Annotated in this window: 60 protein-coding genes and 1 pseudogene (1 of these 61 only partly in view); 25 read left to right on the top strand and 36 right to left on the bottom strand. The window is 71.8% G+C overall.

The annotated features are described in order from the left end of the window. From bioB to ELI80_RS00260, 10 genes are all read right to left on the bottom strand, one after another. Positions 1-526, bottom strand: partial view of a biotin synthase BioB gene (bioB, locus tag ELI80_RS00300; RefSeq protein WP_136648677.1) — the 5' portion only. The gene continues 521 nt to the left of window position 1, outside the view; only the first 526 of its 1047 coding nucleotides appear in the window; it begins with the start codon at positions 524-526; its stop codon lies beyond the left edge, outside the window. Between the two features lie 78 nt (positions 527-604). Then, positions 605-982, bottom strand: coding sequence for a hypothetical protein (locus ELI80_RS00295; protein ID WP_136648675.1), 378 nt, complete (start codon positions 980-982; stop codon positions 605-607). Next, complete coding sequence (gene flhB, locus ELI80_RS00290; protein WP_136648672.1) at positions 979-2082, bottom strand: flagellar type III secretion system protein FlhB; 1104 nt, start codon at positions 2080-2082, stop codon at positions 979-981. Before flhB ends, ELI80_RS00295 begins: the two co-directional genes overlap by 4 nt. 13 nt (positions 2083-2095) lie before the next feature. Then, a complete protein-coding gene (locus ELI80_RS00285; protein WP_236641247.1) occupies positions 2096-2866 on the bottom strand; it encodes a flagellar biosynthetic protein FliR in 771 nt (256 codons plus the stop codon). Beyond that, positions 2863-4935 (bottom strand): flagellar biosynthesis protein FlhA, encoded by a 2073-nt coding sequence (locus ELI80_RS00280; protein WP_328592225.1) that lies wholly within the window; start codon positions 4933-4935, stop codon positions 2863-2865. Before ELI80_RS00280 ends, ELI80_RS00285 begins: the two co-directional genes overlap by 4 nt. Further along, complete coding sequence (locus tag ELI80_RS16265; RefSeq protein ID WP_236641246.1) at positions 4932-5198, bottom strand: hypothetical protein; 267 nt, start codon at positions 5196-5198, stop codon at positions 4932-4934. Before ELI80_RS16265 ends, ELI80_RS00280 begins: the two co-directional genes overlap by 4 nt. Continuing rightward, positions 5198-6064: a flagellar motor stator protein MotA gene (gene motA, locus ELI80_RS00275; RefSeq protein WP_136648668.1), complete on the bottom strand. Its 867-nt coding sequence runs from the start codon at positions 6062-6064 to the stop codon at positions 5198-5200. The genes ELI80_RS16265 and motA overlap by 1 nt, the downstream gene beginning before the upstream one ends. A 4-nt stretch (positions 6065-6068) precedes the next feature. Then, on the bottom strand, positions 6069-6611 hold the full coding sequence (locus ELI80_RS00270; RefSeq protein ID WP_136648666.1) for a MotE family protein: 543 nt from the start codon (positions 6609-6611) through the stop codon (positions 6069-6071). Continuing rightward, positions 6604-6936, bottom strand: a complete 333-nt coding sequence (locus ELI80_RS00265; protein ID WP_136648664.1) for a hypothetical protein — start codon at positions 6934-6936, stop codon at positions 6604-6606. The genes ELI80_RS00270 and ELI80_RS00265 overlap by 8 nt, the downstream gene beginning before the upstream one ends. Beyond that, positions 6933-7412 (bottom strand): flagellar basal body-associated FliL family protein, encoded by a 480-nt coding sequence (locus ELI80_RS00260; RefSeq protein WP_136648661.1) that lies wholly within the window; start codon positions 7410-7412, stop codon positions 6933-6935. Before ELI80_RS00260 ends, ELI80_RS00265 begins: the two co-directional genes overlap by 4 nt. Positions 7413-7519: 107 nt before the next feature. Between ELI80_RS00260 and fliF the strand changes: the two genes are divergently transcribed. The 4 genes from fliF to fliP all read left to right on the top strand — a co-directional run bounded on the left by fliF (position 7520) and on the right by fliP (position 10723). After that, a complete protein-coding gene (gene fliF / locus ELI80_RS00255; RefSeq protein WP_136648659.1) occupies positions 7520-9121 on the top strand; it encodes a flagellar basal-body MS-ring/collar protein FliF in 1602 nt (533 codons plus the stop codon). Continuing rightward, positions 9118-9684 carry a hypothetical protein gene (locus tag ELI80_RS00250; RefSeq protein ID WP_136648657.1) on the top strand — a complete coding sequence of 189 codons (567 nt, stop codon included), beginning with the start codon at positions 9118-9120 and terminating at the stop codon, positions 9682-9684. Before fliF ends, ELI80_RS00250 begins: the two co-directional genes overlap by 4 nt. Further along, positions 9681-9935, top strand: coding sequence for a FliM/FliN family flagellar motor switch protein (locus tag ELI80_RS00245; protein WP_136648655.1), 255 nt, complete (start codon positions 9681-9683; stop codon positions 9933-9935). The genes ELI80_RS00250 and ELI80_RS00245 overlap by 4 nt, the downstream gene beginning before the upstream one ends. A 65-nt stretch (positions 9936-10000) precedes the next feature. Further along, complete coding sequence (gene fliP, locus ELI80_RS00240) at positions 10001-10723, top strand: flagellar type III secretion system pore protein FliP (protein WP_136648790.1); 723 nt, start codon at positions 10001-10003, stop codon at positions 10721-10723. An 11-nt stretch (positions 10724-10734) separates the two neighbouring features. Here fliP and acpS read toward each other — a convergent pair whose 3' ends face one another. The 6 genes from acpS to ELI80_RS00210 form a co-directional block, all read right to left on the bottom strand. Continuing rightward, positions 10735-11136 (bottom strand): holo-ACP synthase, encoded by a 402-nt coding sequence (acpS, locus tag ELI80_RS00235; RefSeq protein WP_136648653.1) that lies wholly within the window; start codon positions 11134-11136, stop codon positions 10735-10737. 136 nt (positions 11137-11272) lie between these two features. Continuing rightward, positions 11273-11821 (bottom strand): hypothetical protein, encoded by a 549-nt coding sequence (locus tag ELI80_RS00230; RefSeq protein WP_136648650.1) that lies wholly within the window; start codon positions 11819-11821, stop codon positions 11273-11275. Next, on the bottom strand, positions 11818-12564 hold the full coding sequence (locus tag ELI80_RS00225) for a pyridoxine 5'-phosphate synthase (protein WP_136648648.1): 747 nt from the start codon (positions 12562-12564) through the stop codon (positions 11818-11820). Before ELI80_RS00225 ends, ELI80_RS00230 begins: the two co-directional genes overlap by 4 nt. Before the next feature lie 30 nt (positions 12565-12594). Then, positions 12595-13437 (bottom strand): 4-(cytidine 5'-diphospho)-2-C-methyl-D-erythritol kinase, encoded by an 843-nt coding sequence (locus ELI80_RS00220; RefSeq protein ID WP_236641245.1) that lies wholly within the window; start codon positions 13435-13437, stop codon positions 12595-12597. Beyond that, complete coding sequence (locus ELI80_RS00215) at positions 13434-15485, bottom strand: tetratricopeptide repeat protein (RefSeq protein WP_136648646.1); 2052 nt, start codon at positions 15483-15485, stop codon at positions 13434-13436. The genes ELI80_RS00220 and ELI80_RS00215 overlap by 4 nt, the downstream gene beginning before the upstream one ends. Before the next feature lie 102 nt (positions 15486-15587). Beyond that, entirely contained in the window at positions 15588-17243 is a 1656-nt protein-coding gene (locus ELI80_RS00210) for an electron transfer flavoprotein-ubiquinone oxidoreductase (RefSeq protein ID WP_136648644.1), read from the bottom strand. A 243-nt stretch (positions 17244-17486) separates the two neighbouring features. Between ELI80_RS00210 and greA the strand changes: the two genes are divergently transcribed. Further along, entirely contained in the window at positions 17487-17957 is a 471-nt protein-coding gene (gene greA / locus ELI80_RS00205; RefSeq protein ID WP_136648642.1) for a transcription elongation factor GreA, read from the top strand. A gap of 1 nt (position 17958) precedes the next feature. Next, positions 17959-18948 (top strand): hypothetical protein, encoded by a 990-nt coding sequence (locus ELI80_RS00200; RefSeq protein ID WP_236641244.1) that lies wholly within the window; start codon positions 17959-17961, stop codon positions 18946-18948. Positions 18949-18976: 28 nt separating this feature from the next. On the opposite strand, the gene ELI80_RS00195 is transcribed toward ELI80_RS00200, so the two are convergent. Further along, positions 18977-20068, bottom strand: coding sequence for a catalase family protein (locus ELI80_RS00195; protein WP_136648637.1), 1092 nt, complete (start codon positions 20066-20068; stop codon positions 18977-18979). A gap of 144 nt (positions 20069-20212) precedes the next feature. Between ELI80_RS00195 and ELI80_RS00190 the strand changes: the two genes are divergently transcribed. Then, positions 20213-21052: a CoA transferase gene (locus tag ELI80_RS00190; RefSeq protein WP_136648635.1), complete on the top strand. Its 840-nt coding sequence runs from the start codon at positions 20213-20215 to the stop codon at positions 21050-21052. 74 nt (positions 21053-21126) lie between these two features. On the opposite strand, the pseudogene ELI80_RS16260 reads toward ELI80_RS00190, so the two are convergent. Further along, a pseudogene (locus tag ELI80_RS16260) lies at positions 21127-21597 on the bottom strand (GNAT family N-acetyltransferase); the annotation flags it as partial. A 333-nt stretch (positions 21598-21930) separates the two neighbouring features. Here ELI80_RS16260 and ELI80_RS00180 point away from each other — a divergent pair. Both ELI80_RS00180 and ELI80_RS00175 read left to right on the top strand, forming a co-directional pair. Then, the gene (locus tag ELI80_RS00180; RefSeq protein WP_136648631.1) at positions 21931-22728 is read left to right on the top strand and encodes an AzlC family ABC transporter permease; all 798 of its coding nucleotides are present in this window, start codon (positions 21931-21933) and stop codon (positions 22726-22728) included. Further along, entirely contained in the window at positions 22725-23051 is a 327-nt protein-coding gene (locus tag ELI80_RS00175) for an AzlD domain-containing protein (protein ID WP_136648629.1), read from the top strand. Before ELI80_RS00180 ends, ELI80_RS00175 begins: the two co-directional genes overlap by 4 nt. Here ELI80_RS00175 and ELI80_RS00170 read toward each other — a convergent pair. From ELI80_RS00170 to ELI80_RS00155, 4 genes are all read right to left on the bottom strand, one after another. Further along, positions 23045-23698 carry a hypothetical protein gene (locus ELI80_RS00170; protein ID WP_136648627.1) on the bottom strand — a complete coding sequence of 218 codons (654 nt, stop codon included), beginning with the start codon at positions 23696-23698 and terminating at the stop codon, positions 23045-23047. The genes ELI80_RS00175 and ELI80_RS00170 overlap by 7 nt on opposite strands. A gap of 66 nt (positions 23699-23764) precedes the next feature. After that, positions 23765-23953, bottom strand: coding sequence for an aa3-type cytochrome c oxidase subunit IV (locus ELI80_RS16500; RefSeq protein WP_136648625.1), 189 nt, complete (start codon positions 23951-23953; stop codon positions 23765-23767). Between the two features lie 59 nt (positions 23954-24012). After that, positions 24013-25038 carry an MBL fold metallo-hydrolase gene (locus ELI80_RS00160; RefSeq protein ID WP_136648623.1) on the bottom strand — a complete coding sequence of 342 codons (1026 nt, stop codon included), beginning with the start codon at positions 25036-25038 and terminating at the stop codon, positions 24013-24015. After that, the gene (locus tag ELI80_RS00155; protein ID WP_136648620.1) at positions 25035-26726 is read right to left on the bottom strand and encodes an acyl-CoA dehydrogenase; all 1692 of its coding nucleotides are present in this window, start codon (positions 26724-26726) and stop codon (positions 25035-25037) included. Before ELI80_RS00155 ends, ELI80_RS00160 begins: the two co-directional genes overlap by 4 nt. A gap of 138 nt (positions 26727-26864) precedes the next feature. Here ELI80_RS00155 and ELI80_RS00150 point away from each other — a divergent pair, with 138 nt between their 5' ends. Both ELI80_RS00150 and ELI80_RS00145 read left to right on the top strand, forming a co-directional pair. After that, a complete protein-coding gene (locus ELI80_RS00150) occupies positions 26865-27812 on the top strand; it encodes an L-threonylcarbamoyladenylate synthase (protein ID WP_136648618.1) in 948 nt (315 codons plus the stop codon). A gap of 46 nt (positions 27813-27858) precedes the next feature. Then, positions 27859-28659, top strand: coding sequence for a uracil-DNA glycosylase (locus ELI80_RS00145; RefSeq protein WP_136648615.1), 801 nt, complete (start codon positions 27859-27861; stop codon positions 28657-28659). Here ELI80_RS00145 and ELI80_RS00140 read toward each other — a convergent pair. Next, positions 28656-29444 (bottom strand): protein-disulfide reductase DsbD domain-containing protein, encoded by a 789-nt coding sequence (locus ELI80_RS00140; RefSeq protein ID WP_136648613.1) that lies wholly within the window; start codon positions 29442-29444, stop codon positions 28656-28658. The two genes, ELI80_RS00145 and ELI80_RS00140, sit on opposite strands and share 4 nt — an antisense overlap. A gap of 132 nt (positions 29445-29576) precedes the next feature. Between ELI80_RS00140 and ELI80_RS00135 the strand changes: the two genes are divergently transcribed. The 4 genes from ELI80_RS00135 to plsY all read left to right on the top strand — a co-directional run bounded on the left by ELI80_RS00135 (position 29577) and on the right by plsY (position 33142). Further along, entirely contained in the window at positions 29577-30158 is a 582-nt protein-coding gene (locus tag ELI80_RS00135) for a YqgE/AlgH family protein (protein WP_136648611.1), read from the top strand. 99 nt (positions 30159-30257) lie between these two features. Further along, positions 30258-31220, top strand: coding sequence for an aspartate carbamoyltransferase catalytic subunit (locus tag ELI80_RS00130; protein ID WP_136648609.1), 963 nt, complete (start codon positions 30258-30260; stop codon positions 31218-31220). 48 nt (positions 31221-31268) lie between these two features. Continuing rightward, positions 31269-32561: a dihydroorotase gene (gene pyrC / locus ELI80_RS00125; protein WP_136648607.1), complete on the top strand. Its 1293-nt coding sequence runs from the start codon at positions 31269-31271 to the stop codon at positions 32559-32561. Continuing rightward, positions 32558-33142 (top strand): glycerol-3-phosphate 1-O-acyltransferase PlsY, encoded by a 585-nt coding sequence (plsY, locus tag ELI80_RS00120; RefSeq protein WP_136648604.1) that lies wholly within the window; start codon positions 32558-32560, stop codon positions 33140-33142. The genes pyrC and plsY overlap by 4 nt, the downstream gene beginning before the upstream one ends. Before the next feature lie 22 nt (positions 33143-33164). On the opposite strand, the gene ELI80_RS00115 is transcribed toward plsY, so the two are convergent. The 8 genes from ELI80_RS00115 to ELI80_RS00080 form a co-directional block, all read right to left on the bottom strand. Then, positions 33165-33422 carry a hypothetical protein gene (locus ELI80_RS00115; protein WP_136648602.1) on the bottom strand — a complete coding sequence of 86 codons (258 nt, stop codon included), beginning with the start codon at positions 33420-33422 and terminating at the stop codon, positions 33165-33167. A 64-nt stretch (positions 33423-33486) separates the two neighbouring features. After that, the gene (locus ELI80_RS00110) at positions 33487-34362 is read right to left on the bottom strand and encodes a 3-hydroxybutyryl-CoA dehydrogenase (protein ID WP_136648600.1); all 876 of its coding nucleotides are present in this window, start codon (positions 34360-34362) and stop codon (positions 33487-33489) included. Positions 34363-34579: 217 nt separating this feature from the next. After that, positions 34580-35506, bottom strand: a complete 927-nt coding sequence (locus ELI80_RS00105) for an electron transfer flavoprotein subunit alpha/FixB family protein (RefSeq protein ID WP_136648598.1) — start codon at positions 35504-35506, stop codon at positions 34580-34582. Further along, a complete protein-coding gene (locus ELI80_RS00100; RefSeq protein ID WP_136648596.1) occupies positions 35506-36264 on the bottom strand; it encodes an electron transfer flavoprotein subunit beta/FixA family protein in 759 nt (252 codons plus the stop codon). Before ELI80_RS00100 ends, ELI80_RS00105 begins: the two co-directional genes overlap by 1 nt. A 132-nt stretch (positions 36265-36396) precedes the next feature. Next, positions 36397-36969 (bottom strand): cob(I)yrinic acid a,c-diamide adenosyltransferase, encoded by a 573-nt coding sequence (locus ELI80_RS00095; RefSeq protein ID WP_136648594.1) that lies wholly within the window; start codon positions 36967-36969, stop codon positions 36397-36399. Next, a complete protein-coding gene (locus ELI80_RS00090; protein WP_136648592.1) occupies positions 36969-37169 on the bottom strand; it encodes a twin transmembrane helix small protein in 201 nt (66 codons plus the stop codon). The genes ELI80_RS00095 and ELI80_RS00090 overlap by 1 nt, the downstream gene beginning before the upstream one ends. 78 nt (positions 37170-37247) lie before the next feature. Then, complete coding sequence (locus ELI80_RS00085) at positions 37248-38066, bottom strand: SDR family NAD(P)-dependent oxidoreductase (protein ID WP_136648590.1); 819 nt, start codon at positions 38064-38066, stop codon at positions 37248-37250. Between the two features lie 72 nt (positions 38067-38138). Continuing rightward, positions 38139-38579: an SH3 domain-containing protein gene (locus tag ELI80_RS00080; protein WP_143803186.1), complete on the bottom strand. Its 441-nt coding sequence runs from the start codon at positions 38577-38579 to the stop codon at positions 38139-38141. Positions 38580-38764: 185 nt separating this feature from the next. Here ELI80_RS00080 and parC point away from each other — a divergent pair, with 185 nt between their 5' ends. Beyond that, positions 38765-41008, top strand: coding sequence for a DNA topoisomerase IV subunit A (gene parC / locus ELI80_RS00075; RefSeq protein ID WP_136648586.1), 2244 nt, complete (start codon positions 38765-38767; stop codon positions 41006-41008). A 37-nt stretch (positions 41009-41045) separates the two neighbouring features. Here parC and ELI80_RS00070 read toward each other — a convergent pair whose 3' ends face one another. From ELI80_RS00070 to ELI80_RS00055, 4 genes are all read right to left on the bottom strand, one after another. Beyond that, positions 41046-41651, bottom strand: a complete 606-nt coding sequence (locus tag ELI80_RS00070) for a cytochrome b/b6 domain-containing protein (RefSeq protein ID WP_136648584.1) — start codon at positions 41649-41651, stop codon at positions 41046-41048. Continuing rightward, complete coding sequence (locus ELI80_RS00065; RefSeq protein WP_161596403.1) at positions 41648-42106, bottom strand: c-type cytochrome; 459 nt, start codon at positions 42104-42106, stop codon at positions 41648-41650. Before ELI80_RS00065 ends, ELI80_RS00070 begins: the two co-directional genes overlap by 4 nt. Positions 42107-42213: 107 nt before the next feature. Next, complete coding sequence (locus tag ELI80_RS00060) at positions 42214-43164, bottom strand: tellurite resistance TerB family protein (protein WP_136648580.1); 951 nt, start codon at positions 43162-43164, stop codon at positions 42214-42216. A 138-nt stretch (positions 43165-43302) separates the two neighbouring features. Next, on the bottom strand, positions 43303-44595 hold the full coding sequence (locus ELI80_RS00055) for a glycerate kinase type-2 family protein (RefSeq protein WP_136648578.1): 1293 nt from the start codon (positions 44593-44595) through the stop codon (positions 43303-43305). A gap of 140 nt (positions 44596-44735) precedes the next feature. Between ELI80_RS00055 and tuf the strand changes: the two genes are divergently transcribed. The 3 genes from tuf to ELI80_RS00040 all read left to right on the top strand — a co-directional run bounded on the left by tuf (position 44736) and on the right by ELI80_RS00040 (position 47294). Further along, a complete protein-coding gene (tuf, locus tag ELI80_RS00050) occupies positions 44736-45911 on the top strand; it encodes an elongation factor Tu (protein ID WP_136648576.1) in 1176 nt (391 codons plus the stop codon). Between the two features lie 601 nt (positions 45912-46512). After that, a complete protein-coding gene (locus ELI80_RS00045) occupies positions 46513-46890 on the top strand; it encodes a hypothetical protein (RefSeq protein ID WP_136648574.1) in 378 nt (125 codons plus the stop codon). Next, positions 46887-47294: a GFA family protein gene (locus tag ELI80_RS00040; RefSeq protein ID WP_136648572.1), complete on the top strand. Its 408-nt coding sequence runs from the start codon at positions 46887-46889 to the stop codon at positions 47292-47294. The genes ELI80_RS00045 and ELI80_RS00040 overlap by 4 nt, the downstream gene beginning before the upstream one ends. Before the next feature lie 72 nt (positions 47295-47366). On the opposite strand, the gene ELI80_RS00035 is transcribed toward ELI80_RS00040, so the two are convergent. Next, a complete protein-coding gene (locus ELI80_RS00035; RefSeq protein ID WP_136648570.1) occupies positions 47367-47867 on the bottom strand; it encodes a DUF892 family protein in 501 nt (166 codons plus the stop codon). A 207-nt stretch (positions 47868-48074) separates the two neighbouring features. Here ELI80_RS00035 and ELI80_RS00030 point away from each other — a divergent pair, with 207 nt between their 5' ends. From ELI80_RS00030 to ELI80_RS00005, 6 genes are all read left to right on the top strand, one after another. Continuing rightward, a complete protein-coding gene (locus tag ELI80_RS00030) occupies positions 48075-49934 on the top strand; it encodes an ABC transporter ATP-binding protein (protein WP_136648568.1) in 1860 nt (619 codons plus the stop codon). Between the two features lie 84 nt (positions 49935-50018). Next, positions 50019-50810: a signal peptidase I gene (gene lepB, locus ELI80_RS00025; protein WP_136648566.1), complete on the top strand. Its 792-nt coding sequence runs from the start codon at positions 50019-50021 to the stop codon at positions 50808-50810. Positions 50811-50820: 10 nt separating this feature from the next. Next, positions 50821-51507 (top strand): ribonuclease III, encoded by a 687-nt coding sequence (gene rnc / locus ELI80_RS00020; RefSeq protein WP_136648564.1) that lies wholly within the window; start codon positions 50821-50823, stop codon positions 51505-51507. A 103-nt stretch (positions 51508-51610) separates the two neighbouring features. Then, the gene (gene era, locus ELI80_RS00015) at positions 51611-52576 is read left to right on the top strand and encodes a GTPase Era (RefSeq protein WP_136648562.1); all 966 of its coding nucleotides are present in this window, start codon (positions 51611-51613) and stop codon (positions 52574-52576) included. Next, positions 52573-52902 carry a DUF1491 family protein gene (locus tag ELI80_RS00010; protein ID WP_136648560.1) on the top strand — a complete coding sequence of 110 codons (330 nt, stop codon included), beginning with the start codon at positions 52573-52575 and terminating at the stop codon, positions 52900-52902. Before era ends, ELI80_RS00010 begins: the two co-directional genes overlap by 4 nt. Before the next feature lie 98 nt (positions 52903-53000). Then, positions 53001-54185, top strand: coding sequence for an efflux RND transporter periplasmic adaptor subunit (locus ELI80_RS00005; protein ID WP_236641243.1), 1185 nt, complete (start codon positions 53001-53003; stop codon positions 54183-54185). Positions 54186-54216 lie beyond the last annotated feature (31 nt).

Genomic DNA, 54216 nt, shown 5'->3' with positions numbered 1-54216 from the left:
TGGTCACGACCTTGTCGTAATAGGCTTCCGACGTGTCGATGTTGTGGTTGTAGTAGTCGAGGCCCGCATCCTTCAGCCGGCGCGCCTGCCCCGCGTCCAGCATCCCCAGCGTCATGCAGGTTTCCATGCCCAGCGCCTTCACCCCCTCGACCATGGCGATCACCTGCGCCATGTCGCGTTCCTTGGGGCTGCGCCAGGCCGCGCCCATGCAGTAGCGGGTGGCCCCGGCGTCGCGGGCCTTCCTCGCCTCGGCGATCACGCGCTGGACCTCGATCAGCTTGGACGCGGACAGGTCGCTTCCGTGGCGGGCGGACTGGCTGCAATAGCCGCAATCCTCGGGGCAGCCGCCGGTCTTGATCGACAGAAGCCGGCTCAGCTGGATGCGGTTGGGATCGAAATGCGCGCGATGGGCGGTCTGGGCACGGAACAGAAGCTCCATGAACGGCAGGTCGAACACCGCCCTCGCCTCGGCCGCGGTCCAGACGCGGCGGGTGGACTGGTCCGAGACGGCGTCGAGATGCGACATGGCGAGCGTTCCCCTTTGCAGCACCGGGTCGGTAGCAGGTTCCTGCGGCGATGTGCAACCTCGGCGCGGCGCCGGCGGTCACGGCGTCCCGTCCCGCTTCGCGCGGCGCGCATCGGCCGCCCCCGCCTTCAGATGCGAAAGCACCTGTGCCCGCCCGAACTCCCGCACCGCCTTCGCGCGGGCGGCATCGAAATTGGGCCGCATGCGCGCAAGCTCCGCCTCGGCCCGCATGAGCGCGTCCGCGTCGCGCCCGGCGATGGCAGCGGCCGCGCGAAGGTCGGCCAGCGAGTCCGGCGCGGCGCTGGCGCAGAGGTCCGAAAGCTCGCCCCTGATCCGGTCGATCCGCGTTTCCATGGCGACCACGTGGCCGCGGAAGGCCGAGAACTTCCGCAGCTCGAGGTCGGATTTCAGCTGCGCCACGCGAAAAAGCGCGTCCAGCTGCGCCTCGGTCGTCATTGCCGCCCCCCGGCCGCGCCCTGGGCCTGCGACCAGCCCTGCCGGGCGCGGATCCGCATCTGCTCGGAAAACCGGATCGCGGCGGCCACGGGGCCGAACTGATCGTGCGGGATCTCCTCGCCCAGCTTCACCGTCGCGTGCAGCGCGCGGGCACAAGGCGGGTCGGACCAGATCGGCACCTTGTGTTCCCGCGCGCGCTCGCGGATCCGCAGCGCGACCTCGTCCACGCCCTTGGCAAGACACACCGGCGCCCGCCCGCTGCCCCGCTTCCATTCCAGCGCGACGGCGTAGTGGGTGGGGTTCACGATCACCACGTCGGCCTTTTCCACGTCGGCGAGCATGGTGCCCAGCGCGATGTCCATCGCGCGCTGGCGGCGGGCCGACTTGAAGTGCGGGTCGCCCTCGCTTTCCTTGTGCTCGTCCTCGACCTCCTTCCGGGTCATGCGGTTGCGGCGCATGAAGTCGAGCCGCTTCCAGAACATGTCGATCGCCGCGAAGACGACCGCGACGCCGAGCGCCAGCAGCAGCGCCTGCCGGGTGAGCCACGGCAGCGCCTGCGTCCACTGCCCTGCGGGCAGATGGGCACTGCTGCCGAGACGGTCGATCAGCTGGCTGAAGAGGATCCATCCTCCGGCCCCGACGAGGGTGCATTTGCCGAGCTGCATCCCGAACGCGACGAGGCCCTGGCGGCCGAACTTCTGGCCCGCGTTCTTCAGCGGGTTGATGCGGTTGATGTCGGGGGCGAGCTTCGACGGCGTGAAGGTGATCCCGCGCTGCACCACGAGGCCCAGCAGCACCAGGACCGCGGGCGCCGCGAGCACCGCCAGCACCGCCGCCCCGCTGCGGCGGCCGAGCGCCACGGCAAGGTCGGCCGCCGCCGCCGGCGCCTCGGGCCAGGGCTCCGCGCCCAGAAGCCGCTCGGCCATCGCCGACCAGCCGTCCAGCGCGGCGCCCCCCAACAGCACCAGCGCCAGCGCCGTGCCCAGATAGGACAGGGCCACCGCCGTCTCGGGCGAGCGCGGGATGTCCCCCTTTTCCCGCGCCTTCCGCAGCTTCTGCTCGGACGGGTCGTACTGGCGGTCGTCCTTGTCCTCGCTCATGGCCGCGCGCCCGTCACGGCAGCACCGGCAGCGGAACCGACAGGACCGCGTCGGCCCAGATCCGCAGGACGACCGGCGACATGACCGTCAGCGCGACGAGCGCCAGCAGGATGCCCGCCGGCGCCGCGACGAGGCTGATCGGCAGCGCGGGCATGACCCGCGCGATCACCCCCGACAGCGCCTGGAACAGGAACCCGCCGAGGACGAAGGGCGCCGCGATCACGAGCGCGAGGCCGAAGCTGCTGCGGACCAGCTCGACGATCGCCGGGAACACCGCCTGGATGTCGGGCCAGCCGCCCGGCGGGCGCAGCCGCAGGCTGTCGGCCAGCAGGTCGGTCAGCATGGCCGGCAGGCCGAGCGCCATCAGCAGGGCGATCCCGGCGAGGTGCAGCAGGTTCCCGATCGGGTGCGGCGCCATCTCGTTCGAGACGCCGATGATCTGCGACAGGGACGCGGTCTGCGCCATCGCCGTCGTCGCGATGTCGAGCGCCAGAGCGATCAGCCGCACCATGACCCCCAGCGCGAGGCCCGTCACGACCTCGGCCGCGACCAGGACCGCGATCGTGATCTGCGTCGCCGCGGCCGCGTCCGGCACCTGCGCGACGCCCGACAGCATCGGCGTCAGGGCGATTGCAACCGCGACCCTGACCCGGACGGGAACCGCCTGTTCGCCGACCCCCGGCAGCATCAGCACGCAGGCCTGCACCCGGGCATAGACCAGCACCAGCGGCAGCAGCGCCTGCAGCGGCACGACCTGCTGCAGCTGGGCGAGCGCCGGGATCACGTCTCGACCGTGCCCAGGAGCCGCATCCGCGCGGCCGGATCGACTTCGTCGATGCCGAGGACCGGCCAGCCGAGCCCCGCCGCCCCCACCATCGCGCGGACCGCGCGGCGGCGGTGGTCGGGGACGACCAGGGCCGGCTGCGCCCCTGCCGCCAGCGTTGCGGCGGTGCGCTTCAGCTGGTCTGTCATGGCCTTGATCAGCGGCTGGCTCAGCGCGCCGGGCTGGCGGCCGGCCTCGGCCTCGGCGCGGACGAACTCGGCCTCCCACCCGGGGTGCAGCTGCAGCACGTCCACGCGGCCCTCGGGATCGGCGAGCTGCTCGGTGATCTGCCCGCGCAGGCGGCGGCGCACCACGTCGCAGGCAAGGTCGGGATCCGGGCTGCGGCTTTCGTACACCGCCTCGACGATCAGCGGCAGGTTGCGGATGGACACCCGGTCCGCCAGCAGCAGCCGCAGCACCGCCAGCAGCAGGTCGGGCGCGACCTTGTCGGGGATCATGTTGTCGAAGAGCCGCTGGTAGGACTGCGCGCGCCCCTCGTCGCTCAGCGACTTCAGCTCCTGGATCAGGCGCTGCATGGCGGACAGGGTGAAGAGCGCGGGCAGGTTCGCCTTGACCGTCTCCATCAGGTGGGTGGACAGGACCTCCATCGGGGTCACGACCGTCGCGCCGGCGATGGCGGCGTCGTCCTGTTCCGACGGCGCGATCCAGCGCGCGGGGCTGTCGTAGACCGGCTCGCGCGCGGGCTCGCCGCCGATCGCGGCCAGCGTCTCGGCGTCGCCGAGCGCGAGGATCTGCGCGTGGCGCAGGTTGCCGCGCGCGCGCACGACGCCGTGGATGCGGATGACGTAGTCGCCCCCGTCCAGCGCCGGCGCGTCGGTGATCCGCACCTCGGGCAGGATCACGCCGAGGCTGCGCGCGATGTGCAGCCGCAGGTTGTTGATCCGCGGCCCCAAGCCCCGCGCGCCGTCGAGCGCGCCCGAGATGAGGTCGGGCCCGATCTCGACCCCGATCTCGTCGGTGTCGAGGATGTCGCCCATCCTCGGTCGGGTGTCGACCGGCGCGGCCTCGGGCAGCGGCGCCGCCTCCTCGGCCACGGGGCGGTGGGCGTTGCGCCAGGCGAGCGTGCCGGAGCCGGCGGCCAGCGCGAGGAAGATCAGCGTCGGCATGCCGGGGACGATCGACAGAAGCCCCATTGCCGCGCCGACGATCGCGGGCGCGTGCCATCCTTCGGAGAACTGCCGCGTCAGCATGTCGGCGGTGGTGTCGGTCGCGCCGCCTCGCGACAGCAGGATCGCCGCCGCCATCGAGGTGATGAGCGAGGGGATCTGGCTCACCAGCCCGTCGCCGATGGTCAGCTGCGAATAGCTGTGCATCGCCTCGACCACCGGCAGCCCGTGGGCGAGGATGCCCACCATCAGCCCGATCACCAGGTTGATCGCGGTGATGACGAGGCCCGCGACCGCATCGCCCTTGACGAACTTCGACGCCCCGTCGAGCGAGCCGAAGAAGCTGATCTCGCTCTGCTCCGCCACGCGGCGGCGCTTGGCCTCGGCATGGTCGATCGCGCCCGAGTTCAGGTCGCCGTCGATCGCGAGCTGCTTGCCTGGCAGCGAATCGAGCGCGAAGCGCGCCGAAACCTCGGCCATCCGGCCCGAGCCCTTGGTGATGACCATGAAGTTCACGACCGAGATCACCGCGAAGATCGTGAGGCCCACGACCAGCGACCCGCCGGCGGCGAAGTTCGCGAACCCCATGATGACGTCGCCCGCGGCCTGCGGCCCGGTGTGGCCCTCGGTCAGGATCAGGCGGGTCGACGAGACGTTGAGCGCGAGACGCACCATCAGCGTCACCAGCAGCAGGACGGGGAAGGCCTGGAAGTCGGTCGGCTTCTGGACCAGGCAGGCCATGACGAGGATCAGCGCCGAACTGGCGATCGACAGCGCAATCCCGAGGTCGAGGACCGCTGCCGGGATCGGGATCACCATCGACAGGGTGATGAGCAGCAGGGCGCCGGTGACGGCGATGGGGCGGAGCGAGGCGGGCGTCCCGCCCCGGGCGGCGGCGGTCACTGCCCTTCCTCCGGGTCGGGCGCGGGCGCCAGGATCGTCGCGGCGGGGATCGCCGGGCCTTCCAGCAGGCCCGAACGGCGCAGGAACACGACCGCGAGCAGGCGCTGGTCGGGCGCCATCGCGGCCAGCCGCTGCAGGTAGTCGGGCGGCAGCGGCTGCCCCGACAGCACCCAGTCGGTGGCCGCCGCGGTGAACGCCGCGGCATCGGGGGGCGCCCCGGCGGCGGCGGCGGGCAAGGCGGAAACGGCGAGCGCCAGCAGCATCACGAGGCCTTCTTGATGTCGCGGAGCGCGTTTTCCACGTCGACGAAGCTGGGCCTGACATGATCCGGCGCAGCCTGCCGGCCCACCTCGACGCACAGGTTCGTGGCATGGCGGTGCAGCCCCGCGACCAGCACCGACTTGATCACGTCGTAGAAGGACAGGTCCTGCTTCATCACCTCGCCCAGCCGCTGCGCGAGCGGCGCGACGAACCCGTAGGCCAGGAACACGCCCAGGAACGTGCCGACCAGCGCGCCGCCGATCATGCCGCCCAGCACCTCTGGCGGCTGGTCGATCGAGGCCATAGTCTTCACGATCCCCAGCACCGCCGCGACGATCCCCAGCGCCGGCAGCGCATCCGCCATGTTCTGGAGCGCGTGCGGCACGTGCATCGCCTCGTCCTTCAGAAGCGTGATCCGCCGCGCCAGCATGTCCTCGACCTGGTAGGGGTCGTCGTAGTTGAGGCTCGCGGATCGCAGCGTGTCGGTGATCAGCCGCACGGCCTGCTCGTCGGCGAGGATCGCGGGGTAGGTCGCGAAGATCTTCGAGGTCTCGGGCGTCTCGATGTGCTCCTCCAGCTCGACCGGGTTCGACCGCCACAGGCGCAGCAGCTCGAACAGCAGGCACAGGACCTGGCGGTGATGCTCGTCGTGCCATTTCGGGCCCTTGAAGGCCCGGATCAGGCCCTTCGGCGTGTGCTTGAGGACGTCCGAGCTGTTCGACAGCAGGAACGACCCCACCGCCGCGCCGCCGATCATCATCATCTCGAACGGCAGCGAGTGGGTGATCACCCCCATCTTGCCGCCCGCGAGGATGTAGCCGCCGAAGACCATCGCGACGGTCAGGGCGATGCCGATGATGCCGAACATGGTGTCAGTCCTTCGCGGCTGGGGTGGCGCCGAGGCGCGCGGACAGGATCGCCGCGTGCGACGGCTCGAGCGCCGCGATGATCCGCGCCCCCGTCTCGGGCTGGACGCGGGCCAGGATCTCGGCGCCGAAGTCGGGGGGAAGGGCGGCGAGCACCTCGGCCGCCTCGGCGGGCTTCATCGCGTCGTAGACGGCGATCAGGCGCGAGATGCCCTCGTCCGTCCGGGTCTGCGCCGCGGCCTGGCCCCGGCCCAGCGCCTCCTTCGCGGCGCGGAGCTGCGCGAGCTTCGCCGAAAGCCGCTCCTCGGCCGCGGCGATCTCGGCCCGGCGGCTGTCCAGGGCCTCGATGCCGCGATCGACCGCGATGCCGCGCAGGCGCAGCGTCTCGGCAAGCTCCACCGCCTCGGGGACGTCGGTGCATCCCTCCATCAGCGCGGGCGCCGCGGCGAAGGCGCGCATCTGGTCGCCAAGGGGGACGAGCCGCAGCCCCTGCAGGGCCGCGAGCGTGCCAAGGCCCAGCGCGGCGGTGGTCAGGACCGCCCTACGCATCGGCGGCCACCCGGCGGCGCAGGCGCGCGCGGCGGGGCGCGTCGTCCGCCACCATGCTGCGCTGAAGCGCCCAGTAGGCACGCTCGGCCTTGGCCCGCTCGACCTCGGAGGCAAGGGCCCTGGTCGCGGCGGTCGCTTCCGCCCGCGCGGCGCCGATCGCGCCTTCCAGCCGCCCGATCTCTGCCGTCATCACGGCAATCGCCGCGCCCAGGCCCGTCTCGAGGTCGTTCAGCCGCCGCAGACGACGCGACAGAAGCAGGCAGAAGCCGGCAAGGCCCCCGGCAAAGACGCACAGCGCCAGCTGCAGGATCGTGGACAGGGTCATTGGATGCGGAACTCCGTGATCAGCAGGTCGCGCACGGCGTCTTCGCCCAGGACGAAGCGGGCGCGCGTCGCCATTTCGGCGCGCAGGATTTCAAGGATGCCGCGCCGGTCGAGCGCGGCGGGATCGATCCCGGCCAGGAGGCCGTTGAAGGCGTCGACGACGCGCGGCATCAGCAGCTTCGCCTGGTCGGCCTGCAGGGGATCGGTGTCGATCATGGCGGTGACGACGAGCGAGCGCCCGCCCGACCCGGGCAGCGACAGGACGATGCGCGGCACGTCGAGGAACGCGACCGCCGGCGCCGCCCGCGCCGCGGCGGCGGTCTCGGCGGGGCCCAGCAGGGCAATCGGCGACCACAGCCCCGCGAGCGTCGAGCCCGCGCCCGCGCCAAGCGCCAGCACCGGTACCAGCACCGGAGCGAGGCGCTTCAGCAGCGGCTTGCTCGGTCCCGCCGTCGTCTCTGCGGTGATTTCGGTCATCGTGATTCTCCGTCCTGCAGGCAGAGCGATAGCAGGACGGGGCTAACGCATTCTTAATCGGCCCCATGCGATGAGGATCCCGCAGACGGGACGAATCGGAGCATGGCATGCAGAAGCTGCTGGACTACTGGACCGCGCGCAGCGCCTCGCAGCGGGTGACGCTGGTCGCGGCCTTCGCCCTGACCTTTCTCGCGGTGGCGGGGTTCGCGTGGCAGTCCAGCCGGACCGAGATGGCGCTGCTCTACGGCGGTCTCGACGGGGCCCAGTCCGGCGCGATCATGGCCGAGGTCGAGAAATCCGGCGTCCCCTACCAGGTGCGAGGCGATTCGATCTGGGTCGATGCCGCGGAACGGGACCAGATGCGGATGACGCTGGCGGGGCTCGGCCTGCCGAACGCGGGCGGCGCGGGGTACGAGATCCTGGACGGCATGTCGGGCTTCGGGACGACCTCGCAGATGTTCGACGCGGCCTACTGGCGCGCCAAGGAAGGCGAGCTTGCGCGCACGATCCTGGCGCTGCCGAACGTCAAGACGGCGCGGGTGCACCTCGCCGTGCCCCAGGGCCGCGGCTACCGCCGCGACGTCGCAGGCACGGCGTCGGTGACGCTAACGACGAACGGCGCCGCGGTGGACCGGGCGCAGGCGCAAGCGCTGCGCTTCCTCGTGTCGTCCGGGGTGCCGGGGATGACGCCGGACCGCGTCACGGTGATCGACAGCATGCGCGGCGTCGTCGCCGCCGCCGACGAGCTTGGCCCGACCGACCGCGAGGCGGAGCTGAAGCAGAACGTCGAGCGGATGCTCGAATTCCACGTCGGTCCCGGCAACGCGATCGTGGAGCTGAACATCGCCGTCGCGACCCAGGCCGAGCAGCTGACCGAACAGCGCTTCGACCCGACCCAGCGGGCGCTCGTCTCGCAGGAAAGCCAGGAAACGACCGACGCATCCACCAACCAGTCCGGCGGTCCGGTCACGGCCTCCTCGAACCTGCCCGAAGGCCAGGACGCTGAGGGCGAACAGAACCGCGCCAACAGCTCGGAAACGCGGCAGGTGTCGAACTACGAGGTCAGCCGGACCACGCGCGAGGTGGTGACGCAGCCCGGCGCGACCCGCCGCCTCACGGTCGCGGTGATGGTGAACGGCGTCCCCGTCACCGGCGACAAGGGCGAGGTCACGCTGGAGCCGCGGGGCGAGCCCGAGCTCGAGGCGCTGCGCGAGTTGGTCGCATCCGCCGTGGGCTTCGACGAGGAACGCGGCGACGTGATCACCGTGAAGTCGCTGCCTTTCGCGGCGCTGTCGGGCGACGGCACCCTGGCCGAACGCGGCGGGTTCATGGACCGGCTGGAACCGAACGGGCTGATCCGGCTGGCGCTCGTCGGGCTGTTCGCGCTGCTGGTCGCAGCGATCGTGCTGCGCCCGGTGCTGCGCGCCCGCAACGCGCCGGCGCAGGCCCAGGCGCAGGCGCTGCTCGACGACAGCGGCGCGGCACCCGCCCTGCCCGGCCCCGCGCCCTTCGCGCCGGCGCAGCCCGCGGGCGGGGTCACGGACCTGCCGGGGCTGCCAGCGCTGTCCATCGCCGGGCCGGACTACGACTTCACCCCTCCAGCGCAGCCGGCGGACCCGGTGGCGCGTCTGCGCGAACTGATGCGCGAACGCCAGCAGGACAGCCTGCGGATCCTGTCGGGCTGGATCGATGACAAGGAAAAGGCATGATGACCGCGGCGATCCTGAAGCTCGAATCCTTCGACCGGCGCCCGCCCCCGCCGCCAGCGCTCTTCACCCAGGCCGACCTCGACGCGGCCTTCGCGGCGGGCGAGGCCCGGGCCCGGGCCGCAGCCGACGCCGACGCCCGCGCCGACCTGGCCGCGAGGGTGGCGGCGCTGGACGCCTCGGTCCGCGAGCGCACCGCATGCCGGGCCGGGATGATGGGCGAGGTGGTCGGGGCGCTGAAGCCGGTCCTCGACGCCTTCGCGGACGGCGCACTGCCGGTCCTGGCGCGCGCGCGGATGCAGGCGGCGGTGCTGGCCGAACTGGAGCGTCTGTCGGACAGCGCCGACGATTGCGGCACGGCCGCCCTGCGCTGCGGGCCCGACGACGCGGCGCTGCTGCAGGACTGGCTCGGCCGTCCGGGCTGCGCCATCGCGCTCGACCCGACCGGCGCGCCCGGCACCGTGGATCTGGCGATCCGGGGCGGGCGCGTCTGCTTCGACCACGCGGCCGTCACGCAAGGCTTCCGCGATCTTTTCCGCGACTTCATGGATGGACTCACCGAATGACCGACATCTCTTCCCTCATCGCCACCGACCTGATCCAGGTCGAGATCGAGATCAGGCTGGGCCGCACCCGCCTGACCGTGGCCGAACTGTCGCGGCTGCGCCCCGACGACGTGCTGGCGCTGGACCAGGAGGTCAGCGACGGCGTCGACATCTGCATTGCCGACAAGGTGATCGCGCGGGGCGAGCTGGTCGACGACGGCAGGCCCGACGGGCGGCTTGCGGTACGGATCCTGTCGGCGGGACAGGCGTGACGCGACCCGCCTTCCTTCGCCGGGCGACCTGCGCCGCCGTTGCGGCGGCCGCGCTGGCCCTGCCGATGGCGGCGGCGGCGCAGGGCCTGGGCGAGGCGGCGCAATCCGCGGCCCAGGGCCTGGGCAACAGCGCGATCCTGATCTTCCTGGGGCTGACGCTCCTGTCGCTGGCGCCCGGCTTCGCGATCATGGTCACCTGCTTCCCGTTCGTGGTGACGGTGCTGTCGATCTTGCGGCAGTCGATCGGGCTGCAGCAGTCGCCGCCGAACATGCTGATCGTCAGCCTCGCGCTGTTCCTGACCTGGTTCGTGATGGACCCGGTCCTGCGCGAGGTGTGGAACGTCGCGGGCGCGCCGCTGCAGCAGGGCGTGATCTCCATCCCCGAGGCGTTCGACCGCGGGATCGTGCCGTTCCGCGATTTCATGGCCGCCCGCACCGACCCCGACACGCTGGCGGCGATGGCCGAGGTCGCGCCGCGCCCGGCGCCCGATCCGGCGCCCGGGCCCGCGTCCGGGCCGGAATCCGGGCCGGCGCCCGCCGGGGTGCCGCTGTCGGTGCTGGTCCCGTCCTTCATGCTGTCCGAGATCCAGCGCGCGTTCGAGATCGGGTTTCTCATCTCGCTGCCGTTCCTCATCATCGACCTGGTGGTGTCGGCGGTCCTGATGTCGATGGGGATGATGATGGTGCCGCCCGCGATCGTGGCGCTGCCGTTCAAGCTGGCGTTCTTCGTCGTGGTGGACGGATGGGGGCTGATCGCGGCGGCGCTGGTGCGCGGCTACCAGCCGTGACCTTCAGGGCGTCAGCCCTCGGGCACCGCCTCGATCACGACGAAGGCCTGCGCCCAGGGGTGGTCGTCGGTCAGCGTGACGTGGACGACGGCGCGGTGGCCCGGCGGCGTCATCGATGCCATCCGCTCGGCCGCCCAGCCGGTCAGCGTCATCCGCGGCTGGCCCGTGCGCAGGTTCGTCACCGCCATGTCCTTCCAGACGATGCCCATGGCAAGGCCGGTTCCCAGCGCCTTGCTGCACGCCTCCTTCGCGGCCCAGCGCTTGGCCAGCGTCGCGGCCTCGTTCGCGCGGCGCGCGGCGCGCGCGAGTTCGGCCGGCGTGTAGACGCGATTGCGGAAGCGGTCGCCGTGGCGTTCCAGAACGCCGGCGATCCGGTCGATGTTGGCGAGGTCGGTGCCGATGCCGAGGATCATGGGCGGGTTCCCTCCTGCGCGGCAGGCCCCGGGCCGGTGGCGCGGGAAGATCCCCGGCTGCAGGCCTGGCAGGACATTGCGCGGGAACCGCCGCGGCCGCGGGCCTTTGCTGCGCCTGAGGGCAGGCCATCGCGCATCATCGCGGCGACGTCTCGCCCCGGACGCGGCCCGTGGACTGGTCGATCGTGACCGTCAGCGTGCGGGGCGCGCCGTCGCCCCGTTCCGGGTCATGGACCTCGACCGGGATGGCGAGCGTCAGCCCGCGGACCGGGTCGTAGCTGGCCTTCCGGGCCGGGAAGTCCATTCCCCGAAAGCCCGTCCGCCCGGACAGCGACACCACTTGGCACTGGCGGAACATGCCGGTCTCGTCCGCTGGCGGGCTGAGGACGAGAAGGTGGAACGGCGCGCCCGCGGGCTCGACCGTGTCGAGCGCGGCCACGCGGATCTTGCCTTCGGCATAGGTGGCGGTGCTTTCCTCCCACGGCTCGGCAAGGGTGTCGATCCGCTCGCCGTCGCCGCAAGGGCGGACGGTGGCGGGTTGGGCGGGGGCAGGTTGGGCGGGGGCGGGATGTGGCGCGGCGGGTTCAGCGCCGGCGGCCTCTGCCCCGGCAACCGGCGCGGCAAGCGGCCCCGCCAGCACTGCGGCGAGTGTCGCCGCGACAAGCCCGGCGGGCAGGCCGCTCACGTCCGCGCGCCGCTGCGGCCCGCGTCCATCCGCGCGCGCATCTCGGCGATCGCGGGACCAAGGCCGGTGAAGATCGACTCGGCAATCAGGAAATGGCCGATGTTCAGCTCCGCCAGTTCCGGCAGGGCCGCGATCGGCCCGACGGTGTCGAAGGTCAGGCCGTGGCCCGCGTGCACCTCGAGCCCCAGCGACGCGGCCAGGCGCGCGCCGTCGGCCAGGCCCACGAGTTCGGCGTCGCGTTCGGCAGCCCGCCCCTCGGTGTCGAGGTCGCAATAGGCGCCGGTGTGCAGTTCCACCACGGCCGCCCCCACGCGGGCGGCGGCGTCGATCTGGCGCGGGTCGTGGCCGATGAACAGCGACACCCGGCACCCCGCGTCGCGCAGGGGCGCGATGAAATCGGCAAGCCAGCCCTCGTCCCGCGCGACGTCGAGACCGCCCTCGGTCGTCCGCTCCTCGCGCTTTTCGGGCACGAGGCAGACCGCGTGCGGACGGTGCCGCAGCGCGATCGCCTGCATCTCGGCGGTCGCGGCCATCTCGAGGTTCAGGGGCACCCGCAGCGCCCCGGCCAGCCGGGCGATGTCGTCGTCCGAGATGTGGCGCCGGTCTTCGCGCAGATGCGCGGTGATGCCGTCGGCGCCGGCTTCCTCGGCGATCAGCGCCGCCCGCAGCGGGTCGGGCCAGGGCGTGCCGCGCGCGTTCCGCACCGTCGCCACGTGATCGATGTTCACTCCAAGCCGCAGCATCGCGCCCCCCTCGTCCGATCCGCCCGCAGGTTAGCGCGCCGGGGGCGGCGAAGGTAGGGTGTGCGTTTGCGCGACCCACCAGCCGGGCCGGGCCCGCGCGATGGCGTCTCGCGCCGCCTGCGCGGCGGCCGCATCGGCGAAGACGCCGAAGCAGGTCGCGCCCGATCCCGACATGCGGGACAGTCGTGCGCCCGCGTCCCGCAGCGCCGCCAGCACGTCCGCAATGGCGGGCGCAATCCCGATCGCCGCCGCCTGCAGGTCGTTGCGGGTGCCGTGCAGCCAGCCCAGCAGCGCCGCCGCATCGGGCGACGCCGGCAGGACCGGCAGCGCCGGGTTGTCGCGCCGTTTGAGCGCCCGGAACACCGCCGGGGTCGGAACCGCCACGCGCGGGTTCACCAGCAGCAGGTGCAGCGCAGGCAGGCCGGGCAGCGGCTCGACCGCCTCTCCCACCCCGTTCATCCGGGCGGGAACGGACGCGAGGCAGACGGGCACGTCGGCACCCAGGCCGGCCGGATCGGCGGGGGAGCGCCCGAGCGCGCGCAGCACCGCCGCCGCGTCGGCCGACCCGCCGCCGATCCCCGACGCGACCGGCAGCGCCTTGTGGAGCGTGATCGCGCAATCGGCGCCCACCGACCGGGCGGCGCGCAGGCACAGGTTGTCCTCGTCGCCTGCCAGGTCCGCCGCGAAGGGGCCCGTGACCGCAAGCGACAGCGGACCCGGCGCCACCGTCACGCGGTCGCCCAGCTCGGTGAAGACCACGAGCGAATCGAGCAGGTGGTAGCCGTCGGGACGGCGGCCGGTCACGTGCAGGCAAAGGTTGATCTTGGCCGGGGCCGGCTCGACGCAGGCGCGGGGCAGGTCCGGCCGCGTCACGGCCGGGGCGGCACCGGCTCGTCGCCAGCGGGGGCGTCGGGGGCGTCGGGGGTGTCGGCATCGGAAGGTGCGGGCGTGTCGTCCACCGCGGCTTCGGGCGCGCGCGCCCCGTCCTCGGCAGCACCATCTTCGGCAGCACCGTCGTCCGCAGCGTTTTCGCCCGCAGCACCGTCGCCGGCAGCATTGCCGTCCGACGCAGGCGCAGGTTCGGGCGGCAGGCCGAAGCCTTCGGGCAGCTTGCCGCCGTTCGCCGCCTCGGCGGCCAGCACCGCGTCCAGCCCGACCTCGATCTTGGCGCGGATACGGTCGCGGTCGGTGTCGGTGTCGTCCTCGGTCCACAGGCTCAGCGCGCGGCGCCACTGCACCTCGGCCTCGCGCTGGCGCCCGGCCTTCCAGTAGACGTCGCCCATGTGGTCGTTGACCAGGCTGTCGTCGGACATGGCCGCGACCGCGCGCTCCATCGGCGGCACCGCGTCCTGGTAACGGCCCAGCCGGTAGTAGGCCCAGCCGAGCGAATCGAGGATGTAGCCGTCGTCGGGGCGCAGTTCGACCGCGCGTTCGATCAGCCGCAGCGCCTCGTCCAGGTTCACGTTCCGGTCGACCCAGGAATAGCCGAGATAGTTCAGGATCGCGGCGTGGTCGGGCTGCAATTCCAGCGCCGCCTTCATGTCGGCGTCCGACCTGTCGTACTGGCCCGACCGTTCCAGGGCGATGCCGCGGGCGTAGAGCGGGAACCAGGACGCCTGCCGGTCCTCGCCCTTCGCCAGCAGCGCGACCGCGCGGTCGTAGGCGGCGACCGCGTCCGTCCACTTGTCCTGCTGGCGCAGAAGGTCGCCCAGCGAGGTCCAGGCCGAGGCGAGGTCCGGCTGCGCCACCGTCAGCGCGCGGGCGGCGCTTTCCGCGTCGGCCATGCGCTCGGCCTGCACCAGCGCCTCGATCCGGGCAAGCTCCGCCACCGGGCGCACCTCGCCCGCGGCGGCGAGCGCGCCGAACTCGTCCTCGGCCAGGTCGAACTGCCCCAGCGACTGCAGCAGCTGCGCCGCGATCAGGCGGGCCTCGCCCAGGCCGGGCGAGACGTAGCCGGCGAGCCGGGCATGGATCAGGGCGAGCGGATCGGGCTCCTCGCCCGTCGCCAGCGCGCCCGCGAAGGTCAGGAACACCTGCGCGATCCCGTCGGCCGGCCCCTTGATGCTGTCGAACGGCAGCGTCTCGCCCGCTTCCAGCCGCCGGCGCATGTCGACCAGGATCGGCTCGTTCTCGATCCCGCTCAGACGGTCGATCAGCGCGATCGCGTCGGCGTTGCGGTCTAGCTGCGACAGGACTTCGGCGTGCGCGACCAGCCCCAGCAGGTGCGCGCTGACGCCGGGGGCGGCCATCGCCTCGTTCGCGCCCTCGTAGTCGCCCACATTCGCGCGGGCGAGACCCAGGTGATAGCGCGCCATCGCCTCGGCGCCCGGCACCTGCTCCATCGTCTCGAACGCGGCCATCGCCTCGTTCGCGTCGCCCGCGCCCAGAAGCGCCCAGGCGCGGATCATGCCGTCCAGAAGCGCGCCGCCGCCCGGCGAGTCGTCGCCCGGCGCGGCCTCGATGTCGGCCAGGACGTCCCGCCACTTGCCCTGCTTCACGAGATCGGCGCGCAGCACGATCCGCGCGAGCGGCGTGGCCGCGTCCCGCGCCCGCAGTTCGTTCGCGTATTCGATGGCGCGCGGCATCTGCCCGGCCGACACCAGCGAGACGAGGTAGCTGTCCTGCAGCACCACGTCATCCGGGTCGTGGCTCAGCGCCTCGCCGTACCAGTGGGCGGCGGCGACGAAGTCGTTGCCGATCGCGGCGGCGCGCGCGGCCAGATAGGGCCCGGCCGCGCCGTCGATCGGCTGGCCCGGCCTGTCCGCCTCGGTCGCGCCGGGCGGGGTCCCGTCCTGAAGCGCCCCGTCCTGAAGCGTACCGGCTTGCGGCGCCGCGGCGGGCGGGGTCTGCGCGGCAAGCTGCGCCGGGGCGATCTGCGCCGCGACCAGCGCCGCGAGCGCGAGGGAATACAAGGGTTTCATGTCGCGTCCGGCCCGATCTGGCTGTCATTCATGTCGGGCGGACCCTAGCCGCCGGGCCGCGCCGGGGCAACGTCCGGCGCCCCGGTGCGGCCGGCGGCCCGATCACATGTTCGGATAGTTGGGCCCGTCGCCGCCCTGCGGCGTGGTCCAGACGATGTTCTGGCTGGGGTCCTTGATGTCGCAGGTCTTGCAGTGGACGCAGTTCTGGAAGTTGATCACGAACCGCGCGCCTTCGGGGGCGCTCGCATCCTCGACCACCTCGTAGACGGCGGCCGGGCAGTAGCGCTGCGCCGGTTCCGCGTATTCGGGCAGGTTCACCCGGATCGGAATCGTCGGATCCTTCAGCTTGAGGTGGCTGGGCTGGCTTTCCTCGTGGTTGGTGAAGGAAAACGCCACGTTGGTCAGGCGGTCGAAGCTCAGCTTGCCGTCGGGCTTGGGATAGGCGATCGGCTTGAACTTCGCGGCCTTGCCGGTCGCGGCGGCGTCGGTCTTGCCGTGCTTCCAGGTCCGCAGGAAGTTGCGCCGGAAGATCGAGGCGAACCACATGTCCGCCCCGCCCAGCATCAGCGAGCCGACCATGCCGGTGCGCGACCAGGCGGGCTTGACGTTGCGGACCCGCTTGAGATCGTCGGCGACGGGGCCGGACCGCAGCGCGTCCTCGTATTCGACCAACTCGTCGCCCTCGCGCCCCGCGGCGATCGCGGCGGCGGCGGCTTCGGCGGCGTGCATCCCCGACTGGATCGCGTTGTGGCTGCCCTTGATCCGCGGCACGTTCACGAGCCCGGCCGAACAGCCCAGAAGGACCGCCCCCGGCACCGTCAGCTTCGGGATCGACTGCCAGCCGCCCTCGCTGATCGCCCGCGCGCCATAGGCCACGCGCTTGCCGCCTTCCAGCAGCTCGGCGATGGCCGGGTGATGCTTGAAGCGCTGGAACTCGAGATAGGGGTTCAGGTACGGGTTCTCGTAGTTCAGGTGAACCACGAAACCGAGGTAGACCTGATTGTTTTCCGCGTGGTAGATGAACGACCCGCCGCCCGCGTTCCGGCCGAGCGGCCAGCCCATCGTGTGGACGACCGTGCCTTCCTTGTGCCTGGCGGGGTCGATCTCCCAGATTTCCTTCATGCCGATGCCGAACTTCTGCGGCTCGTGCCCGGCCGACAGGTCGTAGTTCTGGATCAGCTGCTTGGCGAGCGACCCGCGCACGCCCTCGGCGATGAAGACGTACTTGCCGCGCAGCTCCATCCCGGGCTCGTAGCCGGGGCCGGGGGTGCCGTCGTGGCTCAGCCCCATCTCGCCCGCGACGACGCCCGCGACGCGGTCGCCGTCCATCACGAGCGCGCTCGCGGCCATGCCGGGGAACACCTCGACCCCCAGCGCCTCGGCCTGTTCGGCCATCCAGCGGCAGACGTTGCCAAGGCTCACGATGTAGTTGCCGTGGTTCGACATCAGCCGCGGCATCGGCCAGGCGGGGATGCGGACCGACCCCGCCTCGCCCAGGACGAGGAAGCTGTCGGACGTGACCTCGGTCCTGATCGGGGCGCCGCGTTCCTTCCAGTCGGGCATCAGCCGGGTCAGGGCGCCCGGGTCCAAGACCGCGCCCGACAGGATGTGGGCGCCGACCTCCGAGCCCTTTTCCAGCACCACCACGTTCAGGTCGGGGTCGATCTGCTTCAGCCGGATCGCCGCCGACAGGCCGGCGGGCCCCGCGCCCACGATCACGACGTCGAAATCCATGGTCTCGCGTTCGATCTGGTTCACGGCTGGCTTCCCCCTTTGGCATGCTGACCCGACCTAACTAGAGATTCGGCCGGGGGTTCACAATAATTCCGCCGCGTTGCGGCAGGGTCACCTTGTCAGCCGGCGCCCTCTGCGGCCCGGTCCCTGCCACGGCCAGCTTGCATGACGGCGGCGATCGGGCCACGATACGGCCCGGACTGCCGCCCCCGCCCCACGGACGGGGGCGTTCGATTTGCTGCTGAGCGGGCCCGGCCCGGAGGACGAATGGAAAAGATACCGATGACCCGCGCCGGCTTCGACCAGCTGGACAAGGAGCTTCGCAACCTCAAGGGGGTGGAGCGGCCGGCCGTGATCCGCGCGATCGCCGAGGCGCGCGAGCATGGCGACCTGTCGGAAAACGCCGAGTACCACTCCGCCCGCGAGAAGCAGAGCTTCATCGAGGGCCGCGTCAAGGAGCTGGAGGGCGTCCTGTCCCGCGCCGAGGTCATCGACACGTCGAAGCTGTCGGGCAGCATCAAGTTCGGCGCCCGCGTGACGCTGCTGGACGAGGACACCGACGAGGAAAAGACCTTCCAGCTGGTGGGCGAGCAGGAGGCGGACCTCGAGCGCGGGCTTCTGAACGTGCGCTCGCCGCTCGCGCGCGCGCTCATCGGCAAGGACGAGGGCGACAGCGTCGAGGTGACGACGCCGGGCGGCGAGAAATCCTACGAGATCCTGTCGATCCGGTATGAGTGACATGCGCGAGCGCGCGCAGTCGCTGCTGGACGCCGCATCCCGCGACCGCGCGATGGGGGTCGGGATCGCCGTGTCGGCGGCGTGGCTGCTGCTGGTGCTGCTGTTCGCGTGGCTCGGCCCCGAGGGCGGGAACGGCGGCGCCGGCTGGCTTGTGGCACTCAGCGGGACGCTGATGCCGCTGGCGCTGATCTGGCTTGCGGTCGGGCTTGCGCGGTCCATCGCGGGCCTGCGGGCGGAAGCCGACGACCTGCGCGCCGAACTCGCCCGGCTTCAGGGCGGCCCGGCGCGCGGGTCCGACCCGATGCCGCCGCTCGAGCCGCGCGCGCCCCGTGCATCCGACCCGCGCCCCGCCCCTGCCCCGGCGGAAGCGCGCCCCCGCCCCGCACCCGGCCCCGGAGCTGCCGCCGGCCCGCGTCCGCAGGCGCGCGCGGCCCGGTCTGACGCGCCCGCCGACACTCGGCAGACGGCGCTGCCGCTGGACGAGGCCGCGTCGGTGTCGGTCTCGCCGATCGACCTTCTCCGCGCGCTGAACTTCCCCGACGGGCCGGACGACCAGCCCGCGATCCGCGCGTTGCAGGCGGCGCTGGCCGATCATGACACGATGCGCCTGATCCGCGCGGCACAGGACGTGGTCACGCTGCTGGCGCAGGCGGGGATCTACATGGACGAGCTTGCGCCGGAACCCGGCCCGGCCGCCGTCTGGCGCGCCTTCGCCGAAGGGCTGCGGGGGCCGCAGGTCGCGGTGCTCGGGGGCGTGTCGGACCCGGCGGCGCTGGAGGTTTCCGCCCACCTGCTGAGGTCGGACGAGATCTTCCGCGACGCCGCCCATCATTTCCTGCGCCAGTTCGACCGCATGATGGCGCGGGTGGCGCCCGACCTCGACGACGACTTCCTCGCCGCGCTGACCGAGACGCGGTCGGGCCGTGCCTTCGTCCTGCTGGCGCAGACATCGGGGATCTTCGGGGCGGGCCCGGCGGACGGCGGCACCTAGCCCGCCGCCGCGCCGCGTCAGGTCCGGCCTACAGGTCCGGCAGCGTCGACGGCTCGTGCAGCGGGCAGCCGGTCAGCTTGCTGCGGTGGCCGGCCGCGACCGGATAGACGTGCCGCCGCACCCGCATGATGTTGCCCAGCGGCCGGTGCGCTTCGACCCCGTGCCACGGTCGGAACGCGATCCGTTCGTCCACCTTCGCCGCGCGCTCCGGGCTCCACGCCTCCTGCGCGGGGACGCTGATCGTCGCGACGGGCTGATGGGGGCTCAGCTCCTCGCTCCACTCGACCGAGGCGTCCTCGACCGGCATCTTCTCGAGGTCGCGGCAAAGCTGCACGCGCAGGGTCCAGGATCCGCCCTCGGCCGCGAGGTTGTCGATCACCGTCTCGCGCAGGATGTTCGGATCGTCGAGCTTCACCTCCTGCCCGCTCAGCGCCTTGAAGCTGTCGGATTCCGGCACGATGCTCAGCTTTGCGATATGGTCGCCGTAGCGCGACGGAACCTGGCTGAAGTATTCCTCGCCCAGGGGGTTCGTGGGCAGGTAGCCGCCGAAGGTGGTGAGCGTCGGGCTTTTCAGCCCCAGCGCCTCGATGGCGCGCTCGACCGGGCGCAGCACGGCCGAAAGCGCAGCCTTCGCGCCCTCCGCCCGCTCCGTCGTCGCGGCGAGAAGCTTCAGGTTCGACAGGAACGTCTCGGCGTCGGGCGCGGAAAAGACCGGCCCGCCCGCCATCAGGAAGTCCTGCGTGGTCTGCCCTTCCGCCCCCGGCAGCCGGTCGCCCGGCACGTCGAAGACCTTGATCGCGATCCCGCGCGGCACCGACACGCTGTCGCGCAGAACGTCGCCCGGAATGGTCGAGATGCGGATCAGAACGTCGTAGCTGCGCGGCGTGGCGAAGATGCCCTGCGCCAGTTCCGGCGGCAGGCCGTCATGGACGGTGAGCCTGCCCTTCAGGATCGCGTGGCTCTTGGCGTGGACCGACCGGACGGCGTGGCCGTCGACCTCGTCCGTGCGGTCGATGATGGAGATCATCTGCTCGGCGATCTTCTCGGCCGTCGCGCGTTCGTCCGGCTGCAGGTCCTCGACATCGGGCGAATAGGGAACGGGATCCTTGAGGGACGTCATGGCGATGCTCCGGCCTGGACTTGCGGGTGGGTCGTCCCCGGTAAGCCGCGCAGGCCGCCGCAGGTTCCCCGGACGCCCGGATGTGCCCCTTTCCGGCGCCGCGGCATCGGTTAGCCTGCGCGCCTGTCTGGACAGGGGGCGACGATGGCGAATCGATCTGACGGTACCGGCGCGGGGGGTCCGCTCGCCGGCATGCGGGCGGTGTCGATCGCGGTGAACCTGCCCGGCCCGGCGGCCGCGCAGATCCTCGCGCACGAGGGGATGGAGGTCGTGAAGATCGAGGGGCCCGGGGGCGACCTGCTGGCCGACGCGGCGCCCGGCTGGTACGCGGAGCTGTCGGCCGGGATCGACGTACGCCGGCTGGACCTGCGGACCGGCGACGGCTTCGCGGCGCTCAGGGCGCTGCTCGCCGGCGCGGACCTGCTGCTGTCGAGCCAGCGCCGCGGCGGGCTGGCGCGGCTCGGGATCACCAGCAATGCGCTGGCCGCTATCAACCCCCGTCTCTGCTGGGTGGAGATCGTGGGCGACACCGACGCCCCCGACGTGCCCGGCCACGACCTCACCTATCAATTCGAAGCCGGGCTGCTGGCGCCGCCGACGATGCCGCGCACGCTGCTCGCGGACCTCGCCGGCGCGCGCGAGGCGGCGTTCGCGGCCGTGGCGCTGCTGCTGGGGCGCGCGGCAGGCGGCGCCGCACGGCACCGCGCGGTGGGGCTGCGGCAGGCGGCGCAGGGGTTCGACGCGCCGCTGCGCTTCGGCGTGACGGTCGGCGACGGGTTCCTGTCGGGCAGCCTGCCGGGCTACCGGATGTATCGCCTGCGCGACGGCTGGGCCGCGGTCGCGGCGCTGGAACCGCATTTCGCCGCCCGCTTCGCCGCCGCCGTGGGCGACGCCCCCGAGACGTTCTTCGCCAGCGCGAGCGCCGCCGAGATCGAGGCGCTCGCCCGGACCCACGACCTGCCGATCGAGGCGCGGCGGGACTGAACCGCGGTCCCGCAGGTCCGCCGCAGCACCTTCGGGCGGCCCGGCAGGCCCGCCTGCGCCCGGAACCCCGCGCGCCGGAACATGGCGAGGGCCGCGCGGTTGCCGCGCTCGACCTCGGCCCGCAGCGCGGGATAGCCCTGCCGCCGCGCCCGGGCCAGCGCCGCGCCGACCAGCAGCGCCGCGATGCCCTGCCCGCGCGACCCCGGCGCGACCACCAGGCAGTCGAGCACCAGGTCCGCCGTGCGCGGCGCGGCCAGCGCGCGCAGGGCGTCGAACCTGCGCCCGCGCAGCTGCAGGACGCCGCCGCCCGGCCCGCGCAGGCCGGTCAGGCCGACCAGCCGCCCCGCCTTGTCCACCGCAGCGATCACCCGGTCGCGCCGCAGGCCGCGCCGGATCAGGGCAAGCCGCAGCCGCGGCGCCGCGCGGGGCGCGATCCGGTGCCCGAAGGCACCGCAGATCAGCCGCGCCGCATCTGCCCTGAGCGCGAGCGGCAGCGGGCTAAGCAGCCGAAGAACGTTGGGTTCCGGGTCGGGCGAGCGGTTCATCAGGCGGCGCAGCCTGCCCCGCATCGCCCGCCCGCGCAAGGCTGCCGCAGGGCGACTGGCAAGCCCGCCGTGCCTCGGGCTACCGGCCGTGCCTCGGGGGGCTGCCGTGCATTGGGGGGCTGCCGTGCATGGGGGGGCGGCCGTGCCTTGGGGGGGCGGCCGTGCCTTGGGGGGGCGGCCGTGCTTCGGGCGGCCGCCGACCGCAAGCGCCCCCCTGCGTTGGGCGCCCCGCCACGCTTCGGTCCGCCCGCCGTGCCTCGGCGCCCCGCCGCGCCTTGTGCGCGCCGCCGCGCGGCGTATGGTGGCCGGCGATCTTCCAGCCAGGCCGCCCCGATGCACGCATCCCCCCGAACCGCCGCCGCCCCGACCGGGGACGCCGCGGCCGACCCGGCCCGGGCCGAGACGCCCCGCCAGGCGTTCCGCCGTGGCATGGTCCAGGCCGCGCCGTTCCTGCTGGTGCTGATTCCGTTCGGGCTTCTGTTCGGGGTGGTGGCGCAGGCGGCGGGGCTGCGCATTGCCGAGACGATGGGTTTTTCGATCCTCGTCCTCGCCGGGGCGTCGCAGTTCACGGCGGTCGAGCTGATGTCGCACGACGCGCCGGTGCTGCTGGTCATCGCCTCGGCGCTCGCGATCAACCTGCGGATGGCGATGTACTCGGCGTCGCTGGTGCCGATCATCGGGGCCGCGCGGCCGTGGGAACGCGCGCTCGCGGCTTTCGTCCTGACCGACCAGACCTACGCCACCGCGATCCAGAACCACGAGCGCCACCCGCGCCTCGCGATCGGCCAGCGGCTCGCCCATTTCTGGGGCGCGAGCCTCGTCATCTGCCCGCCGTGGATGGTCTTCACCTATGTCGGGGCGACCGCCGGCAACTTCGTGCCCGCAGACTGGCCGCTGGATTTCGCCGTGCCGATCACCTTCCTGTCGATGATCGCGCCGATGCTGCGGACCTGGGCGCAGGTCGCCGCGGCGGCGGTGGCGGTCGCGCTGGCGCTGGCCCTGGCGGGGATGCCGAACGGCACCGGGCTGCTGATCGCGGGTCCGGCCGGCATGGCGGCGGGCGCGGCGGTCGAGGCGTGGGGCGAGCGGCGCGCCGCCCGCGCCGCCTTGGTGGCGCAGGCGCGGCGATGAACTATTCCCCCGCCGTTATCTGGCTCGTCATCCTCGCCCTGGGCGCGGGGACGTTCCTGATCCGCTGGTCGTTTCTCGGCGCCATCGGCGGGCGCGGGGTGCCGGTCTGGGCCGAACGGCTGCTGCGCTACACCGCCGTCGCGGTGCTGCCCGCGCTGATCGCGCCGATGGTGCTGTGGCCCGTGGCGAACGGCGGCCGCCCCGATCCGGTGCGGCTGGCCGCCGCGGCGGCGACGGTCGCGGTGGGGCTCGCCACCCGCAACACGCTTGCCGGGATCGTGGCGGGCGGCGCGGCGCTCGCGCTCGGGACGTGGCTTTACTGAGCGATCTGCTCGCGCCGCAGCTGGCCGTTCTGGTAGCCCTCGATCGTGCCGTTCTTCTGCCGCAGGAGGACGTCGTGGTTGTTGGCCGGGTCGCCGTCCAGCCAGCGATGCGAGGTGACGCCGGGCAGCGTCAGGAACCACGCCCGCAGCTTCAGGGGGCTGAAGGTCGCGGGCGCGCCCTGGAAGCCCGGCACCTGCCGCAGCACCGCGCCGGTCGCCTGCGCGCAGAAGGACTTGTTGGCCGCCCCGCTCGCCTCGGCCGCGCGGATGGCGGCGTCGGCAACCTCGCGCGTGACCTGTACGCGGTCCTCGGACACCCAGTAGGTCTCGCGCGCGTGGTAGTCGATGTAGAAGCGCTTGAAGTTGTCGGTGATCCCGTAGAGCACGTCGTGGCGTTCGGGGATCTGCGGGTGCTGCCAGCTTCCCGCGGGGTCGAAGATCACCCGCTGGCTGCCGTTGATCATCAGCGCGGAATGACCCCCCTCGCCGCGCGGGATCCCGATCACGGTGAACAGCGTGATCGACGGCGGCTCGGGCGACACGAAGCGGGCGGTCCGGACGACGGCGTCGTCGGCCCACTTGTTGTCCGCGCCGCAGGCCGCCAGCGCGGCCGGCAGCGCGAGGGCCAGGAAGGATCGCCGTTGCATGGATCTGTCCCTTGTTGGTGCCGCCCGTACCGGCGGCCTTTCGGCAATCGCGCGGCGTCGGCGCCGTCAGGCGTTGGCCAGCGCCAGGAAGATCAGGATGATGGCGATCGCGACCACGTTCCAGGTCGCGAACCGCACGAAGCCGCGGAAGGTGCGCTGATGCGTCGTGACGTCCATGTCGCCGTGGGAATGTTCGCCGTGGCGGACGTGGTGGACGGGATCGCGATGCGCGTGGTGGACGGGGGTCTGGGCCATCTAAGTCTTCCTCGGGTCCGAAGCTTCGGAGCCCCTGCTAGCGCAAGGGGGCCTGCGTGTCACGCCCCCCACAGCGTTCCGCCGTCCTTTGTCGTGCCGACCGGCGCGACCAGGCCACGCTGCGACAGGCAGTTGACGTGGGCCACCGCCTCGACCAGCGCGAGGCCGTATTCGCCATCCCCGATCCGGCGCCTGAACAGCAGGTCGAAGCAGTCGACCGCCGTGCGCGGGCCGCGGGCAAGCTCGGCCGCCAGCCGCGACAGCGCCGCCTCGTGGTTCTCGGCCATCGCGGCGAGCCGCGCGGGCAGGCCGCGGAACGGCAGCTTGTGGCCCGGCAGGACGAGGTGGCGGGGCTCGGCCAGTCGGGCCAGCCGCGCGCAGCTGTCGAGCCATGCCTGGACGGGGTTCGCGTCCGGCTCGGTCGCATGGACGCCGAGGTTGGGCGAGATCCCGGGCAGAAGCTGGTCGCCGCCGATCACGAGGTCGTCGTCCTGCGACCACAGCGTCACCATTTCGGGCGCATGGCCCTCGCCCAGCGAGACGCGCCAGTCGCGGTCCCCGAACCGGATCACCTGCCCCTCGGACAGGCGGCGATAGCCCAGCGGCAGCGGGTGGACCACGTCCGCCATGTTCCACGGCCGCTCGCGCTCCCGCGCCGCCAGCCGGTCGGCGGGCATCCCCGCGCGGCGCCAGAACGCCAGCTGCTCGGGCGGCGGGCGGTCGTGGGCGTCGAGGCACAGCATCCGCCCCATCAGCCAGCTGGCCCGGCTGGTCCACAGCTCGGCCCCGCGCGCGGCGAACCAGCCGGCAAGGCCGATGTGGTCGGGGTGGTGGTGGGTGAGGATCAGCCGCGTGACCGGCGCGCCGGCCATTGGCCCGGCAAGCAGGGCCTCCCACGCGGCGCGGGTCGGCGGCGTGTCGAAGCCGGTGTCGATCACCGTCCAGCCGTCCGCGTCGCGAAAGGCGAAGGCGTTGACGTGGTTCAGCCGCAGCGGCAGCGGCAGCCGCAGCCACAGGACGCCCGGCGCGATTTCCGTCGCGCCGCCGTCCGCCGGCGCGTCGTCCCAGGGGTGGTGGATCGTCAAGCCGCGCCCGCGAAGGCCGCGTCCGGCACGGCGTCGAGGTCGGCCACGCCCGCCCGCGCCTCGGCCAGGTCGCCCGCGTTCCGGGGCAGGACGCGGGTGATGTAGATCCGCGCCAGCGCCTTGCGGGCGTCGTCCCCGGCCAGCGCCGCGGTCAGGTGATAGCTCGCCCCCAGCACCCGCGCGAAGGCCGCGAGATAGGGCACGGCCCCCGCGAAGCGGTCCTGCGCGCCGGCCTCGACGATGGCCGCGGTCGCCTCGCGCAGCGCCTCGGCTGCTTCCCAGACCGGGCGGGCGAGGTCGGGCGCGGCGCCCTGCGCCGCCTGCACGCCGTCCATCACCTCGTCCAGCAGCCGCATCGCGGCCTCGCCCCCGTCCATCATCTTGCGGCCGACGAGGTCCATGGCCTGGATCCCGTTGGTGCCTTCGTAGATCGGCGTGATCCGCACGTCGCGCAGGTACTGGGCGGCGCCGGTTTCCTCGACGAAGCCCATGCCGCCGTGAACCTGGATGCCGGTGTCGGCCACGCGCACGCCCACGTCGGTGCCGTGCGCCTTGGCGATGGGCGTCAGCAGCGCCGCGCGCGCCGCCCATTCCGCGTCGCCCGTCGCGCGCGCCATGTCGAGCGCGGCGGCGCAGGACAGGCAGATCGCGCGGGCCGCGAACACCTCGGCCCGCGCGGTGGCGAGCATCCGGCGCACGTCGGCATGGCGCACGATCGCGCCCATCTGGTGGCGCTCGGTCGCATAGGCGGCGGCGTGCTGCAGCGCGGCCTCGGCCACCGCCACGCCCTGGGTGCCCACGGCGAGGCGGGCGTTGTTCATCATCGTGAACATCGCCGCCATGCCGCCGTGTTCCTTGCCGATCAGCCAGCCCTTCGCGCCCTCGTAGCTCATCACGCAGGTCGGGCTGCCGTGGATCCCGAGCTTGTGTTCAAGGCTGACCACGCGCAGGTCGTTGGCGACGCCCGCCTTGCCGTTCTCGTCGGGCAGGTATTTCGGGACCATGAACAGGCTGATCCCCTTGGTGCCCGACGACCCGTCGGGCAGCCGGGCGAGCACCGCGTGGCAGACGTTCTCGGACAGGTCGCTGTCGCCCCAGGTGATGAAGATCTTCTGCCCGGTGATGCGGTAGGTCCCGTCATCCGCCCGCTCGGCGCGCGAGGTCAGCGCCCCCACGTCCGAGCCCGCGCCCGGTTCGGTCAGGTTCATCGTGCCCGACCATTCGCCCGAGGTGAGCTTGGGCAGGTACAGCGCCTTCATCTCGTCCGAAGCGTGGTGTTCCAGCGCCTCGATCTGGCCCTGCGTCAGCAGCGGGTTCAGCTGCAGCGACAGGCAGGCACCGCCCATCATCTCCGACACGGCCATGTTGAGGACCTGCGGCAGGCCCGCGCCGCCGTATTCGGGATCCGCGGACAGGCCGATCCAGCCCCCCTCGGCAATCGCGCGGAAGCCGACGTCGAACCCGGGCGAGGACCGCACCGCGCCGTTTTCCAGCTTCGCACCCTGCAGGTCCGACCCGCGGTTCAGGGGGGCAAGCACCTCGGTCGTCATGCGCCCGGCCTCGGTCAGGATCGCGTCCACCGTCTCGTCCGTGGCCTCGGCAAAGCGGTCGGTCGCCGCGATCTGGTCGAACGGCAGGATGTGGCGCAGGATGAATCGGATGTCGTCGACCGGAGCCTTGTAGGCCATGTTTTCCCCCTTCGCGCCTTGGCATCGGGCGGCGGCGCGCATATCAGTTCGGTTCCCAGCAAGACTAGATGCCCGGGCCGGGGGCGCAAGCACCTACCCGACGTCAGTCGTTTCGCAGAACCTCGCCGGCGGCCCCCCATGACGACCCCGATCCTGCAAGCCGACGATGCCGGCATCGCCCGCGCCGCAAGCCTGCTGGCGGCCGGAGAGGTGGTCGCGATCCCGACCGAGACGGTCTACGGCCTCGCCGGGTCCGCGCGCGACCCGCAGGCGGTCGCGCGGATCTACGCCGCCAAGGGGCGGCCCGGCTTCAACCCGCTGATCGTCCATGTCGCCGATACCGGCGCAGCGGCCCGGATCGGCGTTCTGGAAGGCGACGCGCGCAGGCTCGCGGACGCGTTCTGGCCCGGCGCGCTGACGCTGGTGGTGCCGCTGCGGAATGACGCGGGGATCGCGTCGCTGGTGACGGCGGGGCTGCCGACCGTGGGCATCCGCGTGCCCGCGCATCCCGTCGCGCAGGCGGTGCTGCGCGCGCTCGGGCAGCCGGTGGCGGCGCCGTCCGCCAACGCCTCGGGGCGGATCAGCCCGACGACGGCGGCGCATGTGCTGGACGCGAACGGGGGGCTGGACGGCCGCATCGCGGCGGTGGTCGACGGCGGCGCCAGCCCGGTGGGGCTGGAATCCACCATCGTCGGCTGGCGCGATGGCCGCGCGACGCTGCTGCGTCCCGGCGGCGTTCCGTCCGAGGCGATCGAGGCGCTGATCGGCCCGCTCGCCCCCGCCCACGCGCTGGCCGCGCCCGACGCGCCCGGGCAGCTCGGCAGCCACTACGCCCCCGCCGCGCCGCTGCGGCTGGAGGTGTTAGCCCCGGAGCGCGGCGAGACGTTCATCGGCTTCGGACCGTCCCGCCCCGGCACGCTGACCCTGTCCGCCACGGGCGATCCGGTGGAAGCCGCCGCCCGCCTCTTCGACATCCTGCGGCAGGCCGACCGGCTGGGCCGCCCCATCGCGGTCGCCCCCATCCCCGACGGGGGGCTGGGGGCCGCGATCAACGACCGCCTGCGCCGCGCCGCGGCCCCGCGGTGAGCGTGCGCGGCTTGCCGACCCGCCCCCGCCCTTCTAGCCTGCCCGCATGACCGCAGACCCGACCTGGAGAGGAATCGCGCTCGACGCGGCAACCGCGCTTGCGCTGCTGGACTGGCAGCGCGAGATGGGCGTCGACGAGCCGATCGCGGACGCGCCGCTCGACCGTTATGCCGAGGCCACGCCGGCCCCGCGTGCGCCCGTCGCGCCCGCGCCGGCCGCCGCAGCGGCACCGGTCGCGCCGCAGGACGGCGCCGACCTGCCCGCGGTTGCCGCGGCCCTTGCGGCGCGGGCGGCATCCCTGCCCGACCTCGCCGCCGCGATGGAGCGGTTCGACGGCCTCGACATCCGCAAGGGCGCGCGCAGCTTCGTCTTCGCGGACGGCAACCCGGCGGCGCGGGTGATGATCGTGGGCGATCCGCCCGACGAGGACGAGGACCGCGCGGGCCGTCCGTTCGCGGGCCGCGCCGGCGCGATGCTGGACCGGATGCTGGCGGCGGTCGGCCTGGCCCGCGACGCGGTGGATGCCGAACGCTCGGTCTATCTCACCACCGCCCTGCCGTGGCGGACGCCGGGCGGGCGGCTGCCGACCGAACCGGAAACGCTGGCCATGCGGCCGTTCCTCGAACGCCACGTCGAGCTGGCCTCGCCGGACCTGCTGGTCGTGATGGGCAACGTCGCCTGCCAGTCGGTGCTGGGCCGCAGCGGCGTGCTGCGGATGCGCGGCACCTGGGCTGCGGCGTTCGGCCGCCCGGTCATGCCGATGGCGCACCCGTGCTACCTGCTCGGCAACGCGGCCGCCAAGCGCGACGCCTGGGCCGACCTGCTGGAAATCGCCGCCAGGCTCTAGGACGGCGCGCAGCCCCGATACTCGACGGCGTTCCCGTCCCCGATCACCGTCACCCGCAGCTTCGCCGGGTCGAGCGGAAAGGGCGCCGCAGCCGGTGGCACGAAGTCGGCGGTCGCGGTGAGACGACCGCCCGCGCGCGCGAGGTCGGGCTGCGAGACCCAGATGCCGTCCTCTGCCAGTTCCATCGCCACGGCCGGGTCGCCGGGCAGGTCGGGCAGCGCCGCGCTCAGCCGCACCCCGTCGGAAATGTCGGCAAGCCGGCAGGCGGGCCGGACGGTCGAGACCGCCGGCACCAGCGCCAGCGCCTGCCCGATGCGCGGGTCGGGGCCGCCGGCCGCGTCGGACGCGGTGAGGCGCAGGGTCGCGGGCACGCAGACGTTCTCGCACAGGCCGAGCGTCACGGTCACGTCCAGCGCGACCGGGCCCGGCCCCTGCGGCCGGACCTGGAACGGCAGCACCAGTTCGTCGTGATAGCCCAGCGTCCGGTCGCCGTCCGACAGGATCACCTCGGGGCGTGGCCACTGCGGCTCTGCCGCGGCGAGGTTGGTCGAGCCCGACCAGTCGAAGCCGGGCGGCATCCCGCTGTCGCCGGGACTGCGCCAGTAGGTCTTCCACCCCGGCTCCAGCACCAGCCGCATCGCAGTCACGCGGCTGCCGTCGGGCGCGGTCGCCACCGGCAGCAGCTCCGCCGACCGCAGCCCCGGCGGATCGGCCCGGTCCCGGGCCGCCGCGGGCGTGGTCGCCAGCGCGGCGACAAGGACGATCAGGGCTGGATGCGCGTTCATGCGGCTGGTCTAGGCAAGCCCGGCCCCGGGGTGAAGTCACAACTTCGCCACGGGTTGCCTGGCAGGTCGCGACCGGCCACGCCCTTGCACCGCGCGCCTTCGATGACGATCTTGGGCCGGAAAGGTGGTTTCATGAAGAACACAGACTCGCTGACCGGCAAGGTCCTGATCGCCATGCCGGGCATGAGCGACCCGCGCTTCGCGCGCTCGGTCGTGCTGATCTGCGCCCACGGGGACGAGGGCGCGATGGGGCTGGTCGTCAACCGGCCGCTCGAAGGGCTGGATTTCACCGACCTGCTGAAGCAGCTGGAAATCGACGCGACCCCGCAGGCGCGCCACGTCGCCGTCCGCTTCGGCGGCCCGGTCGAGCCGGGGCGCGGCTTCGTGTTGCACCGCGCGACCGATGCCGACGACATCGACGAGGGCGAGGGGCGGATGCGGATCGGCGAAAGCGATCTCGCCATGACGACGACGCGCGACATCCTCGAGGACCTCGCCCGCGGCCAGGGGCCCGACGCGGCGGTGCTGTCGCTGGGCTACGCCGGGTGGGGCGCGGGCCAGCTCGAGGCCGAGATGCTGGCCAATGGCTGGCTCACGGCCGAGCCGAGCGACGAGATACTGTTCGGCGCCGACGACGACCTCAAGTGGAACATCGCCGTGCAGTCGCTGGGGATCGACCCCCGGATGCTGTCCTCGGCCGCGGGCCACGCCTGACGGCGGCGGGCCACGCCTGACGGCCCCCGGGCCCGCGCGGGGTTCTTGCCCCGGCGGGCCGGGCTTGCCATAAGGACCCCGCATCCAGCGGAGGCCCCCATGACGTTCCGTGCCCGTCACCTTCTCGGGGTCGAGCAGTTGGCCCCCGACGAGATCACCACGCTTCTGGACCTCGCCGAAAGCTACGTCGCGCTGAACCGGCGCACGGTGAAGCACGGGGACGCGCTGGAGGGGCTGACCCAGATCAACCTGTTCTTCGAGAACTCGACCCGGACGCAGTCCAGCTTCGAGTTGGCCGGCAAGCGGCTGGGCGCGGACGTGATGAACATGGCCGTGGCGCAGTCGTCGGTGAAGAAGGGCGAGACGCTGATCGACACCGCGCTGACGCTGAACGCGATGCAGCCCGACCTGCTGGTCGTGCGGCACCCCAATTCGGGCGCGGTGAACCTGCTGGCGGAAAAGGTGAACTGCGCCGTCATCAACGCGGGCGACGGGCGCCACGAGCACCCCACGCAGGCGCTGCTGGACGCGCTGACGATCCGGCGCGCCAAGGGGCGGCTGCACCGGCTGACGGTCGCGATCTGCGGCGACATCGCGCATTCCCGCGTGGCCCGGTCGAACCTGATCCTGCTGGGCAAGATGGAGAACCGGGTCCGGCTGGTCGGCCCGGCGACGCTGATGCCCTCAGGCGCGGCCGAATGGGGCTGCGAGATCTACGAGGACATGGCCGAAGGCCTGCGCGACGCCGACGTGGTGATGATGCTGCGGCTGCAGAAGGAACGCATGGACGGCGGCTTCATCCCGTCCGAGCGCGAATACTATCACCGCTGGGGCCTCGACGCCGAGAAGCTGGCGCTGGCGAAGCCCGACGCGATCGTCATGCATCCCGGCCCGATGAACCGCGGGGTGGAAATCGACGGCACCATCGCCGACGACATCAACCGCAGCGTGATCCAGGACCAGGTGGAAATGGGCGTCGCCGTGCGGATGGCGGCGATGGACCTGCTGGCGCGGAACCTGCGGGCCGAGCGGGGGAAGGCTGCGGCGGGAACCTATGTCTGACGCGATCCTCGTCCTCGCCCCTGCCCTCATGCCCCCGAGGTCCCGCGCATGATCCTGCATTTCCAGAACGCCCGCCTGATCGACCCCGAGGCGCTGACCGACGAGCCCGGCAGCCTGACCGTGCAGGACGGCGTCATCGCCGCGCTTGACGGGGACGCGCCGGAAGGGGCCACGGTCGTCGACTGCGGCGGCAAGCACCTCGCGCCCGGCATCGTGGACTGGGGCGTCAAGATCGGCGAGCCGGGCGAACGGCACAAGGAATCGATGCGGTCGGCCGCGCTCGCCGCCGCCGCCGGGGGCGTCACCACCATCGTCGCCCGCCCCGACACGCTGCCGCCCATCGACACGCCGGAAGCGCTGGAGTTCGTGACCCGCCGCGCCGCCGCCGAGTCGCCCGTCCGCATCCGCCACCAGGCGGCGCTGACGCGCGGCCGCGAGGGGCGCGAGATGGTCGAGATGGGGTTCCTGCGCGACGCGGGCGCCATCGCCTTCACCGACGGGGTGCGGGTGGTGGAAAACACCCGCCTTCTCGCGCGCTGCATGACCTATGCGCGGGGCCTGGGCGCGCTGGTCGTCGGCCACCCGCAGGAACCCGGCCTGTCGCGCGGCGCCGCGGCGACCAAGGGCAAGTTCGCCTCGCTTTACGGCATCCCCGACGTGTCGCCCCTGGCCGAGCGGATGGGGCTGGAACGCGACTTCGCGCTGGTCGAGGCGACGGGGGTGCGCTGGCACGCCGACCAGATCACCACGGCGGCCGCGCTGCCCGTGCTGGACCGGGCGCGGGCGGCGGGGCTCGACGTGACGGCGGGCACGTCCATCCATCACCTGACGCTGAACGAATTCGACGTCGGCGACTACCGCACCTTCTTCCGCCTGACCCCGCCGCTCAGGTCCGAGGACGACCGCCTCGCGCTGGTCGAGGCGGTGGCGGACGGCACCATCGACGTGATCGGCAGCTTCCACACCCCGCAGGACGAGGAAGCCAAGCGCCTGCCGTTCGAGATGGCGGCGCCCGGGGCGGTCGGCCTTGAAACCCTGCTGCCCGCGGCAATGCGGCTTTACCATCAGGGCGGCGTCCCGATGGCGCGGCTGTGGCGGGCGCTGTCGCTTAACCCGGCCGAGCGGCTGGGGCTTCCTGCGGGGCGGCTGTCGGTCGGCGCGCCCGCCGACCTGGTGCTGTTCGACCCGAACGCGCCCTTCGTGCTCGACCGCTTCGCGCTCAGGTCCAAGTCCAAGAACACGCCCTTCGACGGCGCCCGGATGGAGGGGCGCGTCATCGGCACCTGGGTCGGGGGCCGCCGCGTCTTCGGCGAAGGCGTCGCCGCGGAGGCACGTGCATGACCGCGATCCTGTGGGCCGCGATCGGCTATCTTCTCGGCTCGGTCCCGTTCGGGATCGTCATCACCCGGATGCTGGGCCTGGGCGACCTGCGCCGGATCGGGTCGGGCAACATCGGCGCGACCAACGTCCTGCGGACCGGCCACAAGGGCGCGGCGCTGGCGACGCTGATCCTCGACAGCGGCAAGGGCGCAATCGCGGTGCTGCTGGCGCGCTGGCTCGGCGGAGAAGACGCCGCGCTGGTCGCCGGCGGGGCCGCGTTCCTGGGCCACCTGTTCTCGGTCTGGCTGGGCTTCAGGGGCGGCAAGGGCGTTGCCACCTTCCTCGGCACCGTGCTGGCGCTGTTCTGGCCGGTGGGGCTGATCGCCTGCGGGCTGTGGCTGGCAGCGGCCGGCATCTTCCGCATCTCGTCGCTGTCGGCACTAGTGGCGGCCGCCCTCGCGCCGATCGCCGCCTATCTCTGGGGCCTGCCGGCCGTCGCGGCGGTGCTGGCGTTCATGGCGGTGCTGATCTTCATCCGCCACCGCGCCAACATCGAACGCCTGCTGGCCGGGACCGAGCCGCGGATCGGCCGCCGGGGCTGAGCGCCGCCGCCTTCCGCCCGTGTCACCGCTGGCGGCGCAGCAATTCCTCGACCGCCGCGGCGGTGCGGCGGGTGTTGTCGTGGATGCCGATCGCGATGTAGATCCCGCCCGCGATCAGGCACAGATAGACGAAGCCGCCGATCAGCACCCCGATCGCCGGAAGGATGCCGCCAGCCGGCGAGAACGCGACGCCGACGGCACCGCCGACGATCGCGAGCGTGCCCAGCACGACGAAGATCGTCGCGATGATCTCGAAGCCCCGGATGAAGAAATCGCGCATGTGGACCTTTCAGGATGAAGTGTCCGGCCAGTCCATCAGAACAACGTCAAGAACCGGTAAAGCCTCACCGCGTGGGAACCGGCGTCTCGCCGCGATAGTCGTAGAACCCCCGCCCGGTCTTGCGGCCGAGCCACCCCGCCTCGACGTATTTCGTGAGCAGCGGGCAGGGCCGATACTTCGTGTCCGCCAGGCCGTCGTGCAGCACGTTCATGATCGACAGGCACGTATCCAGTCCGATGAAGTCCGCAAGCTCCAGCGGGCCCATCGGGTGGTTCGCCCCCAGCTTCATCGATTCGTCGATGGACCTGACCGAGCCCACCCCCTCGTAGAGCGTGTAGACCGCCTCGTTGATCATCGGCATGAGGATGCGGTTGACGATGAAGGCCGGGAAATCCTCGGCGCTGGCGGATGTCTTGCCGAGCTTCGCCACCACGTCGCACATCTCGCGGTAGGTGGCGTCATCCGTGGCGATGCCGCGGATCAGTTCCACCAGCTGCATCACCGGGACGGGGTTCATGAAATGGAAGCCCATGAACTTCTCGGGCCGGTCGGTGCGGCTCGCCAGCCGGGTGATGGAAATCGACGACGTGTTCGACGTCAGGATCGTTTCCGGCTTCAGGTGCGGCAGCAGCGCGTCGAAGATCTTCTGCTTGACGCCTTCGTTCTCGGTCGCGGCCTCGATCACCAGGTCGCACTGGCCAAGCTCGCTCAGCTCGGTGGTGGTCCGGATGCGGGCTAGCGCGGTGGCCTTGTCCTCGGCCGAGATCTTGTCGCGGCTGACCTGCCGCTCCAGGTTCCTGTCGATCAGCGCGACGGCCTTTTCCATCGCCTCGGCGCTGATGTCGTTCATCAGCACGTCGTAGCCCGCCAGGGCGAACACATGCGCGATGCCGTTGCCCATCTGCCCCGCGCCGACCACGCCCACCGATTGAACCGCCATCTGTCTCTCCTCGTCCTGCTGCGGCGGCGACGATAGGGCGGCAGGCGGGCGCGGTTCAATGCGAAACCGCGCCGGCGCGTTGCTTGAGGCGGCCGATCGGCAGGGTCCGAGGCAGGGAACGCCGCCTGAAGGCCGTTCGGCGCCACGTCGCGCGCGCAAGCGAAAACCGCCCGGACGAGATCCGGGCGGTTCGTTCAGGCGCAGCGGCTGCCCGGGATCAGAGCTTCTCGGTCAGTTCCGGCAGCAGGGTGAAGATGTCACCGACAAGGCCGTAGTCGGCGACCTGGAAGATCGGCGCTTCCTCGTCCTTGTTGATCGCGACGATGACCTTGGAATCCTTCATCCCGGCGAGGTGCTGGATCGCGCCCGAGATGCCGGCGGCGATGTACAGCTCCGGCGCCACGACCTTGCCGGTCTGGCCGACCTGCCAGTCGTTCGGGGCATAGCCCGAATCGACCGCCGCGCGGCTTGCCCCCACGGCGGCGCCCAGCTTGTCGGCCAGCTTCTCGATGATCTCGAACTTCTCCTTGGACCCGACCGCGCGGCCGCCCGACACGATCCGCTTGGCCGAGGTCAGCTCCGGCCGGTCGGACTTCGCGACCTCGTCCGACACCCAGGACGACAGGCCGGGATCGGCGACGTCGGGCGCGGCCTCGACCGGGGCGGAACCGCCCTGCCCGGCCGCGTCGAAGCTGGCGATCCGGATGGTCAGGACCTTGATCCTGTCGGACGACTTCACGGTCTGCACGGCGGCCGAGGTGAAGGCGGTGCGCTCGAACGTGTCGGCGTCGACGATCCGGCTGACTTCCGGAATGATCATCACGTCCAGCAGCGCCGCGGCGCGGGGCAGGACGTTGCGGGCGTCGGTCGTGCCGGGTGCTGCGATGTGGCTGAACCGGGTGGCGAGCTCGGCCACCAGCGCGGCCAGCGGCTCGGCCAGGCGGTGGGCGTAGGCGTCGCCGGTCGCGGTCAGGACCTTCGACACGCCCTCGATCCGGGCGGCCTCGGCGGCGGCGGCCTCGGCGCCCGCGCCCGCGACCAGCACGGTCACGTCGCCCAAGGGCGCCACGGCGGTCACGGCCTTGGACGTCGCGTCGAGGTTCAGCCCGTTTTCGGCCATTTCGGCCAGCAGAAGGACAGCCATCAGATCACCCCCGCGGCTTTGAGTTTCGACACCAGCTCGTCGACCGACGCGACCTTGATCCCGGCCTTGCGGCCCTCGGGCTCGGTGGTCCTGACGATCGTGAGGCGCGGCGAGACGTCGACGCCGTAATCGGCGGCGGTCTTCTCGGCCAGTTCCTTCTTCTTCGCCTTCATGATGTTGGGCAGCGACGCATAGCGCGGCTCGTTCAGGCGCAGGTCGGCGGTCACGATCGCCGGCAGCTTGATCGACACGGTCTGCAGGCCGCCGTCGACTTCACGCGTCACGGTGGCGGTGTCGGCCGCGACCTCGATCTTGCCGGCCTGCGTGGCCTGGCCCCAGCCCAGAAGCGCGGCCAGCATCTGCCCGGTGGCGTTCATGTCGTTGTCGATCGCCTGCTTGCCCAGGATGACGAGCTGCGGCGCTTCCTCGGCGATCACGGCCTGGAGGATCTTGGCGACGGCAAGCGGTTCGACGTCGGTGTTCACGTTGTCGGACGCCTGCACCAGGATGCCGCGGTCGGCCCCCATGGCGAGCGCGGTGCGGATCGTTTCCGCCGCCTGCTTCACGCCGATGGACACCACGACGATCTCGGTCGCGACGCCCTTCTCCTTCAGCCGGATCGCCTCCTCGACCGCGATCTCGTCGAAGGGGTTCATCGACATCTTGACGTTCGCCAGATCGACGCCCGATCCGTCCGCCTTCACGCGGGCCTTCACGTTGTAGTCGATCACGCGCTTGACTGGCACGAGAACCTTCATCGGTCTCTCTCCCTTATGCGTCACCCAATTCCGGGGCATGAAATAAACACGCGCCCTGCGGATGGACAGGGCAAAACGAACCTGACGCCGGGTAAGGGGCGCCGTCCCTTGCCCCGCGCGGGGACGCGGGCGTCACCGCGACGCGCCGGGAACCCACAGGATGTCGCCGCCGGCATCCGCGTTGGCCACCCGCGCGGCCACGAACAGCCAGTCCGACAGGCGGTTGAGATAGCGGATGGCGGCCGGGTTGGCGTCGGCTGCCGCGCACAGTTCGGTGGCCCGGCGTTCCGCGCGCCGCGCGACGGTGCGCGCGACATGGAGATGCGCGGCAAGGGCGGAGCCGCCCGGCAGGATGAAGCTGCGCAGGGGCGAGAGGTCCGCGTTCATCCCGTCGATCTCGGCCTCCAGCCGGTCCACCTGGGGCTGGATGATCCGCAGGACGGGATGGCCCGCCGCGTCGTCCGCGGCCATGTCGGGGCGCGACAGGTCCGCGCCCAGGTCGAACAGGTCGTTCTGGATCACGGCGATGCGCGCCGCCATGTCGCCCGTGGCCGCCAGCCGGCACTGGCCCATGACGGCGTTCAGTTCGTCGACGGTCCCGTAGGCCTCGACCCGCGGTGAATGCTTCGCCACGCGCTCGCCGTTCGACAGCGCCGTGTCGCCCTTGTCGCCGGTGCGTGTGTAGATGCGGTTCAGGACGACCATCAGGAGCCCCTGACGGCCACGACCGCGAGGATCAGCGCGATGGACACCGCCTGCGCGATGATCCGCCAGCGCATCAGCCTGTTGCCGTTGCGGCGGTTGAACTCGCCCCCGCGCGCGAAGCCGCCGAGGCCGGTCGCCAGCACCGCGAAGGTGATCAGGACGGCCAGCGCCATCAGGATGAACAGGGGTTCGTCTCGCATCACAAGCACCGCCTTCGGGGGCCGGGGGCAGGTCCGCGCGGGTCCGGGCCGGCGGTCCCGCGCTTCAAGGCCGCGATCCTAGCTGCGCCGGGCAAACCAGTCCAGTGCGCGCGTGGGCAGAAGCCTGCGTCCCGCGGCCGACAGGCGAGTCGGCGTCGTCACGCGGTATCGCGCGCGCGGGCGCGGGCTTTCCAGCGCGTGGACAAGCCGCGCGCTGACCGCGGACGGCGGCAGCTCGAACCGGTCGCGCCCGGAGGGTTCGTAAAGCCGCTTGAGCAGCGTTTCCCGGTACTGGCTCGCGCGCGGGCTGGATCGCCAGTCGATCCACGTTTCGAAATGGGGGATGGAGTTCGCGCGGATCCGGCTGGTGATCGGCCCGGGTTCGATCAGGATCACGCGGACGGGGGTGTCCGACATCTCCACCCGCATGACGTCCGTCAGCCCTTCCAGCGCGAACTTGGTCGCGACATAGGCCCCGCGCCACGGGATGCCGACGATGCCGAGGACCGAGCTGACGTTGACGATCCGCCCCGACCCGTTCGCGCGGAAATGCGGGATCAGGCGGCGGGTCAGGTCGTGGGTGCCGAACAGGTTCACCTCGAAGATCGCGCGCAGCCCGTCGCGCGGCAGGTCCTCGACCGCGCCGGGCAGCGCGAAGGCCGCGTTGTTCACCAGCGCGTCGACCGGCCCATGCTCCAGCGCCGCGTCCACCGCAGCCTCGACGGACGCGTGATCGGCGAGGTCCAGCGGCAGGGCGATCATCCCTTCCGCCGCGCGGGCGGCGAGGTCCTCGGGCTTGCGGCACGTGGCGATCACGGTCCAGCCGCGCGCCGCCATGGTGCGTGCGGCGTCAAGGCCGATGCCGGACGAGCAGCCGGTGATCAGGACGGTCGGCACGCGGGATCGATCACGAGCAAGGGCGCGCACAATGGCGGTTGCGCGGGAACAGGGGACACCGGCACGCGGGCGTCAGGCCGGGTTGTCCAGCGAGGCGTTCATCACGCCGGACTGGTCCGCCGCGTCGTCCATCACGGCCAACGCCGCCGCGGGCACATAGCCCTGCCCGTCCGGTAGGACCACGATCTCCCACCCAGGGACGCCATTCGCGGCCGTCTCCACCTGCTGACCGACGAGCAACTTCGCCACCACCTCGGTCCGCAGCGAGGGCCCGGCCATGACGGTGACGTTCCGCTGGGCGATCGCGGTGCGGGTCGCGCCGGAGTCCGCGGTGATGTCGTGGGCAGCCAGCCCTCTCGACCCGGCGAAAGGCGGGTGCGCGACCGATGCCCGCAGCCCGGACACCGAATTCATCTGCACGGCATTGCTCGCACCCGAGCCGCCCTGCTCGAACTCGAGAAAGGCCAGGACGAAGAACAACGCCGACAGAACGGTCATCAGAATCTTGAACATTGCCTGCATCAGCTCGCCTTGCCGGCCAGCATCCTCCGGTTCTACTTCCGCCGAGGGTTCGCGATGTAACGCCGCCATGACCCTGACGTTCCGCCCGCGGGCTGAAACATGCTTCAGGCCTTCGTCATTGCGATGAAATGGTCACACCTTCCTTTCAGGGACCGGCCCGCGTATCCCTGCGCCCCATGACGACCGAGCCCGACGATCCCGACCTGACCCCCGACGATCCGCTGACCACGCGCGACAGCACCGAGCCGCTGTCGCGCGCCATCGGCGAGCGCTACCTGACCTACGCGCTGTCCACGATCATGCACCGCGCACTGCCCGACGCCCGCGACGGGCTGAAGCCTGTGCACCGCCGGATCATGTACGCGATGCGCGAGCTGCGGCTGGCGCCGACGGGCGGGTTCCGCAAGTCCGCGAAGATCTCGGGCGACGTGATGGGGAACTTCCACCCCCACGGCGACGGCGCGATCTACGACGCCATGGCGCGCCTGGCGCAGCCCTTCGTCATGCGCTACCCGCTGGTGGACGGACAGGGCAACTTCGGGTCGATCGACGGCGACAGCCCGGCCGCCAGCCGCTATACCGAGGCGCGGCTGACGCTGGCGGCCGAGGCGCTGATGGACGGACTGGCCGAGGACGCGGTCGACTTCCGCCCCAACTACGACGGCACGCTGACCGAGCCTGTGGTGCTGCCGGCGGCGTTCCCGAACCTCCTGTGCAACGGCGCCTCGGGGATCGCGGTGGGCATGGCCACCAACATCCCGCCCCACAACCTGCACGAGGTGATCGACGCCTGCCTGCACCTCATCAAGTCCCCCGACGCCCGCGACGACACGCTGATGGCGATCATGCCGGGGCCGGACTTCCCGACCGGGGGCGTGCTGGTCGAAAGCCCGGAGACGCTGCGCGAGGCCTATCGCACCGGCCGCGGCAGCCTGCGCCTGCGCGCCCGCTGGCACCGCGAGGACATGGGCCGCGGCCAGTGGCAGGTGATCGTCACCGAGATCCCCTACCAGGTCCAGAAATCCAAGCTGATCGAGCGGCTCGCCGACCTCGTGAACACGCGCAAGATCCCGATCCTCGCCGACATCCGCGACGAATCGGCCGAGGACATCCGCATCGTCCTTGAACCCCGCACCCGGCAGGTCGATCCCGACCAGCTGATGGCGGCGCTGTTCCGCGTCAGCGACCTCGAGGTGCGCTTCGGGCTGAACATGAACGTGCTGATCGACGGGCGCGTGCCCAGGGTCTGCTCGCTCAAGGAAGTGCTGCGCGCCTTTCTCGACCATCGGCGCGAGGTGCTGGTGCGCCGCTCGAACTTCCGGCTGGCGAAGATCGCGGCCCGGCTCGAGGTGCTGGAAGGCTACATCGTGGCCTACCTCAATCTCGACCGCGTGATCGAGATCATCCGCCACGAGGATGACCCGAAGGCCGTGATGATGGCCGAGTTCGCCCTGTCGGACACGCAGGTCGAGGCGATCCTGAACATGCGGCTTCGAGCGCTGCGCAAGCTGGAAGAGATCGAGCTTCGGGCCGAGCACGACAAGCTGATCGAGGAACGCGCCGCGCTCGCCGCGATGCTGGCCGACGAGGGCAGCCAGTGGGGCCGGATCGCCGCGCAGCTGAAGGAGGTGCGCGGCCTGTTCGGGAAATCGACGCCCGAGGGCCTGCGCCGGACCGAGATCACCGAATCCGAGGATGTGCAGCCCCTCGACATGGATTCCATGATCGAGCGCGAGCCGGTCACCGTGATCCTGTCGAAGATGGGCTGGATCCGGGCGATGAAGGGCCACCAGCCGCTGGAGGCCGAGGTCAAGTTCCGCGACGGCGACGGGCCGCTGATGGCGCTGCACGCGGAAACGACCGACAAGCTGGTCGTCTTCGGCGCGAACGGGCGGTTCTATACGCTGCCGGTGAACGGACTTCCCGGCGGGCGGGGCCTGGGCGAGCCCCTGCGGCTGATGATCGACCTGCCGAACGACGCCGAGGTGATCGACCTGTTCCCGTGGCGGTCGGACGCGCAGTACCTCGTCGCGTCGCGCGCGGGCGACGGCTTCATCGTCAACGCGGGCGACATCCTGGCCCAGACCAAGGCGGGCAAGCAGGTGCTGAACGGCGACGCGGCCCTGATCCGGCGTGTGTCAGGCGACCACCTCGCCGTCGTGGGCGACAACCGCAAGATGCTGGTGTTCCCGATCTCGGAACTGCCCGAGATGGCGCGCGGCAAGGGGGTGCGGCTGCAACGCTTCAAGGACGGCGGGCTCGCCGACGCGGCGTTCATCACCCTGTCGGTGGGCCTGTCGTGGCTCGACCCGGCGGGCCGCACCCGGACCGAGACGGACCTGACCGAGTGGATCGGCAAGCGCGCCGGATCGGGCCGGATGGCCCCGCGCGGCTTTCCCCGCGACAACCGCTTCACCTGACGCGCCTCAGCCGGGCACCTGACCGTCCTTCCGGTCTTCAATCGTCGCGGCGGACCATCTTCCAGCCGGTGATCATCGGCCGCACGAGATCCTCGCGCTTCCAGATCCGGTAATAGGCGATCATGCCGACGTGCAGGATCACGAGGATCAGGATCAGGTCCGCGCCGACGTGGTGCCACCCCACCGCCGCGCTTGACGTGGCGCCGCTCACCCGATCCGCCAGCGGCCCCACGTTGACGAAGTCGTCGGGGTCCGAGATCAGCCCCGCCCCCACCTGCATCGCCAGCAGCGCCAGCATCGCCACCACTGACAGCGCGCCCAGCGGGTTGTGGCCGGGCCAGTAGGACGGCTCGCGCCGGAAGATGCCGCGGCCGTAGCCGAGGATGCGCCGCGGCCCGGCGATGAAGCCGGAAAAGCGCGCGGAGGGCGGGCCGACCAGCCCCCAGACCAGGCGGAACACGAGCAGGGCGCCGATCGCGTAGCCGCACCAGAAATGCAGCCACATGTTGGCGGGGTCGAACTTGCCCAGGCACCAGTTGAGGATGACGAGCACCGCGAGCGCCCAGTGATAGATCCTCAGCGCGGGGTCCCAGATCCGGACCCGGACGGGATCCCCGCTGCCGGACCGCCCGGGCCCGGTCACTTGGCCCGGTACTGGTCGTGGCAGGCCTTGCAGGTGCCGCCGATGTTCCGGACCACCGCGGCGACCTGCTCGGCCCCGCCGACCACCCCCGCGGGCGCCGCGGCCGTCGCCTGCGTCAGCGCGTCGTGCCGGGCGGTCACGTCGGCCGTGTTCTGCAACGCCGCGGGCAGCAGGTCGCTGTCCTCGATCTCGCCCTGCGCGGTGCCGGGCAGGAAATGCATCTGCACCTGATAGGCGCCGAGCGCGGCGAGGTTGCGGGCGTGGAACGTCGCCGTCGCCTCGTCATAGGGCATGTCGCCCTTCGCCATCGACGCGAGCGGCGCCATGTTCAGCGCCAGCCCCAGCATGTAGCCGTGCCGCGCCTCCACCGCCTGTTCCAGCGCGTCTTCGTCCTGCGCGGCGGCGGCAAGCGGGATGAGCGAAAGGGAGAGAACGGCGGCGTGGATCAGGCGCATGCTGTGGCTCCTCGGCTGCATGATGCCGGGACAGCTTGCGCCCGAACTGCGCGGCGCCGGGATCACGTTCCGGTGAGAAACGTGCGCCCGGCGCTGCACGGTCCTAATCAGTCGAGGTTGCGGACCCCGACCTGTTCGTGGACGTCGTTGACGGCGTCCCGCTGCAGCCCCAGCGCCTGCGCCAGTTCGCGCAGGTAGCGCGCTTCGTCCTCGTGATCGAAGTCGATCGCCAGCAGCGACATCATGTAGACCTGCGTCTCAAGGCCGGCGGGCACGTCGCGGGCCAGCGCCTGAGCGTCCACCGGCGCGGCCATCTGGTCGCGGATGAACTGCCGGTCGTCCTCGTCAAGGTCGCCGATCTGGCTCAGCAGGCGCTGCTTTTCGGCGTCGTCGATCTTGCCGTCCGACTTGGCGGCCTGAAGCATCGCGCGCAGCATCAGCCCGGCGACCGCGTTCTGTTCTGGCGTCGGCGCGACCTCGGGCTCGTCCTGCGTGGCGAGCGACTGGTTGAACAGCTCTCCGAACGACTTGTCGTTGTCGGGTTGCGATCCCGCCTGCGCGCGCCCGCGCATCAGATCGCCCAGCATGCCCCCGGCAGCCGCGCCGCCCAGCAGGCCGCCGAGCATCCCGCCCGCGCCGCCCATGTTCGACCCGCCCATGCCGGTGCCGCCGCTGCGTCCCTGCGCGGCCCGGCGGGCATAGCTGTCGATCAGGCCGCCGAGGCCGCCAGACGCGCCGCCCGACGCGCCACCCATCTGCCCGCCATAGGGCCGCCCGGTGCCGGGATTGGCAGCCCGTCCGCCGAGGACCTGGCCCAGCATCCCGCCAAGCCCCCCGCCCGCGGCCATCCCGCCCAGCGTGCCGCCGCCCAGCCCGCCGGCACCACCGCTGCGGCTCCCCAGCAATTCGCCCAGAAGCCCGCCCCCGGTCGAATGGTTGGTCCGGCCCTGCTGGCTGTGCGCGCGGCCCTGCTGCTGTTGCTGCTGCATCATCGTGCCGATGCCCTTGGCAAGCATCACGCCAGCGGCGACTCGGGCGAGGGACTTCATCATCGACATCGGGTTGCTCCGTTGCAAGGGCGGCAGCGCATGGCGCGCACGAGCCGCAGGAATTCGGCGACCGAACGCCTCTTGCGCGGCGGCAGTTCCGGCGCGTCACCCCGACGGGCCGGGGGGCGGCCCGGGCTGCAGGTCGGGCTACAGGTCGGGCGGCAGGATCAGGATCGCGCGAAAATCGTTCACGTTCGTCAGCGTGGGCCCGGTCACGACCTGCCCGCCCACCGCCGCGAAGAACCCGTGCGAGTCGTTTCCGTCGAGCGCCGCGCCCGGATCGCGCCCGGCCCGCGCCGCCCGCGCCAGCGTGTCCGGCCCGATGACGGCGCCCGCGACCTCGGCCGCGCCGTCGATCCCGTCGCTGTCGCAGGCGAGCGCATGGATGCCCGGCGCCCCCTCCAGCGCGACGGCCAGCGCCAGCGCATATTCCGCGTTCGGCCCGCCGATCCCCGCCGCGCCCGGACGGCGCGTCACCGTCAGTTCGCCCCCCGACAGAAGCAGCAGCGCCGGATCGCCCGGCCGCCGCGCCGCCCGTTCCCGCATCGCCAGCGCGGCGTGGTCACGGGCGATGTCGCGCGCCTCGCCCTCCAGCCGGTCGCCGAGGATGCGGACCTCGCAGCGCGCCGCCCGGGCTGCGCCGGCGGCGGCCTCCAGCGACTGCGCCGGTGCGGCGATGACCCGGTTCTCGACGCGCGAGAGCCGGGGATCGCCGGGCGGGACCACCCCCGACCGGCCCTGCAGCGCCGCCGTGACGGGGTCCGGCACCGCCACCCGCCACCGGTCCAGCACCGCCAGCGCATCGGCGGGCGTGGACGCGTCCCCGACCGTGGGCCCCGACCCGATCATCGCCGGATCGTCCCCCGCAACGTCCGAGATCATCAGCGCCAGCATCCGCGCCGGGAACGCGGCGGCCGCAAGCTGGCCACCCTTCACCCGGCTCAGGTGCTTGCGGACGACGTTCATCCGGTCGATCGGCGCGCCGCTGTCCAGCAGCGCCGCGTTCACCCGCCGCTTGTCGTCCAGCGTCAGCCCCGGCGCGGGCGCGACCAGCAGCGCCGACGCCCCGCCCGAGATCAGCGCCAGCACCAGATCGTCCCCGCCGCACCCCGCGACCAGCGCCAGCATCCGCGCGGCCGCAGCCGCCCCGGCGGCGTCGGGCACCGGGTGCGCGGCCTCCACCACCTCGATGCCGCGCGTGGGCCGCGCGTGTCCGTGGCGGGTGATGACGAGGCCCTCGACCGGTCCCCACGTAGCTTCGACCGCCTCGGCCATCCGCGCGCTGGCCTTGCCGGCGCCGACGACGACGACGCGGCCCTTGGGGCGCGGCGGCAGGTGCGCCGGCACGACCCGCATCGGATCGGCCCGTGCGACCGCCGCGGCGAACAGCCCACGCAGCAGGTTCCCGGGATCGCCGGCCGGTGTTGCAATGTCGTCCATGACGCCCCCTCGCCGCGCCGCGGCATTGCTTGATTCGGTGCCGCGCGGCAGCGCTTGATTTTTCCCATGCCCGCTTATAAGTCGCGGCGATGTTTCTTCGAGGGGGCGGAGTCGCCGCCGCCCGTCACCAGGAGGCCATGATGGCAAAGGCAAAATTCGAACGGACGAAACCGCACGTCAACATCGGGACGATCGGCCACGTCGACCACGGCAAGACGACGCTGACGGCGGCGATCACGAAGTACTTCGGCGAGTTCCGGGCCTACGACCAGATCGACGGCGCGCCCGAGGAGAAGGCGCGCGGGATCACGATCTCGACCGCGCACGTGGAATACGAATCGGACACCCGGCACTACGCCCACGTCGACTGCCCCGGCCACGCCGACTACGTGAAGAACATGATCACGGGCGCGGCGCAGATGGACGGCGCGATCCTGGTGGTGAACGCCGCCGACGGCCCGATGCCGCAGACGCGCGAGCACATCCTGCTGGGCCGCCAGGTGGGCATCCCCTACATGGTCGTCTACCTCAACAAGGTCGACCAGGTCGATGACGAGGAGCTGCTGGAGCTGGTCGAGATGGAGGTGCGCGAGCTCCTGTCCAGCTACGACTATCCCGGCGACGACATCCCGATCGTGAAGGGCTCGGCGCTGGCGGCGCTGGAAGGCCGCGACGCCGAGATCGGCGAGAACTCGATCCGCGCGCTGATCGCGGCGGTGGACGAGTACATCCCGACGCCCGAGCGCGCCGTGGACCAGCCGTTCCTGCTGCCGATCGAGGACGTGTTCTCGATCTCGGGTCGCGGCACGGTGGTGACCGGCCGGATCGAGCGCGGCGCCGTCAACGTGGGTGACGAGCTCGAGATCGTGGGCATCCGCGACACCAAGAAGACGACCTGCACCGGCGTCGAGATGTTCCGCAAGCTGCTGGATCGCGGCGAGGCGGGCGACAACGTGGGCGTCCTGCTGCGCGGCATCGACCGCGACGGGGTCGAGCGCGGGCAGGTGCTGTGCAAGCCGAAGTCGGTGAACCCGCACACGAAGTTCGAGGCCGAGGCCTACATCCTGACCAAGGAGGAAGGCGGCCGCCACACGCCGTTCTTCGCGAACTACCGTCCGCAGTTCTACTTCCGCACGACCGACGTGACGGGCACGGTGAAGCTGCCGGAAGGCACCGAGATGGTGATGCCGGGCGACAACCTGAAGTTCGAGGTCGAGCTGATCGCCCCGATCGCGATGGAGGAAAAGCTGCGCTTCGCGATCCGCGAAGGCGGCCGCACCGTCGGCGCCGGCGTCGTGTCGAAGATCATCGCGTAAGCGGTGATCCGACGCGAGGACCGAGTGTCGAAGATCATCACGTGATGACGGCGGGGGCTCCCCCCCGCCACGACATCTCACCAGGTGATCCGGCAACGGATATCGAGGTGAAAGGCCCGTCCCGGAAGGGGCGGGCTTTTTCTTTGAGACAGCAGCCCTGCGCCCCTCAACTGCCTCCCGCAGCCCTGCACCCCGCCCGCTGAAGTGCCAAGGCTGAACAGCTGCGCGACGGCGCCCGGGCGGAGCCCTCTACCCGACACCTTGGCCCGTCCTGAACGCCGTCCGAACGTCGGATTGGTGCGCCATGATTGTCCGGCCGAGCCGCAGCCGCTGATCAGAGCGGCCAGGCTAACAACTCGGCAAACTCCATCGCCTGCACGGGTAAAGAAACCTGCTTCCCTGAACGCGTGACGCGGTACGGGGCGGCCCCGTCCGACAGCCACTTGCAAACGTCGCAGGGCCGATCCCGCCGAGAGTCCGGCAAAGGCCGAGCGTGTCGTCCAGCTGTATCTGCGGCACGCCCGACAGCGGCATGCTGCCGTCAACTGTCAGCAGCCCGCGCTAGGATCGCCGGGCTGACCGACAACCCGAAGGAGCAGGCATGATCGACGATATCGGACTACGCATCGCGGAGAGGGACGCGCCGCGGGCGTTCCATGACACGGCCCCCACGCCGCTCAAGACGATCTTTCCGACAGCAGTGACACACCACATCACCGGCGACCGTTGCGGCCATCTCGGTGATGGCCCGCACAACAAGCCGGTTTCCCGAGCCGGCCGTGCCGGTTCCGCGCCCGGCGGAGCCCAGGTTGCGTTCGCCGCGAAGGGCCGGGCCGGGTTCGGCTATTCCACGCAGCCGCGCTGGCGGCGGGCGGGCGCGCAGACGAGGCGCGCGTTCGTTCTCGACCCCGACCACGACAACGAAGCGGTGTTCCACGTCGCGACAAAAGCCTGCCCGGACCGCGTGGTGGCGGCATGAAGACCTATCACGGCAGCTGTTTCTGCGGTGCCGTCGCGTTCGAGGCGGACGGCGATCTCGCAGAGGGCACGATGCGCTGCAACTGCTCGTTCTGCCGCAAGATGCGTTGCTGGGAGATGCGGCTGCCCGACCCCGACGGGCTGCGGATCACGCGCGGTGCGGACGTGCTGGCGGAAACGCCGCGCAAGGACGACGCGGACCTGCACCACGTTTTCTGCCCCCGCTGCGGCACGCGGCTCTGGACCACCGGCGATATCGAGGCAATGGGCGGCCGGATCGCGCAGGTCTGCGTGTCTGCGCTTGACGACGTGCCCGAGGAGGAGCTGGTCGCCGCACCCGTCTGGTACGCCGACGGCGCCCGCGACGACTGGTGGTCCGAGGCGGCCGAGACCCGGCACCTGTGACCAGGAACCCTGTCCTTGAAACAAGGAAAGGCGCGCCGTTCCCGGCGCGCCCTGCTTCCCCCAAGGCCGGCCTTACATGGCGGCCTTGTTGACCCCGCCCTTGACGGCGATCTTCGTCATCGTCTCGTCGCCCTCGTAGGTCGAGGCGGTCGCGTCATCCAGCACCTTCACGTCGTCCTTGAAGTCGAGCCGCTTGGCCCAGGCCTTCAGCGTGCCGTAGCCCGTGATCGCATAGTGTGCGAGGCGCTGGTACTGGGCGATGATCGCCGCGTCCTGGGTGTCGTCATCCTCGAACCCGGCTTCCAGCGCGTGCTTGCGCGCCTCGGCGACCAGCCCCTCCATCCCCTTGCAGTGCTCGCCGGACGGATCCTCGTTGTGGGCACGCGCGAGCTTCTCCATCGAGGCCATCCCCTCGCGGGTGCCCTTGACGCTGGCTTCCAGCGCGCTTTTCAGGTCGGCGTTCTTGGCCGCTGCCGCCATCTCCTCGGTCACGGGAATCGACTGCTTGCAGGCGCTGTAGAGGTCCTTGATCCCGTCGAGGTAGAGGTCCTGGAGGTTCTTGATCGTCGCCATCGGGTTCGCTTTGCTCCTGTGCGAAACGGTTGCGTCGCCGCCCAACGCGGCGGCGTGGCAGTCGTTCCGGGCGGGATGCGCGGAACCTCGGCGCAGGCCACGCGCTTGACTCGCACGCGCTTGACTCGGTCGGGCGCAGCGGGCACCAACGCCCTCCCCACAAGCCATCCCAGGGCCGGTCACCGCCCGGTCACAGCCGAGGATCCCATGTTCCGCTGGTTCGAAAGCCGGATAGACCCCTATCCGCAGGACCGCCCGCAGATGCCGCCCCGGCGACTGTGGGGCTTCGTGCTGCATTATTCGCGCGGGACGATCGGCTGGCTCGCGGCGCTGGGGGTCCTCTCGGGGCTGATCGCGGCGGCCGAGGTCGCGCTGTTCGGCTATCTGGGCGAGCTGGTGAACCGGCTCGCCGACAGCGACCCCGCCACCTTCATGGCGGCCGAGGGGCGGCGGCTCGCCGCGATGGCCGTGGTGCTGCTGCTGGTCCTGCCGGGCATGAGCATCCTCAGCACGCTCATCATGCACCAGACGCTGCTGGGCAACTTTCCCCAGCGCATCCGCTGGCAGGCGCACCGCTACCTGCTCAGGCAGTCGATCAGCTACTTCCAGGACGAGTTCTCGGGCCGGATCGCCACCAAGCTGATGCAGACCTCGCTCGCCGTGCGCGAGGTCGCGATGAAGATCATGGACGTCGCGGTCTATGTCGTCGTCTATTTCGCGGGCGCGCTGTTCGTGGCCGCGCAGCAGGACGGCCTGCTGGCGCTGCCGTTCCTCGCCTGGGGGATCGGCTACGCGATCCTTCTGTCGTTCGTCATCCCCCGCCTCGGCCGCGCGGCCGAGGCGCAGGCGGGCGCGCGTGCGGGCATGACCGGCCGCGTCGCCGACGCCTACACCAACATCGCGACGGTGAAGCTCTTCAGCCATTCCGCGCGCGAGGAATCCTACGCGCGCGAGTCGATGGACGACTTTCTCCGGACCGTCTACCGGCAGATGCGGCTGTCGGCGGTGAACGACATCACGCTGACGATCCTCAACATGGCGCTCGTGGGCTCGGTCACGGCGCTCAGCCTCTGGCTGTGGCTGAACGGGCAGGCGGCGATCGGCGCGGCCGCCGTCGCGGTGCCGCTGGCCATGCGGATGAACGCGATGAGCCACTGGATCACCTGGGAATTCGCGGCGCTGTTCGAGAACATCGGGACGGTGCGCGACGGCATCGGCAGCCTCGCCCTGCCCCGCGTCGTCAGCGACGCGCCCGACGCCAGGCCGCTGCAGCCCGGCCCCGGCGCGGTCAGCTTCCGCGGCGTGACCTTCAGCTATGGCGGCGAGGGCGAGGGGCCGCGGATGGCGGTGCTGGACGACCTCACGCTCGACATCGCGCCGGGCGAGCGGATCGGCCTCGTCGGGCGATCGGGGGCGGGCAAGTCCACGCTGGTGAACCTGCTCCTGCGCTTCCACGACGTCGAAAGCGGGCGCATCCTGATCGACGGGCAGGACATCTCGAAGGTCACGCAGGAAAGCCTGCGCGCCGCCATCGGCGTCGTCACCCAGGACAGCAGCCTGCTGCACCGTTCCGTGCGCGAGAACATCGCCTATGGCCGCCCCGACGCGACCGAGGCCGAGATCGCCGCCGCGACCGAGTTGGCCGAAGCGCGCGAGTTCATCCCCGCCCTGCGCGACACCCAGGGCCGCAGCGGGCTGGAGGCGCATGTGGGCGAGCGCGGGGTCAAGCTGTCGGGCGGGCAGCGCCAGCGCATCGCGATCGCCCGCGTCGCCCTGAAGAACGCGCCGATCCTGGTGCTGGACGAGGCGACGAGCGCGCTCGACAGCGAGGTCGAGGCCGCGATCCAGACCCAGCTGGAACGGCTGATGCGCGGCAAGACCGTGATCGCCATCGCCCACCGGCTGTCCACCATCGCCGCGATGGACCGGCTCGTGGTGCTGGACGCGGGGCGGATCGTGGAAATGGGCACCCACGCCCAGCTTCTGGACCGCGACGGGCTTTATGCGCGGCTGTGGAACCGGCAGTCGGGCGGATTCCTCGGCGCCGATCAGGCCGCGGCCGAGTGACGCCGCCCCGCCCGGCCGCGCCTTGACTTTCCGGCCCGCCGCGCACCATGAACGCCCGACACGCACAGACGGCTCGGGGACAGGATGGCACGCAAGACCGCGAAACGCGAAGAGGGACTGTGGGAGACCGTCAAGACGGTGTTCTGGGCCCTCGTCATCGCCGCCGTGTTCCGCACCCTGTTCTTCCAGCCGTTCTGGATCCCGTCGGAGTCGATGAAGAGCACGCTGCTGATCGGCGACTTCCTGTTCGTCAACAAGATGGCCTACGGCTATTCCCGCCATTCCTGCCCGTTCAGCGTCTGCCCGATTTCGGGCCGCATCCTCGCGACCGAGCCCGAACGCGGCGACGTCGTCGTGTTCCGCCATCCGACGGCGGGCGTGGACTTCATCAAGCGGCTGATCGGCCTGCCCGGCGACACGATCCAGATGCGGGACGGCGTGCTGTATCTCAACGGCGAGCAGGCCGTGCAGACCCCCGACGGCACCTTCTCCGAGCCGAAGCTGCCGCAGGGTCCGCAGGCCAACGTGCCGCGCTGCGCCAACGACCCGGTGCCCGAAGGCGGCGACTGCCTGAAGCCCCGCGCGCGCGAGACGCTGCCGGGCGGCCCGTCGCACGAGATCCTGAACATCAGCGACGACTGGGTCGCGGACAACACGCCCGTCTACACCGTGCCGCCCGGCAACTACTTCTTCATGGGCGACAACCGCGACAACTCGGAAGACAGCCGCTTCCCGGCCGTGACCGGCGGGCTCGGGATGGTGCCGGCGGAATACCTGATCGGCCGGGCCGACCGGATCATGTTCTCGTCCGCCGGGTCGTCGCTTCTGTATTTCTGGACCTGGCGGGCCGATCGCTTCTTCAAGGCGGTGAACTGAGGGGCCGCGGGTGAAGCTGGCAGCCGACCTGCGCGCCTTCAGCGACCGCCTGGGCCACGACTTCGCCCGGCCGGACCTGCTGGTGCGGGCGCTGACCCACGGCTCGCTCTCGACCGCGACCCGGCCCGACAACCAGCGGCTGGAGTTTCTGGGCGACCGCGTCCTCGGGCTGGTGATGGCCGAGGCGCTGCTGGCCGCGGACCGCGCCGCGACCGAAGGCCAGCTCGCCCCGCGCTACAACGCGCTGGTGCGCGGCGAGACCTGCGCCGAGGTCGCGCGCGAGGTGGGGCTGGGCGACGTCCTGAAGCTCGGCCGGTCCGAGATGAAGACCGGCGGCCGCCGCAAGGACGCGCTTCTGGGCGACGCGATGGAGGCGGTGCTGGCCGCCGTCTACCTCGACGCCGGGTTCGAGGCGGCGCGCGCGGTGATCCTGCGGCTGTGGGGCGACCGCCTGTCGGGGGCCGAGGCCGCGGCCTTCAACCCCAAGACCGCGCTGCAGGAATGGGCGCAGGCGCAGGGGATGCCGCCGCCGCGCTACGAGGTGATCGACCGCTCCGGCCCCGACCACGCGCCCATGTTCCGCATCCGCGCCGTGCTGGACGACGGCCGCGCCGCCGAGGCGTCGGGCAGCGGCACCAAGCGCGGCATTGAACAGGCCGCGGCTCAGGCGCTGCTGGACAGCATCGAAGGCGAATGAACGCGCGCGCCCTGGCTGCGTTTCAAGTGATGATTGAGGCCGATCTTCCGGAAGCCGCGCGCGCCGCGGACCGCGAAGGCCCGGCACGACCGAGGACCTGCAGATGACCGACGACACCCCCGCGCCCGACAGCGCCCCCGAGATCACGCCGCAAGGCCCCACCCGCGCCGGGTTCGTGGCGCTGATCGGCGAACCCAACGCCGGCAAGTCCACGCTCCTGAACCGGATGGTCGGCGCCAAGGTGTCCATCGTCACCCACAAGGTCCAGACCACCCGCGCCCGCATCCGCGGCATCGCCATGCACGGGCAGGCGCAGGTCGTGTTCGTGGACACGCCCGGCATCTTCCGCCCGCGCCGCCGGCTGGACCGCAGCATGGTCGCCGCCGCATGGGGCGGGGCCGCCGACGCCGACATCATCGTCCTGTTGGTCGAGGCGCATCGCGGCCTGACCGACGGCGTCGCCGCGATCCTGTCCGACCTGCGCGAACGCGCGGGCAGGACCCCGGTCGCGCTGGCGATCAACAAGATCGACCGCGTGAAGGCCGAGGACCTGCTGGCGCTGTCCCAGAAGCTCAACGGCGAATACGACTTCGCCCGCACCTTCATGATCTCGGCCGAGCGCGGCCACGGCACGGGCGACCTGCTGGGCTGGCTGGCCCAGACGCTGCCCGAGGGGCCGTGGCTCTATCCCGAGGACCAGATCGCCGACCTGCCCATGCGGATGATCGCGGCCGAGATCACGCGCGAGAAGCTGACCCTGCGCCTGCACGAGGAGATCCCCTACCAGCTGACGGTCGAGACCGAGGCGTGGGCGGAACAGCCCGACGGCAGCGCCCGGATCGACCAGCTGGTCTACGTCACCCGCCCCGGCCACAAGGGGATCGTGCTGGGCAAGGGCGGCGAGACGATCAAGGCGGTGGGTCAGGCCGCGCGGGCCGAGCTGATGGAGTTCATGGGCCGCCCCGTCCACCTGTTCCTGCAGGTGAAGCTGCGCGAGAACTGGCTCGAGGAGCGGGAGCGCTACACCGAGATGGGCCTCGACTTCCGCGAGGGCGATCCCGACCGATGAGCGCGGCCCGGCTCGCGACGGGGATCTGGGTCGCGGCATACCTCGCCCGGCTGGGACAGCGGACGATCCCGGCCTATGTGATCCACCGGGGCGACGACACCGCGGGCGCAGTCGCGGTGAAGTCGGCGCGGCTGGACGGGACGGCGCAGCTGTGGCTGCGGGAATGGGACTTCCAGACCGACCTGCGGCAGTGGCGGGCCGTGCTGGAGGGGCCGGAACGCGACATCGACGCCCGTATCGCCCGCGAGCGCGCGCAGGACCGCGACCTGTGGGTGATCGAGATCGAAAGCCGCAGCGGCGAGACGCTGCTGGACGCGATGGAATAGCGGCTTTCCGCCACGATGCAGCGCTCGCGACGCAACGTCGCGGCAGTTTCGCGGCTCCCCGATTGACTCTGCCGCGTTTGCCGATCAGGATCGCCGCCGTGAAGATACCGACGCTCATCGCAGTGCTGACCGCGGCCGTTTTCCCCGCCCTGCCGACCCTTGCGCTGGCGCAGGCCGCGACGTCCCCACCGGCGGACGCAGCCACGCAGCCCGCAGGCCAGCCCCGGCCCGCGGATCAGCAAGCAGCTCAGCCCGCGCCGGACGGCGCGGCAGGCCCCCTGCGGGTCGAGGTCGTCACCGTGACCGAAGCTCCGGTCGTCATGGACTTCGTCCTGACCGGCGCGATCGAGGCGCGGGACAGCCTCGACGTCAGCTTCCGCATGGGCGGACGGGTGACCGAGGTGCTGGCGGCCGAAGGGGACCGCGTCTCGCAGGGCCAGCCGCTGGCGCGGACCGATTCCGTCCAGCAGGAACAGGCGCGGCGGGTGGCGCAGGCCTCGCTCGACAGCGCCGAAGCGGTGCGCGACCAGGCTTCCCTTGCGGCGGAGCGGGCGGTGGCGCTGCTGGAACGTGGCGTCGGCACCAGTGCCGCCCGCGACGCCGCGGCCGAACAGCTGTCCTCGGCCGAAGGCGCGGTGGCGCAGGCCACGAGCGCGCTGGAACAGGCCCGGCGCGCGGTCACCGACACCGTCCTGCGCGCGCCGCAGGACGCGGTCGTGACGGAACGCGCCGTGGACCCCGGCCAGATCGTCGGCCCGGCGCAGACGGTCATGTCGCTTGCGGTGCTGTCGGGGCTCGAGGCGGTGTTCCAGACGCCGAACTCGCCGCTTCTGGACAACGCGGTCGGCGCCCACGTGTCGCTGGAGCCGCTGGATTATCCCGACCGCCGGATGGTCGGGACAGTCAGCGAGGTCGCGCCGCTCGTGAACCCGGAAACCGGATCGGTGGAGGTCAGGGTGACCATCGACGACGCCGTGACCGACACCGCGCTTCTGGGCGCGGCGGTTCGGGGGGATATCAGGGTGCCGGCCGGCAGCGGGATGCAGGTGCCGTGGACCGCGCTGACCGCGAACGGCGCCGGCCCGGCGGTCTGGGTCGTGGCCGACGACGACACCGTGTCGATCGCGCCGGTGGCGATCGAGCGCTTCGAGGACGGGGTCGTCCTGCTGGAATCGGGGCTGCAGCCGGGCCAGCGCGTGGTCGGCGCGGGGTCGCAGATGCTGTTCCCCGGCCGGCTCGTCGTGGATGCGGCAGCCCCGGACGGGACCGCGGCCTACCGATGACACCTGCCCGCCCCACCCCGGCCCGCCCCAC

The organism is Paracoccus aeridis, from assembly GCF_004923205.2.
Lineage (GTDB): Bacteria > Pseudomonadota > Alphaproteobacteria > Rhodobacterales > Rhodobacteraceae > Paracoccus > Paracoccus aeridis.
The sequence above is the reverse complement of the archived record's forward strand: the minus strand, read 5'-3'. Positions and strand labels throughout refer to the sequence as shown.

Excerpts from the sequence above, each read along its gene's own strand:
- ELI80_RS00295 (WP_136648675.1), bottom strand. The coding sequence starts at position 982 with ATGACGACCGAGGCGCAGCTGGACGCGCTTTTTCGCGTGGCGCAGCTG.
- flhB (WP_136648672.1), bottom strand. The coding sequence starts at position 2,082 with ATGAGCGAGGACAAGGACGACCGCCAGTACGACCCGTCCGAGCAGAAG.
- ELI80_RS16265 (WP_236641246.1), bottom strand. The coding sequence starts at position 5,198 with ATGCTGCTGGCGCTCGCCGTTTCCGCCTTGCCCGCCGCCGCCGCCGGG.
- motA (WP_136648668.1), bottom strand. The coding sequence starts at position 6,064 with ATGTTCGGCATCATCGGCATCGCCCTGACCGTCGCGATGGTCTTCGGC.
- ELI80_RS00270 (WP_136648666.1), bottom strand. The coding sequence starts at position 6,611 with ATGCGTAGGGCGGTCCTGACCACCGCCGCGCTGGGCCTTGGCACGCTC.
- ELI80_RS00265 (WP_136648664.1), bottom strand. The coding sequence starts at position 6,936 with ATGACCCTGTCCACGATCCTGCAGCTGGCGCTGTGCGTCTTTGCCGGG.
- ELI80_RS00260 (WP_136648661.1), bottom strand. The coding sequence starts at position 7,412 with ATGACCGAAATCACCGCAGAGACGACGGCGGGACCGAGCAAGCCGCTG.
- fliF (WP_136648659.1), top strand. The coding sequence starts at position 7,520 with ATGCAGAAGCTGCTGGACTACTGGACCGCGCGCAGCGCCTCGCAGCGG.
- ELI80_RS00250 (WP_136648657.1), top strand. The coding sequence starts at position 9,118 with ATGATGACCGCGGCGATCCTGAAGCTCGAATCCTTCGACCGGCGCCCG.
- ELI80_RS00245 (WP_136648655.1), top strand. The coding sequence starts at position 9,681 with ATGACCGACATCTCTTCCCTCATCGCCACCGACCTGATCCAGGTCGAG.
- fliP (WP_136648790.1), top strand. The coding sequence starts at position 10,001 with ATGGCGGCGGCGGCGCAGGGCCTGGGCGAGGCGGCGCAATCCGCGGCC.
- acpS (WP_136648653.1), bottom strand. The coding sequence starts at position 11,136 with ATGATCCTCGGCATCGGCACCGACCTCGCCAACATCGACCGGATCGCC.
- ELI80_RS00225 (WP_136648648.1), bottom strand. The coding sequence starts at position 12,564 with ATGCTGCGGCTTGGAGTGAACATCGATCACGTGGCGACGGTGCGGAAC.
- ELI80_RS00215 (WP_136648646.1), bottom strand. The coding sequence starts at position 15,485 with ATGAAACCCTTGTATTCCCTCGCGCTCGCGGCGCTGGTCGCGGCGCAG.
- greA (WP_136648642.1), top strand. The coding sequence starts at position 17,487 with ATGGAAAAGATACCGATGACCCGCGCCGGCTTCGACCAGCTGGACAAG.
- ELI80_RS00200 (WP_236641244.1), top strand. The coding sequence starts at position 17,959 with ATGCGCGAGCGCGCGCAGTCGCTGCTGGACGCCGCATCCCGCGACCGC.
- ELI80_RS00195 (WP_136648637.1), bottom strand. The coding sequence starts at position 20,068 with ATGACGTCCCTCAAGGATCCCGTTCCCTATTCGCCCGATGTCGAGGAC.
- ELI80_RS00190 (WP_136648635.1), top strand. The coding sequence starts at position 20,213 with ATGGCGAATCGATCTGACGGTACCGGCGCGGGGGGTCCGCTCGCCGGC.
- ELI80_RS00180 (WP_136648631.1), top strand. The coding sequence starts at position 21,931 with ATGCACGCATCCCCCCGAACCGCCGCCGCCCCGACCGGGGACGCCGCG.
- ELI80_RS00175 (WP_136648629.1), top strand. The coding sequence starts at position 22,725 with ATGAACTATTCCCCCGCCGTTATCTGGCTCGTCATCCTCGCCCTGGGC.
- ELI80_RS00170 (WP_136648627.1), bottom strand. The coding sequence starts at position 23,698 with ATGCAACGGCGATCCTTCCTGGCCCTCGCGCTGCCGGCCGCGCTGGCG.
- ELI80_RS16500 (WP_136648625.1), bottom strand. The coding sequence starts at position 23,953 with ATGGCCCAGACCCCCGTCCACCACGCGCATCGCGATCCCGTCCACCAC.
- ELI80_RS00155 (WP_136648620.1), bottom strand. The coding sequence starts at position 26,726 with ATGGCCTACAAGGCTCCGGTCGACGACATCCGATTCATCCTGCGCCAC.
- ELI80_RS00150 (WP_136648618.1), top strand. The coding sequence starts at position 26,865 with ATGACGACCCCGATCCTGCAAGCCGACGATGCCGGCATCGCCCGCGCC.
- ELI80_RS00145 (WP_136648615.1), top strand. The coding sequence starts at position 27,859 with ATGACCGCAGACCCGACCTGGAGAGGAATCGCGCTCGACGCGGCAACC.
- ELI80_RS00140 (WP_136648613.1), bottom strand. The coding sequence starts at position 29,444 with ATGAACGCGCATCCAGCCCTGATCGTCCTTGTCGCCGCGCTGGCGACC.
- ELI80_RS00135 (WP_136648611.1), top strand. The coding sequence starts at position 29,577 with ATGAAGAACACAGACTCGCTGACCGGCAAGGTCCTGATCGCCATGCCG.
- ELI80_RS00130 (WP_136648609.1), top strand. The coding sequence starts at position 30,258 with ATGACGTTCCGTGCCCGTCACCTTCTCGGGGTCGAGCAGTTGGCCCCC.
- pyrC (WP_136648607.1), top strand. The coding sequence starts at position 31,269 with ATGATCCTGCATTTCCAGAACGCCCGCCTGATCGACCCCGAGGCGCTG.
- plsY (WP_136648604.1), top strand. The coding sequence starts at position 32,558 with ATGACCGCGATCCTGTGGGCCGCGATCGGCTATCTTCTCGGCTCGGTC.
- ELI80_RS00115 (WP_136648602.1), bottom strand. The coding sequence starts at position 33,422 with ATGCGCGATTTCTTCATCCGGGGCTTCGAGATCATCGCGACGATCTTC.
- ELI80_RS00110 (WP_136648600.1), bottom strand. The coding sequence starts at position 34,362 with ATGGCGGTTCAATCGGTGGGCGTGGTCGGCGCGGGGCAGATGGGCAAC.
- ELI80_RS00105 (WP_136648598.1), bottom strand. The coding sequence starts at position 35,506 with ATGGCTGTCCTTCTGCTGGCCGAAATGGCCGAAAACGGGCTGAACCTC.
- ELI80_RS00100 (WP_136648596.1), bottom strand. The coding sequence starts at position 36,264 with ATGAAGGTTCTCGTGCCAGTCAAGCGCGTGATCGACTACAACGTGAAG.
- ELI80_RS00095 (WP_136648594.1), bottom strand. The coding sequence starts at position 36,969 with ATGGTCGTCCTGAACCGCATCTACACACGCACCGGCGACAAGGGCGAC.
- ELI80_RS00090 (WP_136648592.1), bottom strand. The coding sequence starts at position 37,169 with ATGCGAGACGAACCCCTGTTCATCCTGATGGCGCTGGCCGTCCTGATC.
- ELI80_RS00080 (WP_143803186.1), bottom strand. The coding sequence starts at position 38,579 with ATGTTCAAGATTCTGATGACCGTTCTGTCGGCGTTGTTCTTCGTCCTG.
- parC (WP_136648586.1), top strand. The coding sequence starts at position 38,765 with ATGACGACCGAGCCCGACGATCCCGACCTGACCCCCGACGATCCGCTG.
- ELI80_RS00065 (WP_161596403.1), bottom strand. The coding sequence starts at position 42,106 with ATGCGCCTGATCCACGCCGCCGTTCTCTCCCTTTCGCTCATCCCGCTT.
- ELI80_RS00060 (WP_136648580.1), bottom strand. The coding sequence starts at position 43,164 with ATGTCGATGATGAAGTCCCTCGCCCGAGTCGCCGCTGGCGTGATGCTT.
- ELI80_RS00055 (WP_136648578.1), bottom strand. The coding sequence starts at position 44,595 with ATGGACGACATTGCAACACCGGCCGGCGATCCCGGGAACCTGCTGCGT.
- tuf (WP_136648576.1), top strand. The coding sequence starts at position 44,736 with ATGGCAAAGGCAAAATTCGAACGGACGAAACCGCACGTCAACATCGGG.
- ELI80_RS00045 (WP_136648574.1), top strand. The coding sequence starts at position 46,513 with ATGATCGACGATATCGGACTACGCATCGCGGAGAGGGACGCGCCGCGG.
- ELI80_RS00040 (WP_136648572.1), top strand. The coding sequence starts at position 46,887 with ATGAAGACCTATCACGGCAGCTGTTTCTGCGGTGCCGTCGCGTTCGAG.
- ELI80_RS00035 (WP_136648570.1), bottom strand. The coding sequence starts at position 47,867 with ATGGCGACGATCAAGAACCTCCAGGACCTCTACCTCGACGGGATCAAG.
- ELI80_RS00030 (WP_136648568.1), top strand. The coding sequence starts at position 48,075 with ATGTTCCGCTGGTTCGAAAGCCGGATAGACCCCTATCCGCAGGACCGC.
- lepB (WP_136648566.1), top strand. The coding sequence starts at position 50,019 with ATGGCACGCAAGACCGCGAAACGCGAAGAGGGACTGTGGGAGACCGTC.
- era (WP_136648562.1), top strand. The coding sequence starts at position 51,611 with ATGACCGACGACACCCCCGCGCCCGACAGCGCCCCCGAGATCACGCCG.
- ELI80_RS00010 (WP_136648560.1), top strand. The coding sequence starts at position 52,573 with ATGAGCGCGGCCCGGCTCGCGACGGGGATCTGGGTCGCGGCATACCTC.